37 protein-coding genes and 5 pseudogenes (2 of these 42 running past the window's edge) are annotated in these 57,671 nt (G+C 59.2%); 18 read left to right on the top strand and 24 right to left on the bottom strand.

Translation table 11 applies throughout. From position 1 onward, the window contains the following. The 10 genes and pseudogenes from ACIQU2_RS12735 to ACIQU2_RS12690 form a co-directional block, all read right to left on the bottom strand. Nucleotides 1-24, bottom strand: a pseudogene (locus ACIQU2_RS12735) (IS5 family transposase); its annotated part reaches 454 nt to the left of the window's first position; the annotation flags it as partial. Nucleotides 25-83: 59 nt separating this feature from the next. Then, nucleotides 84-1,496, bottom strand: coding sequence for an aldehyde dehydrogenase family protein (locus tag ACIQU2_RS12730; RefSeq protein WP_403141034.1), 1,413 nt, complete (start codon nt 1,494-1,496; stop codon nt 84-86). Between the two features lie 5 nt (nt 1,497-1,501). Beyond that, complete coding sequence (locus ACIQU2_RS12725) at nt 1,502-2,551, bottom strand: homoserine dehydrogenase (RefSeq protein WP_403141032.1); 1,050 nt, start codon at nt 2,549-2,551, stop codon at nt 1,502-1,504. A gap of 175 nt (nt 2,552-2,726) precedes the next feature. After that, entirely contained in the window at nt 2,727-3,164 is a 438-nt protein-coding gene (locus ACIQU2_RS12720) for an Lrp/AsnC family transcriptional regulator (RefSeq protein ID WP_129444083.1), read from the bottom strand. Nucleotides 3,165-3,186: 22 nt separating this feature from the next. Continuing rightward, nucleotides 3,187-4,566, bottom strand: a complete 1,380-nt coding sequence (gene thrC / locus ACIQU2_RS12715; protein WP_403141028.1) for a threonine synthase — start codon at nt 4,564-4,566, stop codon at nt 3,187-3,189. A gap of 16 nt (nt 4,567-4,582) precedes the next feature. Continuing rightward, nucleotides 4,583-5,473 (bottom strand): LysR substrate-binding domain-containing protein, encoded by an 891-nt coding sequence (locus ACIQU2_RS12710; RefSeq protein WP_403141026.1) that lies wholly within the window; start codon nt 5,471-5,473, stop codon nt 4,583-4,585. A gap of 60 nt (nt 5,474-5,533) precedes the next feature. After that, nucleotides 5,534-6,963: pseudogene (locus ACIQU2_RS12705) on the bottom strand (amino acid permease). Between the two features lie 150 nt (nt 6,964-7,113). Further along, nucleotides 7,114-8,391 (bottom strand): cystathionine gamma-synthase family protein, encoded by a 1,278-nt coding sequence (locus tag ACIQU2_RS12700; protein ID WP_403141024.1) that lies wholly within the window; start codon nt 8,389-8,391, stop codon nt 7,114-7,116. Between the two features lie 802 nt (nt 8,392-9,193). Continuing rightward, nucleotides 9,194-9,271: pseudogene (locus ACIQU2_RS12695) on the bottom strand (hypothetical protein); the annotation flags it as partial. A 115-nt stretch (nt 9,272-9,386) separates the two neighbouring features. Beyond that, nucleotides 9,387-9,848: pseudogene (locus ACIQU2_RS12690) on the bottom strand (IS21 family transposase); the annotation flags it as partial. 259 nt (nt 9,849-10,107) lie between these two features. On the opposite strand from ACIQU2_RS12690, the gene ACIQU2_RS12685 reads away from it, so the two are divergent. The 8 genes from ACIQU2_RS12685 (at nt 10,108) to ACIQU2_RS12650 (ending at nt 22,653) form a co-directional block, all read left to right on the top strand. Then, nucleotides 10,108-11,244, top strand: coding sequence for an ATP-binding protein (locus ACIQU2_RS12685; protein ID WP_403141023.1), 1,137 nt, complete (start codon nt 10,108-10,110; stop codon nt 11,242-11,244). A 767-nt stretch (nt 11,245-12,011) separates the two neighbouring features. Then, entirely contained in the window at nt 12,012-13,223 is a 1,212-nt protein-coding gene (wecB, locus tag ACIQU2_RS12680) for a non-hydrolyzing UDP-N-acetylglucosamine 2-epimerase (RefSeq protein ID WP_403141254.1), read from the top strand. A 41-nt stretch (nt 13,224-13,264) separates the two neighbouring features. Then, nucleotides 13,265-15,478 carry a hypothetical protein gene (locus tag ACIQU2_RS12675; RefSeq protein ID WP_403141020.1) on the top strand — a complete coding sequence of 738 codons (2,214 nt, stop codon included), beginning with the start codon at nt 13,265-13,267 and terminating at the stop codon, nt 15,476-15,478. A gap of 12 nt (nt 15,479-15,490) precedes the next feature. After that, the gene (locus ACIQU2_RS12670; protein WP_403141018.1) at nt 15,491-17,605 is read left to right on the top strand and encodes a glycosyl transferase family protein; all 2,115 of its coding nucleotides are present in this window, start codon (nt 15,491-15,493) and stop codon (nt 17,603-17,605) included. Continuing rightward, nucleotides 17,602-20,145 (top strand): bacteriophage N4 adsorption protein A, encoded by a 2,544-nt coding sequence (locus tag ACIQU2_RS12665; protein WP_403141015.1) that lies wholly within the window; start codon nt 17,602-17,604, stop codon nt 20,143-20,145. Before ACIQU2_RS12670 ends, ACIQU2_RS12665 begins: the two co-directional genes overlap by 4 nt. 8 nt (nt 20,146-20,153) lie before the next feature. After that, nucleotides 20,154-20,807, top strand: coding sequence for an alginate O-acetyltransferase AlgF (locus ACIQU2_RS12660; protein ID WP_403141013.1), 654 nt, complete (start codon nt 20,154-20,156; stop codon nt 20,805-20,807). Further along, nucleotides 20,804-21,793, top strand: a complete 990-nt coding sequence (locus ACIQU2_RS12655; RefSeq protein WP_403141010.1) for a twin-arginine translocation pathway signal — start codon at nt 20,804-20,806, stop codon at nt 21,791-21,793. The genes ACIQU2_RS12660 and ACIQU2_RS12655 overlap by 4 nt, the downstream gene beginning before the upstream one ends. After that, nucleotides 21,790-22,653, top strand: a complete 864-nt coding sequence (locus ACIQU2_RS12650; RefSeq protein ID WP_403141007.1) for a hypothetical protein — start codon at nt 21,790-21,792, stop codon at nt 22,651-22,653. Before ACIQU2_RS12655 ends, ACIQU2_RS12650 begins: the two co-directional genes overlap by 4 nt. 19 nt (nt 22,654-22,672) lie before the next feature. Here the strand turns inward: ACIQU2_RS12650 and ACIQU2_RS12645 are convergent, their stop codons facing one another. Then, on the bottom strand, nt 22,673-25,282 hold the full coding sequence (locus tag ACIQU2_RS12645) for an EAL domain-containing protein (RefSeq protein WP_403141004.1): 2,610 nt from the start codon (nt 25,280-25,282) through the stop codon (nt 22,673-22,675). Between the two features lie 358 nt (nt 25,283-25,640). On the opposite strand from ACIQU2_RS12645, the gene ACIQU2_RS12640 reads away from it, so the two are divergent. Continuing rightward, nucleotides 25,641-31,256, top strand: a complete 5,616-nt coding sequence (locus tag ACIQU2_RS12640) for a putative Ig domain-containing protein (RefSeq protein WP_403141003.1) — start codon at nt 25,641-25,643, stop codon at nt 31,254-31,256. A 567-nt stretch (nt 31,257-31,823) separates the two neighbouring features. Here ACIQU2_RS12640 and ACIQU2_RS12635 read toward each other — a convergent pair. The 8 genes and pseudogenes from ACIQU2_RS12635 to ACIQU2_RS12600 form a co-directional block, all read right to left on the bottom strand. Next, complete coding sequence (locus ACIQU2_RS12635; RefSeq protein ID WP_403141000.1) at nt 31,824-33,194, bottom strand: HlyD family type I secretion periplasmic adaptor subunit; 1,371 nt, start codon at nt 33,192-33,194, stop codon at nt 31,824-31,826. Beyond that, nucleotides 33,187-34,908, bottom strand: a complete 1,722-nt coding sequence (locus ACIQU2_RS12630; protein ID WP_129444115.1) for a type I secretion system permease/ATPase — start codon at nt 34,906-34,908, stop codon at nt 33,187-33,189. The genes ACIQU2_RS12635 and ACIQU2_RS12630 overlap by 8 nt, the downstream gene beginning before the upstream one ends. A gap of 338 nt (nt 34,909-35,246) precedes the next feature. Further along, nucleotides 35,247-36,491, bottom strand: coding sequence for a saccharopine dehydrogenase family protein (locus ACIQU2_RS12625; RefSeq protein WP_347804396.1), 1,245 nt, complete (start codon nt 36,489-36,491; stop codon nt 35,247-35,249). Between the two features lie 27 nt (nt 36,492-36,518). Continuing rightward, nucleotides 36,519-37,616, bottom strand: coding sequence for a carboxynorspermidine decarboxylase (gene nspC, locus ACIQU2_RS12620; RefSeq protein ID WP_283180321.1), 1,098 nt, complete (start codon nt 37,614-37,616; stop codon nt 36,519-36,521). 133 nt (nt 37,617-37,749) lie between these two features. Next, nucleotides 37,750-38,163: an arsenate reductase ArsC gene (locus ACIQU2_RS12615; RefSeq protein ID WP_403140995.1), complete on the bottom strand. Its 414-nt coding sequence runs from the start codon at nt 38,161-38,163 to the stop codon at nt 37,750-37,752. 98 nt (nt 38,164-38,261) lie between these two features. Beyond that, nucleotides 38,262-38,390: pseudogene (locus ACIQU2_RS12610) on the bottom strand (ParA family protein); the annotation flags it as partial. Nucleotides 38,391-38,486: 96 nt separating this feature from the next. Beyond that, the gene (locus ACIQU2_RS12605; protein WP_403140993.1) at nt 38,487-39,422 is read right to left on the bottom strand and encodes a Ppx/GppA family phosphatase; all 936 of its coding nucleotides are present in this window, start codon (nt 39,420-39,422) and stop codon (nt 38,487-38,489) included. 192 nt (nt 39,423-39,614) lie between these two features. Further along, nucleotides 39,615-40,433: a CHAD domain-containing protein gene (locus tag ACIQU2_RS12600; RefSeq protein WP_403140990.1), complete on the bottom strand. Its 819-nt coding sequence runs from the start codon at nt 40,431-40,433 to the stop codon at nt 39,615-39,617. A gap of 354 nt (nt 40,434-40,787) precedes the next feature. On the opposite strand from ACIQU2_RS12600, the gene ACIQU2_RS12595 reads away from it, so the two are divergent. Beyond that, nucleotides 40,788-41,435 carry an MliC family protein gene (locus ACIQU2_RS12595; protein WP_403140987.1) on the top strand — a complete coding sequence of 216 codons (648 nt, stop codon included), beginning with the start codon at nt 40,788-40,790 and terminating at the stop codon, nt 41,433-41,435. 53 nt (nt 41,436-41,488) lie between these two features. Here the strand turns inward: ACIQU2_RS12595 and ACIQU2_RS12590 are convergent, their stop codons facing one another. The 5 genes from ACIQU2_RS12590 to ACIQU2_RS12570 form a co-directional block, all read right to left on the bottom strand. Continuing rightward, entirely contained in the window at nt 41,489-42,673 is a 1,185-nt protein-coding gene (locus tag ACIQU2_RS12590; RefSeq protein ID WP_403140984.1) for a patatin-like phospholipase family protein, read from the bottom strand. A gap of 69 nt (nt 42,674-42,742) precedes the next feature. Next, complete coding sequence (locus tag ACIQU2_RS12585; RefSeq protein ID WP_046049847.1) at nt 42,743-43,207, bottom strand: MaoC family dehydratase; 465 nt, start codon at nt 43,205-43,207, stop codon at nt 42,743-42,745. 222 nt (nt 43,208-43,429) lie between these two features. Beyond that, entirely contained in the window at nt 43,430-44,530 is a 1,101-nt protein-coding gene (locus tag ACIQU2_RS12580; protein WP_403140981.1) for an AI-2E family transporter, read from the bottom strand. Between the two features lie 78 nt (nt 44,531-44,608). Next, nucleotides 44,609-45,244, bottom strand: coding sequence for a response regulator transcription factor (locus ACIQU2_RS12575; protein WP_046049845.1), 636 nt, complete (start codon nt 45,242-45,244; stop codon nt 44,609-44,611). A 4-nt stretch (nt 45,245-45,248) separates the two neighbouring features. After that, nucleotides 45,249-47,525, bottom strand: a complete 2,277-nt coding sequence (locus ACIQU2_RS12570) for a PAS domain S-box protein (protein ID WP_403140978.1) — start codon at nt 47,523-47,525, stop codon at nt 45,249-45,251. Between the two features lie 230 nt (nt 47,526-47,755). On the opposite strand from ACIQU2_RS12570, the gene ACIQU2_RS12565 reads away from it, so the two are divergent. From ACIQU2_RS12565 to ACIQU2_RS12530, 8 genes are all read left to right on the top strand, one after another. After that, on the top strand, nt 47,756-49,378 hold the full coding sequence (locus tag ACIQU2_RS12565; protein ID WP_283180327.1) for an acyl-CoA synthetase: 1,623 nt from the start codon (nt 47,756-47,758) through the stop codon (nt 49,376-49,378). Nucleotides 49,379-49,510: 132 nt separating this feature from the next. After that, nucleotides 49,511-49,837, top strand: a complete 327-nt coding sequence (locus ACIQU2_RS12560) for a DUF485 domain-containing protein (protein ID WP_347806256.1) — start codon at nt 49,511-49,513, stop codon at nt 49,835-49,837. After that, complete coding sequence (locus ACIQU2_RS12555) at nt 49,837-51,507, top strand: cation acetate symporter (RefSeq protein ID WP_403140973.1); 1,671 nt, start codon at nt 49,837-49,839, stop codon at nt 51,505-51,507. Before ACIQU2_RS12560 ends, ACIQU2_RS12555 begins: the two co-directional genes overlap by 1 nt. Before the next feature lie 64 nt (nt 51,508-51,571). After that, complete coding sequence (locus tag ACIQU2_RS12550) at nt 51,572-53,344, top strand: acyl-CoA dehydrogenase C-terminal domain-containing protein (RefSeq protein ID WP_403140972.1); 1,773 nt, start codon at nt 51,572-51,574, stop codon at nt 53,342-53,344. A gap of 127 nt (nt 53,345-53,471) precedes the next feature. Further along, on the top strand, nt 53,472-54,740 hold the full coding sequence (locus ACIQU2_RS12545) for an OprD family porin (RefSeq protein WP_403140970.1): 1,269 nt from the start codon (nt 53,472-53,474) through the stop codon (nt 54,738-54,740). A 159-nt stretch (nt 54,741-54,899) separates the two neighbouring features. After that, a complete protein-coding gene (gene phaR / locus ACIQU2_RS12540) occupies nt 54,900-55,442 on the top strand; it encodes a polyhydroxyalkanoate synthesis repressor PhaR (protein ID WP_403140967.1) in 543 nt (180 codons plus the stop codon). A 332-nt stretch (nt 55,443-55,774) separates the two neighbouring features. Beyond that, nucleotides 55,775-56,635, top strand: coding sequence for a c-type cytochrome (locus ACIQU2_RS12535; RefSeq protein WP_403140965.1), 861 nt, complete (start codon nt 55,775-55,777; stop codon nt 56,633-56,635). A 15-nt stretch (nt 56,636-56,650) separates the two neighbouring features. Beyond that, nucleotides 56,651-57,671, top strand: partial view of a cbb3-type cytochrome c oxidase subunit I gene (locus tag ACIQU2_RS12530; RefSeq protein ID WP_403140962.1) — the 5' portion only. The gene runs 350 nt beyond the window's last position; the window shows 1,021 of its 1,371 coding nt (coding positions 1-1,021); its start codon is at nt 56,651-56,653; the stop codon falls past the right edge of the window.

Raw genomic sequence — 57,671 nt, 5'->3', positions numbered from 1 at the left:
GCTGTAACCGAACCAATAACGCATTGGGGAGGTGACAAAACCGACCCAACGCCATACGACCCGATACAGTTGCCGCGCATCGACTAGCGCAACGTGTTCAAGCACACCACCTTGGGCTGAGTCATTTCCTCATAGGCAAATCGCACGCCTTCCCGGCCGAGGCTACCGTACTTCGAACCGCCAAACGGCATCGCATCGAAGCGGTAGTCGGAAGAGTCGTTGATCATTACCCCTCCGGCTTCGATCCTTCGTGCGGCGCTCATCGCCGTTGCCAGATCATTGGTGAAGATCCCCGCATGCAGGCTGTATTCGGGTTCATTGGCCAAATCGATGGCTTCGTCGAAAGACTCAAAGCACTGCAATACCACCACCGGAGCGAAGACTTCATTGCGCCAGAGTCGACTGGCGTGATCGACATTTTCCAATACGGTGGCGGCATAGCACGATCCTTCACGCCGATGGCCGCAGAGCAACGTGGCGCCCTCTTGCAAGGCCTCGTTCACCACTTGCTCGGCATTCTGCGCGGCTTGCGCAGTAATCATGGGGCCGATATCGGTGTCGGCCCGTAATGGATTGCCGACCACAAGCGCACGGGTTTGACTGACAAAACGCTCTCGGAACGCTTCATAAATCGACGCCTGAATCAGCAAGCGCTGGGTGCCTACGCAGTTCTGCCCCGCGGCCCAAAACGCTCCGGACACACAACTCTCGACAGCCGCCTCAAGGTCGCAATCGTCCATGACGATTACCGGTGCATTGCCGCCCAGATCCATAGCCAGCTTCTTCAACCCAGCCGTGCGGGCGATCTGCTCAGCGGTGACGAACCCGCCGGTGAAGGAAATCATCCGCACCTCACGCGCGGCGACCAATGCCTTGCCCAGTTCCGCGTCGCCGGTGGCCACTGTAACCACTGATTCAGGCAAGCCTGCTGCGACCAGATAAGACACCAGTTTAAGCGCCGACAATGGCGCGAGTTCGGATGGTTTGAGAATCACCGCGTTACCGCCCGCAATGGCCGGTCCGAGTTTATGCGCCACCAGGTTCAACGGATCGTTGTACGGCGTGATCGCAACAATAAGACCCAGAGGTTCACGGGAAAACCAGCCCTGACGCGATTCGGAACCTTCATAAGCGTCAAAAGGCACCACCTCCCCGGCATTGCGCCTGGCCTCCTCGGCCGACAGCTTGAGGGTGTTGACGCAACGCTTGACCTCCTTTTCCGCCTGTTTGAGGGTCTTCCCGGCCTCGTCGACGATCAGCCTGGCAAACACATCGGCATCACGTTCGATGTTGATTGCGGCTTGCTCCAGAATTCGAGCCCGACGATGACGCGCTAACGCGGCGCACGCTAGTGCACCGCTGCGTCCCGTCTCCAACAACTGCGGAACTTGCGACGCACAGACATTTGTTACGCTGCCGATGACGGAACCGTCATAGGCGTTAAAGACTTCAATGGGCGGCTCCATGACATTTAGAACCAGGCGCGATAATTTCACAGGCGTTACTCCTGGTTGCGTGCAATGGATTGATGAATGCTGATGATGTCGGAGAGCAGCGCAAACGCCGTTTCCGTACGCCCCGCTCCCGGCCCCGAAATTGTCACCGCACCGAGCAGTTCGCTGGTAAACGACACCGCATTGGTCGCACCGCCAACACTGGCCAGCGGATGGTCATTGTTCAACAGCCGCGGTTCGACATTGGCACTGATCGAGCCGTCGGCATGGCGCACTGCCGACCCGATCAGCTTCCAGCGAGCGCCGTCCTGCCGGGCTTTTTCGATGTCGCCAAGGCTGAGGGATGAAATGCCGCTGCACGTGACGTCGCTGACAGTGAGCTTGGCATCCAGCAGTTCGTTGGCCAGGATCACCACCTTGAGGCGCACGTCATGCCCCTCGACATCGGCTGTCGGGTCGGCTTCGGCGTAGCCCAGTTCCTGAGCCTTGACGACGGCCTCGGCAAACCTAAGGCCGCCTTCCATACTGGTGAGCACGAAGTTGGACGTGCCATTGAGAATGCCTTCAAAACCGACAATGGAACTACCGGCCAGCGCCTGCTTGGCCAGACGAATGACTGGCGTGCCACTCATCACCGAACCTTCGTACTCAAACGCGACGTTGTTGCGTCGAGCCAGTGCTTTGAGCTCGCTACCGTGCAAGGCAATGGGTCCCTTGTTGGTGGTGACGACATGCTGGCCACCCTCTAGCGCCCAACGGCAGAACGAAGTTGCCGGCTCACCGTCTACCGGGTTGGTAAAGGTGGCTTCAACAATGATGTCCGCTCCGGAATCCTTGATCACCGCTTCATTAAGGGCTATGACATCGCCACTCGACAGTTGCGCCATTGCACCTTTGACTGCCGGTAATTGGGCAAGCACATTGGCGTCCAGCCCTTCGCGGCCAATCACCGAACCAAGAAACAAGTCAGTCACACCGACAATTTTCAGTGTGAAACCCAATTCTGTCTTCCACTGTTCGTTACGTTCGGCAATCAGTTGAGCCAACGCCCGGTTAACACCGCCAAAGCCAACCAGCGCCAATTTGTATTCAGTCATTTTGTTATGCCCCTGATCCAGGTGATGGGTTGTTGAGTACTAGGTTAGGGGTGAGGCCAGGGCAGTGAAATAGGCCAATTTGCTCTATTTTGTGGGCGTTTTGACCAGAGCCAGAGCAAAGCTTCAGGCGTAAAAAAAGCCAATACAGGTTGGCTTTTGGCTGCACGAAAAACGGCTACACGACAGACGACAATACGAAGGAAGTCACCGTGTTTTCCACGCCGGGCAATGCGGCAATTTCGGTCCAAACCTTGTGCACCCGCTGTGGGCTAGCCGCGCCGACCCGCAGCATCAGGTCGAACTCGCCGCTCATCACATCGCACTGGAGGACTTCTGGAATTTCCCGCAGCGCTTGCAGTACATCTGCGCCACGCATCCGGTCGTAGCGGTAAACGAAAATCACAGCGTTGATGTTCGAAGCGGCTTGTCGTCCCTCCCCGGTTTTCACCGTATATCCCTGTATTACCCCGTCGCGTTCAAGTCGTTCGATGCGCTGACGTACCGCATTGCGTGACAGGTTGACCTTGGCTGCCAGCTCGGCATGTGCAGCCCTGGCATTGAGCTGCAGTTCCGCGATGATGTGTTCATCGAGAGGGTCCAGAATTCGCTTCACTTGGCCTCCTGTTTCCGCGCCATCACAGCGCGCCGAGCAGCTCATGGATGGTGTTTAGGTCGTCCGGCTCAATCCGGTAAACCTGCGCCTGCCCTTGCGTCGCGACCCCAGGTTGCGGCCTCGCGACACTGATGCCCAACTCGCCAAGCAGTGCCGCCGACTTGACCGGTGAGATTTCCCCCAGAGTCACCATTGGCGCCACCAGGCTTCGCCGATATAGCCGGGCGGCCAGCACACCAGTGGCCGTATGCGGGTCGATGACGTATCCGGTGTCGCGATACAGCGAAGTAATCTCCTTCAGCGTCTGCTCATCACTGACCGCATAGGAGTCGATGATCATCCGCGCCTTCAACCAGAGCTCGTTGGCAATGACGATCTCGCCGCTGGACTCGACCCCCTCCATCAGAGCACACACCGCCTGGTCGTCACGCCCGTATAACTCCCAAAGGAACCGTTCCAGATTGGAAAAAATCGACAGGTCCATGGCCGGTGACAACGTCTTGTTGGCTCGTGACCTGCTGTAGTAGTTCTTCTGAAACAACTGATGCAACGCATCATTCTGGTTGGTTGCAACAATCATCTGGGTAATCGGCAGGCCCATTTTTTGTGCGATGTAGCCTGCATACACCTCGGCAAAACTCGCTGCTGGTACGCTGAAACCGATCGGACGTTGACCACCTCCCAGTTGCAACACGGCGTGGAAGTAAAACACCAGTTGCGCCAACACACTTACCCAATTACTGGAGTTGAAACTGATCACCTCGTACTGCGCATACGGCCATTGTCGGAACAGCCGGGTGACAATGGTCTGGCATTCGTCGAAGCTGCCATTCACTGCGAACTGATGAACCCTTGGGTGCGCGGCTGCTTGCAGATGCTGGAGTTGGTCCCGAGGTACGCCCGCCTCCGGGTAAAACACCATCACGAAGGTGTCCTCGCAGTGTTTGAACGCCTCAATGGCGGCCAGCCCGGTATCGCCGTTGGTGGCACCGATCACCACCCCGTGACGCCCACGCTTGCGCAGAAAATACGGAACCAGCCGCGCCTGCAACTGAGCGGCAAAATCCTTCGAGGAGCGAGTCGGCCCGTGGAACAGCTCCAGCACCCACTCGTTACGATCGACCTGATGCAAAGGTGCAAGGGAACGATGGCTGAATTGGCTGCCAGCCTCTTTGAGCAAGCGCTTGAGGTCTGTCTCGGGGATCGACTCACCCACAAACGGACTGATCACCCTGTAAGCCAGTTCGTCATAGGGCAGGGTCGACCAGTTGGCGATGTCATGCGATTCAAACAGCGGCAGTTCGAGCGGTACGAACAGCCCACCGTCGTCGGCAACTCCAGACAATACGACCTGTTCGAAGTCGACCTGCACAGTCGAGTTTCGGGTACTCACATAACGCATGGTTGGCTCCGGCCATTCATTTGAAGCGATGTGCCTGCTCGACAAGCCAGGTGGAAAATTTCACCGCGTCGGGGTGCTGCTCGGCCCCGGAACCGCGCACAAGGTAAAAAGACTCGCTGGCTTCAATACGCTGGGTAAAGGGTTCGACCAACCGTCCGTCCTGAAGCATCTCCTCCACCATCGAGGACCGCGCCAGGGCAATCCCCTGCCCTAGCTCGGCCATGCGCAAAGTGGAGATCAATGTGTCGAACTGCATACCCGTCGAGGAGTCGACGGTATCCGCACCGACCATGTTCAACCAGTAACCCCAACCCTCTTCGTAACCCAAAACATGCAACAGCGGATGGTGCGACACATCAGCAGGTACCGTCAGCGGTGACATCGCCATCAGGTCCGGCGAGCAGACCGGGAACAGCGTGTCCCAGCTCAGGCGCTGCGACACAAGGCCGGGCCATTGACCGTGGCCCCAGCGAATTTCCATGTCATCCTCACCGTCCAGTTCCTTTACCCAGATATTGCTTATATATCGGATATCGACATGCGGATGCGCCTGGCTAAACCCCGCCAGCTTGGGCGCCAGCCAATGCACGAAAAACGCCAGGCTGCCGCGCACCTTGATCGGCCGACGTTTGTGCTGGCCGAAAATTTCGTTGGTCCCCACTGCCAGTCGCGTGATCGCATCCTGCACCACTGGCAGATATGCCTGGCCTTCCTCGGTCAGTCCCAAGCCGCGTGGCAAGCGTTTGAAGAGCGCCACCCCAAGATGGCTCTCCAGTTGGCGGATCTGCTGACTGACCGCCCCCTGGGTCAAAAACAGCTCTTCGGCGGCATGGGTGAAGTTCAAACAGCGGGCAGACACCTCGAATGCCCGCAGCCAGTTCAATGGGGGTAGCGTCTTTTGCTTCATGGCTTGAACCTCTTGAACGCCCCCTCCACCGAGCACGCTTGCCCATCCCGTCGACGCTGACTAGATCGCGTCGGACGGTTGTGGCAAGGGGACAACCGACAAGCGTCGCTCGCGGCTTTTACGGGTAATGTAATACACGAAATAGCACCAGGCGATGAATGGCAAACCGAAGTACAACGCCACTCGCTGCTCGGGATCGAACGCAATCCCCACACATGCCAGACTGCAGCAGACCAGCGCTCCCAACGGCACCCATGGATAACCCCGGACACGGAATTTCAAGTCGCGGATGTCACCGCCGTTGGCCACAAAGTGACGGCGAAAAGCAATCTGGCTCGCGGCTATGCTCATCCAGACCACAACGACCGCCAATCCGGAGATCGACACCAGCGCCAGATAGATAGTGTCGGCGGCAAACACGCTGCTGAGCAACGAGGCAGCCCCACCCGCCATGCTGACGATAATGGCGTTGAGCGGCGTACCCATGCGAGTCAGGGCCGAGAACCGCTTGGGCAGATGACCCTGATCACTCAGCGTCCAGAGCATCCGTGACGCGGCATACAAACCGGAGTTGCGGCTGACAGCAAGGCACTGATGATCACAAAGTTCATGATGTCTGCCGAATACGGAATCCCAATGTAAGTGAACACAGTGACGAATGGACTCTCGACGAGACCGGCCTGTTCTCGGGGCAATAGTGTCGCAAGGACGAAAATGGTCCCCACGAAAAAGATCGCCAGGCGCAGCACCGTCGTGCGAATGGCACGCGGTACGTTGCGCTGCGGGTCCTTGGTTTCCCCAGCGGCAATACCGATCAATTCAGTGCCGGAAAACGCAAAAGACACCGCCAGCAACGTCATTGCTATCGGCATGATTCCGGTAGGAAAAAGTCCTTCGCGAGTAAAGTTGCTCAACCCGATACTGTGGCCCTGCTCGATGTGCAGCAGACCGAGAATCGCGCCACCGCCGATCATCAGAAACACTATTACGGTCACCACCTTAACCAAAGATAACCAGAACTCGGTCTCAGCGAACAGACGCACCGAAATCACATTGGTCAGAAACACCAGGCCTGCAAACAAGGCACTCCAGATCCATACCGGTGTATCCGGGAACCAACGCGCCATTAGGATGCCGGCAGCGGTGAATTCAGAACCGATGGCCACCGTCCAGGTCAGCCAATACAACCAAGCCACGGTATAGCCGGTTCCAGGCCCGAGATAACGGGTGGCGTAAGTACTGAATGAACCGGTTTCCGGCATCTGCACCGCCAATTCGCCCAGGCACATCATCACCATGTAAACCATGAGCGCGCCGATAATGTAAGCGATCACCGCTCCCAAGGGACCGGCCTGGTTAACCGTGTACCCGGACGTGAGAAACAGCCCGGTACCAATGACGCCGCCTAATGCCAACATGACAATATGCCGTGTCTGCATTTCCTGTTTAAAACCGGAATGTGTATTAAGTTGTTCTTCTTTTATGGACATGGTTGTTCTCATGAAAGTAATTAGGGCACGAATTAACGTCTGCGATGATTGGCTCGGCAGAGTAAAAACAGATCGCCACTAAGTTTTATTATTATTCCACTTCATGAACGCCCCACTCACCTCCTTGCAGTGAGGTTTGACGCTAATGCTTCAGTTTGTAATTTCGGCGCAACCTTCATTGATTGAAAGCTGCGTATTTGATTGTGCGGGTTCGTTGCCAGACCCTCTGACAAATGCGAACGCCTGTTTCAGGTCGTCGAGCAGATCGTCGGTGTCTTCGATGCCGACAGATATCCGCACCAGCCCTTCTGAAATACCCAGGGCCAGTCGTTCCTCCAGCGTGTTCTCGACATGGCTGGTGGTTCGCGCGGGACCGTAGATGGTTTCCACCGCACCGAGATTGCCAGCGCAGTGGGCGAATCGCAGTCGTGGCAACAGCACCTTCACCGTGTCCATGCCGCCCGCCACAACAAAGCTGACGATTGCACCGAAGCCGGACATTTGCGCGCACGCCACAGCATGATTCGGATGGCCTGGCAAACCGGGATAATTGACCGACTCCACCAACGGTTCGACGCAGAGGTACTCGGCCAGTACACGGGCACTGTTTTGCTGCTGACGCATGCGCAGCACCAGGGTTTTCATACCCCGAATGATCATGTAGGCAGAGAACGGGTCAAGCGCTGCACCGTTGATTTCCCGGTAATGACGAACCTTGGCCATCAGCGATTCACTACCGCACACCAGGCCGCCCAGCACGTCGCCATGGCCGCTGAGAAATTTGGTGGCACTGTGAATGACCACATCCACCCCCAGCTGCAGCGGGTTCTGATTCAACGGCGTGGCGACGGTGTTATCCGCCACCACCGTGGCACCGACACGCTTGGCTGCAGCCACCAGACGCTCGATATCGAGTATTTTCAGTGTCGGGTTGGTCGGTGTTTCCAGATACACCAATTGGCAACCTTTGGCGATTTCACGTTCGATTTCTTCGTGATCGAACGTCTCGCACAACGTCACGTTCACACCGGTACGTGGCAGGAATTCTTCGAAAATCTTGTTGGTGCCGCCATAGCTGTCCTTGGTCGACACCACACGATCGCCATTGGCCAGGAAGGTGTAAAGCACACTGCTGATCGCCGCCATTCCGCTGCTGAAAGCCACGGCTGATTCGGCCAGCTCCAACTCGCGAATCTTTGCCTCGAGAGTCTCGACTGTCGGGTTGCTCATGCGGCTGTAAATAAATCCAGGGGCCTTGCCCAACGCCACGTCGTACCAGACATCAATGTCGTCATAACCGTAAGCGGCACTGACCACGATCGGCGTTTGAGTCGCATTGTAGGGATGCCTGACTTGCTCCCCGCCCCACACTGCGCGGGTTCCCGCACCGGCATTTACAAACCCTGCGTTGCCTGGTTTTTTATTCATTAAGACTACTCGCACTGAGGGTGGCGAATGTTGAGTCACTCACCGGATCTGACGGCCAATATAGTGAAAAGCAGCGCCTCCGAGAAACGATGTTATAGGTGCCAAAGGGCCGCTTTTTTTAATGGCTGTGATTGCGTGAGGGTTAAGCAAATTGCAGTCTTTCGACAGGTGCGCGAGATATAAACGTCACCCTGAGGCAATCAGCCAAGTTGTTTGCTGCGCAGAACCAGTGGCCCTCCAGGACGGCCAAGGAAGCTGAGAATCTGGAGGGTAGGAGAAGTTTCAGGGCATATCGCAGTGGGCGAGTCTGGCTCCTTAATCGTTGATCTCATGAACGTGGTGCCAATGAATGATAAAAACGGGCAGTGGAAACCGATATTGAGTTTGACTCGTCGAGTTCGTCGATGATGGAGTATCGCTGTCGAATGGAAGCGGATTAATCGCTGGCCATTGTTATTAACGCAACGTGCTGGGCATTGGTCATCAATCGATCTCTTCCACTTGGAGACCTGCCGGTGATCCGAGTAGCGGCTCACGCACAATCATTGCATTCCGTAGCGCCTGACACGGGATCGCCTTAGTGCGAAATGACGACTACGCGCCTCCTGACACCAGTCTAGGTAGATCAAGCTGTTGACATGGCCAAAGGCATCAATATAGCGCCAGTCACAGTCGCGCTGGATAGCGGATCGCCAGGCCCCGACCACCACCTGAGTTGTCTTGTTATTCATCTTCTCTTCTCGAACTAACTCTTGAATGGCTCACTGGTAGGGCTGGCAAGAGGCCAGACCTTCACGCCAGCCGCGGTCCGCTTTTGTGACTGCAGCGCGTATGCGTCCTGTGCCTCCCGACTGATGTCATAACGACGCGCCACCAGCTGGTGGCATAACAAGAACTTTTTCCATGCATGTTCCGCAGTCTCTGCCGGCACCGCTCTCGAGCGTCGCCGCCATGTTCCAGGATACCGAGGGCTTAACCAAGTCCATGACATGGCCCCGTCCAATATGCAGCTTCATGTGGGACACCTGGATGCGTCGGAACAGGCCGCCAATCAGAAGACCTTCTTCGCTCCAGTCGAACTGAAAGGCCTCTGCGAGTGCGAACGTCAACGGTACAAAGGAGCGCAAAGACTTGCCTTGCTCACCTCGCCACGAGCGTACAAACGCTGTGAGCTGGCTGTAGCCGCCGTCGTAACCCTAGGCCTTGATCTGCTCAAAGAGTGCTGTGGCGCTCCTGCGGTTGTGCTTTGCCCGAAACGAATCGGCCTTGAGCGCCTGCTCCAGCGTCTCGTGAAATGGACTGAGTTTGTTGAAGGCTGCGCACCGCTGGTACGCCGGCTGAGTAGCTTCGGGCGCTCTGACCCATTTCCGTATGGTGTTCCTCGACAGCCCGGTTCGCTTGGTTATCTGATGCAGCGACAGCATGTCGCGAAAATACATGCGCCGAATTTTGCCCATCATTTCCATGCTGATCACCCTGTGTTCTCCTGCTCAAAAATTGAGCAGAAGCAGTTGAACACCTGGGTCAGTTTTCGGTCAGCGGCAACACTTGATGCACTAGTAAAGCGCTGGGGGGGGCTGAGATTTTGCGTTGGTAGCGCAGGCTCTCGATGTAGACAAACCATGCCAGGCGGCCGAATCGATGCTCTAATTCAGCTTGTGCTGTTTCGTTCCCGTTTTCGACCTCGATTACGACTCCATAACCAGGATCACTGGCATGCGCCTATCTGACTTCATCATCAAGAACCTTGAGCCAATTCTCCAAGCTTGGGAAGACTTCGCAAGAACCATTGAGGTCCCCGGCGAAGCACTGGACCCCAAGGCTCTACGGGATCACGCCGAACAGATGCTGCGTGCAATAGCGATAGACCTGTGCACCTACCAGTCTGCGCAAGAGCAAATCGCCAAGGCCCAGGGTAATGCTCCTATGGAGGAGTTGGAAACTCCTGCGGAAACCCATGCAGTAACGCGTTTAATGGCGGGGTTCACGCTGGATCAGATGGTATCTGAATATCGAGCGCTGAGGACAAGCGTACTCAGTCAATGGCTGGGGCAGATGAAGGCAGGGACAGTTTTGGAAGTGGACGATATGATTCGCTTCAACGAAGCCATAGACCAGGCGCTCGCTGAGTCTATTGCTAGCTACTCGCGTGTAGTGGAGGCCTCACGCAACGTTTTTTTAGGCATCCTTGGCCATGATTTGCGCACGCCACTGGGGGCTATTTTGCTGGGTGCCGATGTTTTGCGGCGCTCGGATGAGCTGGGGGCGCGGGAGACTAAAATTGCATCGGGGATATACACCAGCGTAAGTCGAGCTAGCCGGATCGTTGGCGACTTGCTGGATCTAACCCGCTGCCAAATGGGCCCTGGGATTCCCATCAAAAAGGAAGACATCGACCTAACGCCACTATGCATACGAATAGTTGAAGAGATCCGCACTTTTCATTCAAGCGCGGATATTGTCTTCAAAGTGGGGGCGTCGGCTCGCGGTGAATTCGATGGAGCCCGCATGGAACAGGTGTTTTCCAATCTGCTCAGCAATGCCGTGCAGCATGGTGATCTGCGTTTCCCGATTAAGGTTTCACTGGAGGTATCTGACAGCAGCGTCGTGTTCGTCGTCCATAATCTCGGCGAGCCTATCCCGGAGGACATTCTGCCCTTCATCTTTAACCCCATGGGACGTTTCTCTCAGCACGCGTCTCTTGATCTTGGTCCTAGCACTGGCCTTGGCCTAGGTCTGTACATCGCTTCCGAGATCGTGGCTGCGCACTTGGGGACTATAGATGTGACTTCCGAAAGAGAGCGCGGAACCACTTTTCTCGTAAAAATGCCTATCGGGGGATTAACAACGTAAGCAGGGCAGCCACAACAACTCGGTAGCAATTGGGATACTTCGATTGCTCTGCTGTATGTGTCAGTATCGGTCTACGCTATTTGGTGAGGACGAAAATAAATACGGAGAGCACAATCTACGCACCGGCATTTGTCGGCCAAAAGCTGCGGTGCATCACGGATCCAATATGTCGGCGAAGTTTTTTCCAAATTGAATATCCCTAACGCTACTAATGCGCATCGCATGCGTAAAAAAGCTACTGCCCCACACAAGTCTTACTTCAGGGCGACAATATTCAGGCGTCATTTTAGTGACCGCCACAACTATTACCCCGAGGACGTGTCGATCTACTACGTAGACCGCGACCATTACCACCAATGAGTAATTCAATCGCACTGACGAACGGACTAAAATTATAAAATAACAAGAAAAAACAATAAGTTAGACATTAAATAATAATCTAAAGAAACCGCCCGCAAATTACAAGAAACCAGAAAAGACCGATCACAAATATGAAAGTTCCAAGCTTGATTATTTAATTAAAAAACAGATATAACACTTTAAAATATTCGCCTTCGATGCTAATAATCCGGCCAGTTCCGGGTTTCCCCAGGCGACACATACCTCACATGAAGTGAACATCAGATCTCACACTGATTACCCGGCCTTTACTAAATTCATACAACGCTAGCTTGCTCGAGTTTCAATAAAACTTGGGCCAGCTATTGTGCTGCGCACTAAAACTGCGCAAGGAAGACATCATCGTTCGCCATCATTCAAAGATTAAAATTCTTTCGATCTTCGGAACCCGTCCAGAAGCCATCAAGATGGCGCCGCTAGTCAAAGCCCTCGCTGCGGAACCCGGCATTCATTCGCAGATATGCATCACCGGCCAACATCAAAGCATGCTGAAACAGGTGCTGGATCTGTTCGACCTCAAGGCCGATTACACCCTCGACGTGATGACGCCGCACCAAACGCTCAACTCTCTGACGGCGGCGCTTTACGGGGCGATTGACCCGGTGCTGGAAATGACCTACCCGGACCGGGTGCTGGTGCATGGCGACACCACCTCGGCCATGGTGGCCGCGATGGCTGCGTTCCATCGACGCATCCCGGTCGGCCATGTGGAAGCCGGGCTGCGAACCGGTGATATCTACAGCCCGTGGCCGGAAGAAATGAATCGGCGCTGCATCGACTTGGGTGCGGACATGCTGTTTGCGCCGACCCACGAGTCGCACCAGAACCTGCTCGACGAACGCCTGCAGGGTCGCGCCTTTGTGACCGGTAATACAGTGATCGACGCTCTGCAGATGACCGCGCGGCGCATTGAGCAAGACGCTGACCTGCGTGCAAGCCTGGACCAACAGTTCTCGTTCCTGCAAGCCGGCCGCAAAGTTCTGCTGGTGACCGGGCATCGCCGGGAAAACTTTGGCGAAGGCTTCCTGGATATCTGCAAGGCCCTGAGCCATCTGGCCCGACGCACGGACATCCAGATCGTCTATCCGGTGCACTTGAACCCCAATGTCATGGGCCCGGTCACCGAGCAACTGGGCGATCTGCCCAACGTGCACCTGATCAAGCCGCTGGACTACCTGGCCTTCGTGCGCCTGATGCAACGTGCGCATGTGATCCTCACCGACTCCGGTGGCGTGCAGGAAGAAGCGCCGTCACTGGGCAAACCGGTGCTGGTGATGCGCGATGTGACTGAACGCCCCGAAGCTGTCGCCGCGGGCACCGTTCGCCTGGTCGGCACCTCGCCGGACTCGATCATCGCTGGCGTCAACGCATTGTTCGATGACGACCTTCTGTGGCGCCGATGCTCCCAGGCTGCCAACCCTTACGGCGATGGCAACGCCAGTGCGCGCATCGTCGACGCCCTGATGGGGCGCCCGGTCGATGATTTCGTCGTGGCTCGGATGCAGTTGCCCAAGTTCCTGCACTACCCGTCAGCGGGGCCTGTGCCCGAAAAAAGTCACCCGGCTTTCACCTCTCTATAAACCAAACCGCTCCTCCCCTTATCAGCTCGAGATCTACCTGAATGAAGTCTTCCGTTGCCATCCATACGGGTGCGCTCAGCGCCCTTGCCTGTGGCGTGAGCCTGCTCGCGCTCATGCCGACCTTTGCCTTGGCCGCGGACAGCCCGCTCACCCAGGCGATCAACCGGCTCAACGCCGACACCCGACAAGAGCGTGAGATCCGCTTGAGCGATCTGGGGATCGATGCACCGATCATCCTCGGCTCCACCGATGCCCGCCGCGAATTGTATTTGCCAGTGCCGGCGGGCGTGCCGTTGACAGATGCCACACTGAATTTCGACGCCAGCTACCTGAATGGTGAAGGCGGTCGCAACACATTGCTGCTGTCGCTGGACGGCTATCCCGTACGCGCCGAAGGGCTCAGCGAACCACAGGGCAATGCAAGCGCCACACTGGGCGTGGACAAGAAAGCGCGTGACAACGGCTCGCTGCGTCTGGGCATTGCCTGGTCGTCAATCGTGTCCCGTGTGTTGTGCGAAGACGAGCGCGCCATCGGCAATGTATTGCGTATCGAACCGGACACTCGCCTCAATTACAGCTACGACGCCAGCCAGTTACAGGACGTCGGGGCTGCCTGGACGGCACTGCCCGGTAAACCGGGAATCATGGTCGCGCCGGGCACCTTATCCGCCGAAAGCTACGATGCGGCCTGGCGTCTCGGTGTGGCACTGGAGCGGATTGGCAAACACAGCCGCGTTCTGCCCTTCCCCGCCGAACAAGACACTGTCGACCTGACCGGCCTGCGCATCCCGGCCGAACTGCAGACTATTCCAGCGTTCGCCAGCCTTAACGGCAAAGGCTCGCACGTTCTGGCGAACCCGGCGCAAATCGGTGCGCTGTTGATGTTGGGGCAGACGCCGAACGTCCAGGCGGATCTGGCAATCAACGACCCGCAACTGCTCAAAGCCGTCAACGAATCGCTGGACGCGCTGCAGAGCCAGATTCAAGGCCTCGACGCCACAGCCGCCAACGCCTTCGCGCAATGGCGTGAGCGGCATATCAATGCAGGTCTGGCCGCCACCGGCACTGACAACGTGCGCCTGGCATTGCTGGGCACCCGCCCGGTGCTGATGATCGCGCCGCAAGCAACCGGCAAGGCGCTGGCGCTGTTCAGCACTGCCTGGAACGCACTGGCACGCAGCCGCCAATTGACGGTCAGCGAAGCACAAATGCCATTGAACGCCGACGGTCGTGTGGCCTTGTCGCGCCTGGGCGGAAACCCCGGCGCCATTGACGTGCTGGCCAAGTCCGACTGGAGCACTTCGTTCCCTCTGGGCAGCGTGGCCTACGACGGTCGTCTGCCGGTGAAGGCGGTGATCGATATATCTGCCGCACCCGGCGCCTCTGACACCGCGCCGGTGGCCTCGCTGTTTCTCAACGATTACCTGATTGGCGCGCAACAGCTCGTCGCCAACGGTGAGCAGCAACGCATCGAAGCACGTATCCCGCGTTACGCCTTGGGTTCAAAGAACGTTTTGCGCGTGTCGTTCCAGCGTCAGCCGGTCAGCGATCGTTGCCTGGAAACGCCACAGGCCTTCCCGGTCTCGGTGCTGCCGACCAGCCACATCGTGCTGGAAAAAACCGCGCTGGCTGATGACTTCTCCGGCATGGCCGCGCGCTTTGCCATGGACACGCAAATCCTCGTACCGCAGGCCTACCTCGAGCATCCGGCGAGCAGCTTGCCGCAGGTGATTTCAGTGGCTGACGCCGCCGGTGTTTCGCCGCTGCGGGCGCAACTGAACGTCAGCGCCGACCCAAAGGTTTCGGTCGCGCCGGACAAAGCCTTCCTGGCCTTCGAGCTGCCGGTCAAGGACAGCAAGGAATCGGTGCAGGTCGATGATCAGGGTCGCTTGCGCATCAATCACAAGGATCAGATGTTGTTGGACATCCATCCCCTCAACCACCTGGCCTCGTTGCAAGTGGTGGATGCCGGCGGCCAGCATGGTCTGGTCTATCGGGCCCTGGGCAATGACGCGCCACGCTTCGCCAAACAGATTCTGCTGACCCGCGGCGATGTGGCCATCCTCGGTGACAACGGTGCACTGACCACCTTCGACACCCAGGACCCAAGTGGCAGCCAATTGATCGACAACGAAGAACCCAAGGGCCTCGACGCCTGGCGCAAGCCGTCGCTGTTGTGGCTGATTCCGGGTGGCATCCTGTTGGTCCTCATCCTGTTGCTGGCTGGCCGTAGCGCCCGTCGCAATCGCCAGTAACGGAAACTTTCGATGACGTCGCTTTATTGGCCCTATTGGCTGGCCCACTACTACAGCTTCCTGGAGTTCTCGACCATCGTGGTCGCGGTGCTGATCCTGATCTCCAGCCTGGACGATCTGTTCATTGACTTGTGGTACTGGTCTCGCCGCCTGTTTCGCAAGTTCACCGTGGATCGCAAATACCGGCCGCTGACCGCCGAGCAATTGATGGCCCGGGATGAACAGCCGTTGGCGATCATGGTCCCAGCCTGGCTGGAATATGACGTCATCGCACCGATGATCGAGAACATGGTGTCGACTCTGGATTACCAGAACTATGTGGTCTTCGTCGGCACCTACATCAATGACCAACGCACCATCGATGAAGTGGAACGCATGCGTCGGCGCTACAAGCAGCTGCATCGCGTGGAAGTCCCGCATGCCGGGCCGACCTGCAAGGCTGACTGCCTGAACTGGGTGATCCAGGCGATCTTTCTGCACGAGAAAACCCACGGCATGACCTTCGCCGGCGTGGTGCTGCACGACAGCGAAGACGTACTGCACCCGATGGAGTTACGCCTGTTCAACTACTTGCTGCCGCGCAAGGACATGATCCAGTTACCCGTGGTTTCACTGGAGCGCAACTGGTACGAATGGGTGGCCGGCACCTACATGGACGAATTCGCCGAATGGCATGGCAAGGATTTGGTGGTACGTGAAAGCATGACCGACACGGTGCCGTCTGCCGGGGTCGGCACCTGTTTCTCCCATCGTGCCTTGCGCGTACTGGCCGGGGAAACCCAGAACCAGCCGTTTAACACTGACAGCCTCACCGAGGACTACGACGTCGGCGCACGCCTGGCCAAGGTCGGCATGAACGCAATCTTCGTGCGCTTCCCGGTGCAGTTTCGCGTGTTGCGTAAATCATGGTTTCGCAAACCTTACGAATCGACCCTGAAGATGCCGTTGTGCGTGCGGGAATTCTTTCCCGATACCTTCCGTACCGCGTTCCGCCAGAAAGCCCGCTGGACGCTGGGCATTGGCCTGCAAGGTTGGGAGCAAATGGGCTGGAACGGCTCGCTGGCCAACCGTTATCTGCTGTTTCGTGATCGCAAGGGCGTGGTGACGGCGTTCGTCAGCATCATCGCCTACGTGATTCTGGTGCAGCTGCTGGGCCTGATCATCCTGCGCCAGAGTGGCCTGTGGGACGTGAGTTTCCCGACACCCTTTGAAACCAATGGCTTTATCCAATACCTGCTACTGGCCAACGGTATCGCGCTGGCCTGGCGTATCGCGCACCGCTGTTATTTCACCACCGTACTGTACGGCTGGCAGCATGGTTTGCTGTCCATCCCGCGCATGGTGGTGGGCAACTTCGTCAACTTCATGGCCGCATCACGCGCCTGGCGCATGTTCCTGGTCGGCAAGGCGCTGAACCGCAAACTGGTGTGGGACAAGACCATGCACGACTTTCCGTCCACCGACCTGGTGGCTGCCGCACCGCGCAAGCTGGGCAGCGTGTTGCTGTCCTGGCAGGCGATCAACGATGCTGACCTGCAAAGCGCCCTCGCCGAACAGAAAAACCGGCACATGCCCTTGGGGCGGATTTTGCTCAGCAACGGCTGGCTGGACGACGAGACGCTGGCTGAAGCCATCGCCTTCCAGAACGATCTGCCACGGGTATTCGATGTGGCCGCCAAGGCACGGGACTCAATCCTGACGCTGGACGATGAGTTCGCCCTGCGCTGGCGCGTGGTGCCGCTTGGCTTGAATGCCGACGGCCGCGCGCAAGTCGCCGTCGCCAGCCCTCTTCCGGCCGAAGGTCTGCAACAGGTCAGCGATGAACTGGGCAGCGAACCGGTGCAACTGATTGCCCGTGAAAGCGAAATCGTCGCGCAATTGCGTCAACTGAATGTGCGTGAAGGCCAATCCGTGCCGGATGCCCGTGCGCCGCTGCTGGGCGACCTGTTGATCGAAATGGGCCTGCTGGATCGCGACGTATTCAATCGCACCATGTTGCAGTACCGCCCGCAACGTCACGGACGCATCGGCGACTATCTGGTCGACAGCGGCGTGCTGCCCCGCTCCACCATCGAAAAGGCCGTGGCGCGTCAGCACAGCCACTACCCTGCGGAGCTTCCGGCATGAACCGCCCCTTCCTGACCCTGATGGCCACGGGGCTAAGCCTGTTACCTGGGCTTGCTCATGCCGAGACGCTGCCCCTGCCGTTGACCGGCCCGGCCTTTGAAACTGCCAACGAGGCGTACAGCGCGTACGAGCGTAAAGATTACGACCTGGCCATCGCCAAGGCCCGCGAAGCGTTGCGTCAGCGGGCTGATATCACTCGCTTGAACACCTTGATTGCACTGGCACAACGCGACAAGGAACAGCGAGACCATCCCAAGCGCTACCCGCAATCACGTCAGGCCCCAGGCTTCGGCGCCGCGGCCCAGGCGTTCAAGGCCTATGATCGCGATGACTTCGGCGTGGCTGCCCAAGCGGCACGCAAAGCCATCGCCCAAGCGCCCAAACGCATGGATTATCGACTGCTGCTGATCGAGTCGTTGCAACGCCAACAACATCTACAGGAAGCGGATCAAGCCACCACCCAGGCCCTCGCGGTGTTCCCGGACGACGATACGTTATTGATGCGTCGCGAAGCGATTCGTCGTCAACTGGCGGCGCCGCTGGCGGTTCAGGGCTATCGCGCCCTGGACCAAGGCAATGCGACCCTCGCCGTTGACCAGGCCCGAAAAGCCGTCGCCCTGTCCCCGGAAATCGGCGCCAATCAGCAATTGCTGATCAGTGCCCTGCTCGCTGCCAGGGATTACCGTGGGGCCGAACAGGCCGCGTCAGGCGCTTTGGCACAAGACGATGGGGAAATCGCTCCGTGGATTCTGCGCAGCTACGCCCTTGATCGTCAGGGCAAAACTCAGGCCGCCCAGGCTGACCTGAATCACGCCTTGGCCATCGATGGCCTTCTGGAAGCGGAAATTCGTGACATTCGTTTCTTCGCCGCGGACGCCGCACTGGCCCATGGCGAGCCTCAGCAGGCGCTCGATCATCTGCAGCCACTGGTCGACGATGAAGGCGGCGAAGTGGCCCGCCGACGTACCGCTGCCCGTATGGCGCTGCGGCAGAAAAACAATGGCGCGAACGTGATTGCCCACTTCCCTGCTCCGGCTTTGAACTGTCAGGAAACGGCTTTCGGCCTGGTCTGTGATATCTGGCCGGGCAACCAACGTGATGGCGGAACCGACATGGCCGGCCAAGCCTACGCGGCCCTGGCCCGCAAAGACCCTGCGACGGCGGTTGCCCTGACGAACGAAGCCATTGCCCGTGCGCCACAGAATCCGGCGTACCGCCGACTGCTGGTCAGCGCCCTGAGTGATCAGAAACGTGTGCCCGAAGCCATCGCGGCAGCCAGCGAAGGTCTGAAGCTCACGGGCGATGACGCTCGTCTGCTCGCCCAGCGCGGCCGTCTGCGTCAACAATCGGGTGACGATGCCGGGGCGCGCAAGGACTTTACCCAGGCACTGGCGCTGGCCAGTCTTCCCGCTTACGAAGAAGCCAGTCTGTATGCCGCCATCGGCCAGCGCCGAACTGCGCGCGAACGGCTGCAACAAGCGCGGGACACGGGCGAGCTGGAATCGATGAGCGACCTGCAGATCGCTTATTTGTCGGTCCAGGCCGGCGATGATGACGGCGCCCTCGGCTCGTTCAGCAAGGCCGATGCCGACACCCGGCTCACGCCGACGGCCACTCAGGATGCGGCCTACACCGCGATGCGCGCCAACGAAGACCAGCAAGCCGTCGGCTACTTCGAGCGCGTCATCGACGCGCAGCATGCCGGTGAACTGGACATGCCCGAGCAGCAACTGTTCGACACCCGCCGCGCAGTGGGCGATGTCTCGCGCAGAATGGGCTTGACCAGCACCACCAGTTATCGCGGCAACAGTTCCAGCAGTGGGCTGAGTTCAGCGCCGAGCAGCGGCAGTAGCAGCAATGACAGCCTGCAAAACAGCACCGAACTGTCCTGGCGTCCTCTGGGCTATCGCAACGCACGCTTCGTCGAACTCTATGGCCGTGTCACCGACACGCTCTGGAGCAAGAACGGCGATTCGGACACCGGTTTCGATGCGCTGCAAGGCGCCGTGGGTGTACGGGTCAAACCCTTCACCGCTCTGAACGTGATGGCCGCCGTCGAGCGCACATTCCCTTTGGGATCTTCGGACGTTGACGGTGACTGGCTGCTGCGATTGGGTTACGGCTCAAGCGTCGGCACCGACCTGCGCGTCGATGCCTCCAGCTGGTGGACCTCGCAGTTGTTCGCGGAAGCGGGTCATTACGTCAACGACTCGCGCAACTACTTCAACAGCGAATGGCAGGTCGGTCGCAGCTATGCGATCGGTGGCGCGGGCTCGCGCTGGGTGAGCTTCCCGCATGTCGTGGCCGCGTTCGACTATGACTCGAAGATGAACAGCGGCACCGATGCCGACGGCAGTTCGGAGTCATCATCCGGCAAGGCCGGCGGGGTGGGTATCGGTAACAACGTCCGGTACTGGTTCCGCGAAGACGCGTACAACGCGCCCCGCTCCTACGTCGATTTTTCCTTGCAGTACCGCGTCAAGGTGATGGGCGATGACCGTGCCGAAGGCGTGTTTGCTCGCCTGACCTATTCCTACTGAGGACTTGTATGAACGTTCGAATCTGTGTGTGGCTGGGTCTTGGCCTGCTCTCGACAGGCGCACAAGCGGCCCCGGAAATAGCTCAGCTGTACGCGCCAACATTGCCCGAAGGCTCCGCGTATGTGCGGGTGGTCAATCCGGCCGACACCGCGATGCAGGTTCAGGTGGGCCAAAGCGCAAGCTTTAGCCTTTCCGCCCAGAGCACGGTGGCCAGCCCCTTCCAGGTCGTGGACTCGCGGCAGCCGCTCAAGCTGACCGTCAATGGCCGCGAGATAAAGGGCCTGAGCGCACCGAAAAGTGCGTGGGTCACGCTGATTCTGGACAGCGACCCGGCACGGGCGCCACGCCTGGTCATCGACCCGCCGCAGCGCGGTAAAGACCTGCGCGCCGAACTCAATATTTATAACCTGAGCAACGGTTGCGAAAAGGCTGAAGTCAAACTGGCCAATGGCGCCCCGGTATTCAACCAGCTGCCGTTCAATGGACAAGCCCAGCGCACGATCAACCCGGAGCAGGCAACGCTGGTTGCCAGCTGCAATGACAACGCCAGCCTGCCGTTGAAGCTGGCGCCCTTCAAGGCCGGCGATCGCTATAGCCTGTTCCTGATCGGCTCTCGACAGGCGCCGCGCCTGATTGGCCTTGTCGACCAGAGCGCCCCATGAACCTTCAATTCAAACCCGAACGGTTTATCCGTCGATTGTCGATGCCCGCCATGTTCGCCGGCCTGTTGGCGAGCCTGTCAGGCACTGGCGTTCAAGCGGCCTCGGCGGTGATCACCGGCAACGGCGGCTGGTTATTCCCTGCCTGGGAAAGCCTGAGCAAAGTCGACAACACCGGCACTGCCCGCAACATTGCACTGGTCAAAGAACTCCAGCAGCAACTTGAACGCGAACACATTGGGCTGGTCGTGCTGGTGGTGCCGATGAAAGCGCCCTTTTACGCTCAGCGCCTGCCTGCCGATCAGCCCTTGAGCGCGGCCGTCATGCAGCGATACGACCATTTGCAGAGCGACCTGAGCCAAGCGGGCCTGACCACGCTGAACATCAAGCCGATCCTGCAGCTGACCGAGCAAGGCAAACAGACCGCGTTTTACCGCGCCGACTACCACTGGACAGCCTGGAGCGCCGAAAACACCGCCGACTCCACGGCGCAACTCATTACCGAGCGCTACCGCCTGCAAGGTGACCCCGGTGGTGGCTCGGTGCTGGGCCATTGGTTCGACAGGCGCGCGTTCGGCGACCTAGCCAGTAATTTCCTGCCAGCGATCAAGCGCAAGGCGATTGGTCGCGACATCTACACCGTTCGCCATCAGGCAGAGAAAGACTTGCTGATCGATGACGTACCGGCGCCGGTTCAGGTGATCGGCAACAGCTTTGTCCAGCCGTACCTGGGTTTTACGCAGAAGCTTTCAAATGCCCTGGACCGTCCCGTCGCACTGACCTGGAACCCCGGCGACGTCGGTCCGTGGGCTACGCTGCTGCAATACCTGGAGTCGGCGGATTTTGCCGAACACAAGCCGCAAGTGATCGTCTGGCAATTCAACGAGGGCCAGTTCCACCTTGGCCCTGATGCGGCAGCCAACTGGAACGCCAAAGGCGTCACCTCGCTGAGCCAATGGCATCAACGCATCAAAAAGGCACTGCCGTGAAAATCTTCGGCTACACCGCCAGTCGCACGACCGTTGCTGCTCTGTTGCTTGCCGTCACCGTCGGCGCAGGTACCGGCATGCTCTACGTGACGAAGACCAAGGCCCTGGCCCCGGGGATTGTCGGCATCGTCTGGCAGCCGGACAACAAGACCGTCGGTATCAGCGGACACTGGGAAAAACTGGGAGCGCGTGAGCTGCTGGTGCAATGGACAGTCGTTGACGATCAGGCCTTCGTTCCCGGTACCGGCCTGCCCGCCGTACCGGTGCTGCCCGATTGGGCGCGCATCGCCAAGGCACCCTGGGCGCAGGATGTGATCCTGGGACTGGCGGGTTATTTCAGCGAGAACCGCTCACGGGACAACATCGAACAGCTGGCTGCAGTCTCGGAACGGATCGCCAGATTGCCTACGCCGTTACACGTGACCGGCTGGTATTTCCCGGCTGAAGTCGACCCCAGCTGGACCCGCGCCAAAGAACTGCCCGCGCTGCTGGCCAAGCTGCCGCGACCGTTGTGGATCAGCGTTTATGACGGTGCCAATATCGGCCCCGTCGCCACCGCCGAATGGCTCAAGCAATGGCTACCAGATGACATCGGCGTGTTCTTCCAGGACGGTGTCGGCGTGTACGCCCGCACTGCACCGGTCGCGCGAACCTACGCCGACGCCCTGAGCAAGCGCCTGGGCAAAGACCGTGTGCGGATCATCGTCGAAGCCTTCCGCCCCAACTTTGGTGGCGGCTTCCGCTCCGCGACCGCTGCCGAGCTCAGGCCGCAACTGGCGGCCTATGACGGATATCCGCTCTACCTGTTCGACGGGCCGCACTACGTGACGCCAGAGTTGGTCGAGCAACTGGTGCAGTAAAGCGTGCGCAGCTGACGTGTTAACTTTCAGCGTGAGCGCTTTCGGCCAGCGCTCGCAGCCCTGAATGCTTCGCGTGGACGCCAATCAAGTGTCCAATCGCCTGCGCATCCATAGGTCGGCTCAAGAAATACCCTTGAACCTCATCGCACCGCGCATCCTGCAACGCCTGAAGTTGCTCGATCGTTTCCACCCCCTCCGCCGTGACTGTCAGCGACAGTGCCCTGCCCAGCCCGACGATGGCCTCGATGATCGACTGATCGTCACCGCTGGCGGCCAGCCCGGAAATAAAGCTGCGATCGATCTTCAACCCATCGAAAGGAAATGAACGCAGGTAGCTCAATGACGAGTACCCAGTGCCGAAATCGTCCATTGCCAGGCGAACACCCAAGGCTTTCAAATCGTGCATGATCTGCAGTGCGCCCTTGGCGTCGTCCAGCATGACATTCTCGGTCAGTTCCAATTCCAGCCGGGCCGGATTTAAACCGGTCTGCGTTAACACCGCCTGAACCCTGGACACCAGCTGCCCGCGCTGAAACTCTGTCGGCGACAGGTTCACCGAGACAAAGAGTTCTTCAGGCCAGGTCGACGCGGCCTTGCAAGCGGTGTGCAGCACCCAGTTGCTCAGCGGCAGAATCAACCCGGTTTCTTCCGCAATGGGAATGAAAACGTCGGGCGACAACAGCCCTCTCACCGGGTGCTCCCAGCGTACCAGCGCTTCGGCACCTGCCATGACCCGGCCTGCAATCTGATAGCGCGGCTGAAAGTGCAGACGCAACTCATCATGTTTGATCGCGTGACGCAGATCGCTTTCCAACTGACGACGATCGAGGATTCGAGCATTCATGTCGCCCGCGTAAAAACGCCAGGTATTGCGTCCTGCATCCTTGGCTTCATACAGCGCGATGTCGGCATAGCGCAGCAACTCGTCGGCCAGGGTGGCGTCAGCCGGTGCCATGGCAATGCCGATGCTGGCACTGATAAACACCTCATGCTCATCAATCTGGAACGGCTGTTCGATGCAGTCGATCAGGCGCTGGCACAGGTGCTCGACCTCATCCTGAGAAACCATATTCGCCACCACCAGCACAAACTCATCGCCACCGATTCGCGCGACCAGGTCATCGGAGCGCAAGCACTGCCCTAGCCTTTTGGAGACCTCGTTGAGCACTTGATCGCCTGCGGCATGCCCGAGCAAATCATTCACCGGTTTGAAGCGATCCAGGTCGACGCTGAGCATGACCAACGGATCACTCAGGGTCGGCGCAGCCTTGAGTTTGCCATCGAGGAATTCTTGCATACGGGCGCGATTCGCCAGGCCCGTCAGCGCATCGTGTTGCGACAGGTATTCGATCCGTCGGCGGGCCGCCACTTCTTCGGTGATATCGCTGGCCGTGCCGCGATAGCCCAGCCCCTCCATTTCTCGCACGGAAAGACGGAAAATCCTGGCTTGCCCGTCCCCTGACAGATAACTGCATTGCAAGATGGCGTTGGCCCGTCGCGAGTGGTTTTTCAACCACTGGGAAAGTGGGCCCTGATCAGACACCAGCAAGTCATCGATAGGACGACCAAGACACTCGACCCTGCGCAGTCCCGTCACGGTTTCGAAGCGCTCTGACAGGTAGGTGAAGTGCAACCCGGTATCGATTTCCCAAATCCAGTCGGAGGACGCTTCGGCGACATCACGAAACCGCGCCTCACTGGCCGCCAACGCCGTGCGACTGACCTGCAGGGAGGTGTAACTGGCATCCATCACTTGCGCAGCCGCCGTGGTACGCCGCTGAAAAAGCCAGGTCATTAGTCCGATAATCAGCCCCGCTATACCGACCAGCGGCAACACCACGGTCATCAACCGATGCCCCGGCTGCGCCGGTGTCCACTGCAGGGTGCCCGCCGTACCGGTTTCCCCCAGACGCAAAAACGATGTGCCGAGCGCTGCACTGTCACCTGAGGCCACGCGCAATTGAGCAATCCCGAAATCACTGGCCATGGTGCTCAATCGGGCAGCATCGAGCCTGGAGACGAACAACAGTATTGAGGCTGGCCTGTCATCCGTTTCGACCTGGGGGTTGGTGCCAGGCGTCAGGGGCGCGGCAGCGACCAACACCGGGGTGCCGTCGACATCGAGAAACGCCTTGATGGGTGTTTCGCTTTCGACATCGATGCGTGCACGTTCGATAAGCGCGGTGATGGGTTGTTTCAACCAGTCTTCAGCGGTGACCGATTCCAGCTGCCCATCGATGACCGAGTACACCGTACGATCGGTCGGATCGATCACAAACACGCCCTCAAACCCGAAATCCTCAAACAGCGACGAGCCGGCATTCTGGCGGACAAATGCCCAGTCGATATCCACCTTCCTGTGCAGGTGCTCGTAGGCATCGCCCCAGAATGCGTAGTCCTTGATCGTCAAAAGAGCCGACTTTTCCAGGGACTGCACGGCCTTTTCCGTATAGAAGCGATTGCGGCGCTCAGCGTCCTGGTTTTGCTCGTAGGCGATGTAAACAATCAACGTGCTGGCCAACAGGAAGATCGACAACAACAGACAAGAGAAGCCCATCAAAGACATGCGGGTCAGGGAAAGATTGGAGGTTTGCATCGGCGGCAGAGGGTCGAGAGGCTTGCTTTTCATAGGGCTTCCGGGCGGCGGACTGTTGGCAGGATCAGTCCGTAATGTACTTGTTGATCATATCGGCCCGAATATCGATGCCTTGACCTGCTATCGCCCTCAACCGCTCAACGGTCGAGTCTCGAGACAAGCCAATCCTGCTCAATTTTTCTGACTCTGTTTTGGATTCGGCTGAAAGGAGCGAGCGTCAACAGAACGTTTTTTTTCGAAACACCCCACAACCGCTGATCAGTTAGTGCGGTTTTTTGACACTTCCCCGATATGTGGTCACAACTTTCGCGCTCCGCTGGGCCCTAACACGTTGGTCGTCGATGGAATATTGGCAGCTTCCGACGTTTTAGCCTGATACGGAGATAAGCTCATGATTTTCAATGTACAAAATTTTGGCGCCAAAGGAGATGGCATCACAGACGACACGGCGGCGATACAAAGTGCGATTGATGCAGCGGCCGCCGCAGGCGGGGGGCAGGTGTATATGCCGACCGGAACTTATATCGTTTCGGGAGGTGAGGAACCTTCCGACGGCTGCCTGATGCTCAAGAGCAACGTCTACCTGTACGGCGACGGCATGGGCGAAACCACCGTCAAGGTGGCTGACGGCTCCGACACCAAGATCACTGGTGTCATCCGCTCCGCCTATGGCGAGGAAACCCACGACTTCGGCGTCAGCAATCTCACCATCGACGGCAACCGTGACAACACCACCGGCAAGGTCGACGGTTGGTTCAACGGCTACATTCCCGGCCAGGAAGGCTACGACTCCAACGTCACCCTCGACAGCGTCGAGATCAAGGATTGCTCCGGGTACGGTTTCGATCCCCACGAGCAGACCGTCAACATGGTCATCAAGAACAGCGTATCCCACGGCAATGGCCTGGACGGCTTCGTGGCTGACTTTCTCAGCGACAGCACCTTCGAAAACAACGTCGCCTACGACAACGACCGGCACGGTTTCAACGTCGTCACCAGTACCCACGACTTCACCCTGACCAATAACGTTGCCTACAACAACGGCGGCAATGGCATCGTGGTGCAGCGCGGCAGCGAGGACATCCCCTCCCCCAGCAACATCACCATCACCGGTGGCGAGGTGTACGGCAACGGCGCCGAAGGGGTGCTGATCAAGCTGTCCAGCGACGTGACCGTCAGCGGCGTCGATATCCACGACAACACCAGCGCCGGGATCCGCATCTACGGCAGCAACCACGTCGAGATCATCGACAACACGCTCAACAACAATTCCCTTGGCAGCCCGGTACCGGAAATCATCATCCAGTCCTACGACGACACCCTGGGCGTGTCCGGCAAGTACTTCAACGGCAGCGACAACACGATCCAGGGCAACATCATCAGCGGCAGCAACCTGTCGACCTACGGCGTTGCAGAGCGCAATGAAGACGGCACCGATCGCAACGCCATTATTGGCAACACCATCAGCCACACCAGCAAGGGTGCCACGCTGGTCTATGGCGACGGTAGCTACGTCAGCGCCACGGTGCCGATGACCACCGTGCAAGGTACGGCTGGCAACGACACCCTGCTGGGCGGCGCCGAAAGCGAGATTTTCTACGGCGGAGCCGGCAACGACACTATCAATGGCGGGGCCGGCGGCGACATTCTGGTGGGCGGTGCAGGCATCGACAAACTCACCGGCGGTACCGGCGCCGATACGTTCCGTTATGTCGCTCAGTCCGACAGTTACCGCAACGCAACCGCAAGCTTCGATGACACCATCACCGACTTCGACGTCACCCAGGACAAGATCGACCTCGCCGGCCTCGGCTTCACGGGCCTGGGCAATGGCCGTGGCGGCACCTTGCAGGTCAGCTACAGCGCCAGCAACGACCGCACCTACATCAAGGACTACGATGCCGACGCCAGCGGCAATCGCTTCGAATTGATTCTATCGGGCAACCTCGCCAGCACCCTGACCGCCAGCAATTTCATCTTCAATCACGTGGTCACCGGTACCAGCGGCAGCGACTCGTTGCTGGGCAGCGATTCCGCCGACACCCTGCTTGGCCTGGCGGGTAACGACAGCCTCGGTGGCGGAGCGGGCGACGACAAGCTCGACGGCGGTGCCGGCATGGACACCCTCACCGGCGGCACCGGAGCGGACATCTTTGTGTTCTCCAATCGCCTGGACAGCTACCGCAACTACAACACCGGCGGTGCCAACCTTAGCGACGTGATCACCGATTTCGATATCAGCGCCGACAAGATCGACCTCTCGGCCATTGGTTTTACCGGCCTGGGGGATGGCAAGAACAACACCGTGTACCTGGTGCTCAACAGTGCCGGCACCAAGACTTACATCAAGTCCCTGACCGCCGACGCCGATGGCAACCGCTTTGAAGTGACGCTGAACGGCAACTACGTCGACAAGCTGACCAGCGCCAATTTCGTCTTCGCCACTTCGCCAACGGTCAACCATGCGCCGGTGGTGGCAACGGCGTTGCTGGATCAGAACGCAACCGAAAACACCCCGTTCAGCTACGTGGTGCCGGCCACCAGCTTCACCGATCCGGATAACGACAGCCTCAGCTACATCGCCAAACTGGCGAATGGCAGCGCCCTGCCCAGCTGGCTGACATTCGACGCCGCCACCCGTACCTTCAGTGGCACGCCAAGCGACACGGCATCAGGCACTTACTCCATACAGGTCACCGCGTCCGATGGTAGCAATGCAACCGTCAGCGACAGTTTTACCCTGGCCGTACAGGACGTACCCGCCGCACCCACTGTGATCAATGGCACGCCGAACAATGACACGCTGACTGGCACCGCTGCCAACGAACAACTGTTCGGTGGCGCCGGTAACGACACCCTTAATGGCGGCGCCGGCAACGACATTCTGGTCGGCGGCACCGGCGCGGACAAACTCACCGGCGGCGCGGGTGCCGATGTATTCCGCTACACCTCAAATCTCGACAGCTACCGCACCAGTTCCACCAGTGCCAGTGACCAGATCCTCGACTTCGACGTGACCGCCGACAAGATCGACGTCTCGGCGCTCGGCTACACGGCCCTGGGCAATGGCCTGAACGGCACGCTGCAATTGACCTACAGTGCTTCGAGCAACCGTACCTACCTCAAGGATCTTACCGTCGACGCCAACGGCAACCGCTTCGAAGTGTCGATGGCGGGCAACCTGGTGAGCAGCCTGACGGCGAGTCATTTTGTTTTCGCCGGCCAGAACACCCCCAGCAATGCAGCGCCGGTGGTGGCCATTCCCCTCCTCGACCAGAACGCCACCGAAAGCACGCCGTTCAATTACACCGTGACCCATGACAGCTTCACCGACGCCGACCAGGATGCGTTGACCTACACCGCGACCCTCGCTGACGGTAGCGCCCTGCCCGCGTGGCTGAGTTTCAACGCCACCAGCCTGACGTTCAGCGGCACGCCGATCAGCACGGCTTCGGGCAACTACAACGTATTGGTCAAGGCCACCGATCCTTCTGGTGCTTCGGTCAGCGACAGCTTCGCCTTGGCGGTGGCCGATGCGCCCGCCAATACCATCGCCGGCACCAACAATGCCGAAGCCCTCAACGGCACGGCGGGCGCGGACCTGATCCTCGGCCTCGGTGGCAATGACACAATCAAGGCCGGCACCGGCGCGGACATCGTCGACGGTGGCGCCGGACGCGACTCGCTGTACGGCGGCGACGGGGCCGACACCTTCCGCTACACCAACGTGCTCGACAGCTACCGCGACTACGACACCGGCGGTGTCACGGCCACCGACACGATTTATGACTTCACCGCGGGCGTCGACAAGATTGATGTGTCGGGCCTGGGCTTTCTCGGCCTCGGCGATGGCAGCAATGGCACGCTGTACATGACCCTCAACGCGGCCGGCGACAAGACCTACATCAAATCCGCCGAGTCCGACGCCGATGGCAATCGCTTCGAAATCGCCCTCAATGGCAACTACCTCAACACGCTGACCGCCAGTGATTTCGTGTTCGGCGAGCGCGCCCAGCAGGACATCCTCTACCTGCCCACACTCGGCCAATCCAATGCGCGCCTGCTGCGCATGACGGAGGACGACAATCAGTCCGGCACCTCGATGCTGGTCGAAGACCTGGACCGCTACACCCCCTATGACGTGCGCAGCCAGTTCACCGACGCCGATGGCAACGGCATCGACATCGCGGTGGGCGGCAGCACGGTCAACGGCCTGTCGACCATGAGCGCCGAGGAACTCAAGTTGTGCTGGTGGTTGACCGACACCAATCAGCCCGGGGCTGCGCTGTTGCGTGCTGTCGCGTTGCTGGGGGACCAGCGTACCGAATTGCAATCGATCGATAACGTCACCATGGGCATCATTTGGGGCCAGGGCGAGGAAGCCGCCCAGGAGATCGGCCGTGCCACGGACAAAACAGCGGCGGCCGCTGCCTACAAGGACGCGACCCTGAAGGTGTTTGATTACCTGCATACCCAGTTCGGCAGCTTCAGCGTGTACATGATGGAAACCGGTCACTACCAGGAGGATGCGGCGCGAGCCCGGGGTTATTCCGAAGAGAAGATTGCCTCCATTGTCTCGGGCGTAGGCTATGTCCGCGCCGTCCAGGAAGCCATCGCCGCCGAGCGTACCGACGTCAAGCTGGCGGTGGACTACACCGACCTGCCCTTGCGCTACGAAGTCGATCCGCTGGTGTACCCCGACGACGTCTGGCACTTGCACGAGGAATCGGCGGAAATCGTCGGTCAGCGCCTGGCCGACTACATCGCCGATGACCTTGGCTTTCAAGGCAACCCCAGCGACAACAACAGCGCGCAGGCGATTTTCGACAACGCTCAAAACCAGGGCGGGATGATTTCCGGCACCGACCAGGCAGATACCCTGGTGGGCAGCTCGGGCAACGACACACTCGATGGTGACTTGGGTGCCGACTCCATGACCGGTGGCGACGGCAACGACATCTATGTGGTCGATAACGCGTCCGACAGCGTGACGGAAACCAACACTTCACCCTCGCAGATCGATACGGTGCAGGCCTCAGTCAGCTGGACCTTGGGCGCCAACCTCGAGAATCTGGTGCTGACCGGCGTGTCGGACATCGACGGCACCGGTAATGAGCTGCGCAACTTCATCACCGGCAATGCCGCCGCCAACGTGCTCAATGGTGCCGCAGGGGCCGACAGCATGAGTGGTGGCGATGGCAACGACACCTACTATGTCGACAACGCCGATGACACCGTGATCGAGACCAACAGCAATGCGGTGCCTAGAGGGATCGACAGCGTGCACAGCAGACTGGCGGCCTATACCCTCGGCAACAACGTCGAGCAGCTGTATATCGATAGCACTGGCGCCGCCAATGGCACGGGCAACGCGCTGGACAACACGCTGTTCGCCGGTGCCGGCAACAACGTGCTGGACGGGCGCGATGGCAATGACACGGTGTCTTTTGAACGCGCCCTGTCCGGCGTTACCGTAAACCTCTCGACGTCAGCGCAACAAAACACCGGGGGTTCCGGGCTCGACACCTTGAAACTCTTCGAAAACCTGACGGGCAGCGCCTACGCCGACAGTCTGTCGGGCAACAGCGCGGCGAACGTTCTGAGCGGTGGTGCGGGCAACGACACGCTGGTGGGCGGTTCGGGCGATGACCGGTTGATCGGCGGCGCAGGCACCGACACGCTCACCGGTGGCACTAGCGCGGATACCTACGCGTTTGGTGCGCTGTCGGACATGGGCGTCGGGGCTTTGCGTGACGTGATCAGCGGTTTCAAGACCACCGAGGGTGATCATCTGGACCTTACCGGCCTGGACGCCAACCCGCTGACCGCCAACATGGACGCCTTCACCTTCATCGGCAGCAACGCCTTTGACCCCGCCAACGCCACCGGCCAACTGCGCTTTGCCGATGGCATTCTCTACGGCAGTGTCAACGCCGACGCCACCCCCGAGTTCGAATTCGAAGTGGTGGGCGTCAAGGAGCTGAACGCCAGCGACTTTACAGCCTGACGTCTTATGGGAGCGAGCTTGCTCGCTCCCATAAGGGATTTGCAGTGCCCGAAAAACCCAAGACCACCACAGACCCTAATGTCAGTCAGTTAAGCCGCACCCCGATCCTTGTAGCAGCAGGCTTCGCCAGCTGCTACAAGGATCGCGTTGCGGCTTAACTGATTGGCATTAACCACAGACCCAATCACAAACGACCGTGCCGATTACACGGTCGGGTCATTGAGGCGCGAGGCGTCGTACGCAGCGATCCTGGTCATTCCTCTTTGAACGCCGCAAGCAAGCGTTCACGCAAAGGTTTCAAGCCGCAACGCGATCCTTGTAGCAGCTGGCGAAGCCTGCGTTCGGCTGCGCAGCAGTCGTAAAACCTGAGTTTGCGGTCTTCCTGAAACACCGCATCGTCCGATTTCACGACTGCTGCGCAGCCGAACGCAGGCTTCGTCAGCTGCTACAAGGATCGTGTTGCGGCTTGACTGACTGGCATTAACCACAGACCCAATCACAAACGACCGTGTGCGGATTACACGGTCGGGTCATTGAGGCGTGAGGCGTCGAACGCAGCGGTCATGCTCATTCCTCTTTGAACGCCGCAAGCAGGCGTTCACGCAAAGGTTTCATCAGGTAATTCATAAAGGTGCGTTCCCCCGTCACCACCGTGACATCGGCGAGCATGCCGGGGCGCACCAGCAGGCCGGCGGCCTGCAGCGAGGCGACGGTGTCGGCGGGAATTTCGACCTTGGCGGAAAAGTACGGCTGGTGCGTCTGTTCATTGATCAACTGGTCCGCCGACACCGTAGTCACCGTGCCGGTGACCGTCGGCGTATCCACCCGTTGCAGCGCGGTGAAGTGCACATGCACCGGCAGACCCGGGCGCAACTTATTGGCCATCAGCGGCTCGAAACGCGCGGTGATCGCCATCGGCGCATCCAGCGGCACCACTTGCATCAGGGTTTGGCCGGCCTGCGCAACGCCCCCGACCGTATGAATGTTCACGTCCATGACCTGCCCGGACACCGGCGCACGGATCGCACCGTTGTCGACTTCAAACTGCAAGGCATGAATCTGATCGGCATAACCTGCCGCCTCGGCAGAGACCTCGCTGAGCTGGGTTTCGGCATCGCGGCGAAATTCCTGCTGCGCCTGCAAGGCCTTGAGCCGGCTTTCATTGATCGCCTGGCGGGTCCTGCCAACATCGCCCACCCCGGAGGAAATCTGCCCGGCCAATTGGGCTGCGTTGCGTTCGGCCTCGAAGAGTTTGTTGCGCGGAATGTAGCCTTCACTGGCCAATCCACGCAGGCCTTCCAGCTCTTGCTGCTGGAAGCGCATCTGCGTGTCGTAGTTGCGCTTGAGGCCTTCGTAGCCTTGCAACTGCTGCTGCAATGCCGCGGCTTCGTGTTCGATGATCTGCAAGCGGCTGCCCAGTTCTGCGCGGCGGGTCAGAAACAACTGGCTCTGCAAGGCCATGGCGGCCTTGACCCGCGGCTCGGCGGCATGTTCCAGCAGTTCAGCGGGCCATTGAATGTCGGCTGAGCCCAGGCGCTCGGCAATCAACCGCGCCTCGACGCTGCGATCGTTGAGCAACTTGCCCAACGTCACGTCCCGTTGCGACTGCGCCTGCACCGTATTGAGCTGCACCAGCAACTGCCCCTGGGTGACGCGGTCGCCATCGCTGACCAGCAGCTTTTCCACTACCCCGCCGACCAATGACTGCACAGCCTTGCGTTCGCCCGCCACCACCACGGTGCCACTGCCCACGACACCCTGGTCGAGTGGCGCGAGGCAGGCCCAAAGCAGGAAGCCGCCCAGCGTCAGGACCAGGAAACCCACACCATAGCGTGCTGCCCCCCCGGCGTCGGTATTGGCGCAGGGCAGCGTTGTGGCGCCGCGCACGCTCGGCCGTTGCTCGCTGTACGTTTGTGTTCCGGGGGTCAGATCACGCATCTTTGCCAGCCTCCCTGACCGCGGCCGGTCTTGGCCCCGGCATCAATGCTTTGAGCACCCGGTCCCGTGGACCGAATGCTTGTTGAGTGCCGTCCTTGAGCACCAGGATGTGATCGACCACCGCCAGCACATTAGGCCGGTGGGTAATCAGCACCACGGTGCTGCCAGCAGCCTTGAGCGCACGGATGGCCTGCACCAGCGCCTGCTCCCCGGCTTCATCGAGGTTGGAGTTGGGCTCATCGAGCACAATCAGCGACGGGCGCCCATAGAGCGCGCGAGCCAGGCCGAGACGTTGCTTTTGTCCACCGGACAAGCCAAGCCCGCCGGGGCCCAGCGGCGTGTCGTAACCCTTGGGGAACCTCAGGATCATCTCGTGAATGCCGGCGTGACGCCCGGCGGCGATGATCTTGTCGGCGTCCTGCTCGCCAAAGCGGGCAATGTTGTCGGCCACACTGCCGTCGAACAGTTCGATGTCCTGCGGCAGGTATCCAAGGTGCGGGCCCAGGGCGTCGTGGGACCATTGACTGATCTCGGCGTCGTCCAGGCGCACCGACCCGCCCATGGCCGGCCATACCCCGACCAGCGCCCTGGCCAGGGTTGATTTACCACTGGCGCTGGGGCCGACGACGGCGAGTACATCACCTTTGGCCAGGCTGAAATTGATGCCCCGCAGGATCGGTTGCGTGGCGCCGGGCGGGCCGACATACAACTGCTCCAGGCGCACTGCCCCGGTGGGCGGAGGCAAAGGCATGCGCAGGCGCTCGCGCGGATGCTGGGCAAGCAGTTGACTCAGGCGCTGGTAGCTCTGGCGGCCGGAGTTGAATTGCTTCCACGAGCCGATGGCGATTTCCACGGGCGCCAGGGCACGCCCCAGCAGCAGCGACATCGCAATCATCATGCCCGCCGACAATTGGCCTTCAAGCACCAGCAACGCCCCCAAGCCCAGTGCCAGCGACTGTCCGGAGATGCGCACGAAACGGGTCATCGAAGTGATACGCGCGCCGCGGTCGCTGGCATGGGCCTGGGCGGCAATGATGCGTTGCTGCAGCAGGCTCCAACGCTGGCGCAACGGCCCGAGCATGCCCAGGGCCTGGATGACTTCGGCATTGTGAAACGTGCTGTTTACATAGATCGACGACTGCACGCCCAGGCGATTGGCTTCGCCCAAGCGTGTGCGAGTCGACAATTCGCCCCACAGCGCCAGGCCGATCAGCACCAGGGCCAGAACCAGCGTCAGTACGCCGAACCATGGATGAAAGATGAACGCCACCAGCAGGAAGATTGGCAACCACGGCGCATCGAGCAAGGCGATCAGGCCCTGGCCGGTGATCAACTGCCGCAGCGTCGCCAGATCGATGAGCACCTGCGCCGGGTTGGCGTTGTGCTCGCGCAGGCTGCGAGCGAAGGCTGCGTCGAAAATCCGCTCGCCCAAGGCATCGTCCAGCCCCGCGCTCATACGAATCATCACCTCGCCGCGTGCCCACTCGATCAGGGCGCTGAACATGAACAGTCCCAGGGCGATCAAGGTGAGCATGAACAAGGTGGTTTCGTTGCGGCTGGTGAGGACCCGGTCGTACACCTGCATCATGTAGAGCGACGGCACCAGCACCAGCAGGTTGATCACCCCACTGAACAGCGCCAGCGACCAGAACACCCGGCGATAGCTTAATAAAGCGGCATCAATGTCATGACGCGGATCGAGAAGCAAACCCATAGAGTGTCGCTCGCAAAAGGAAAAGTCGGTTCAAGACGCAATCCATCGCGAACGTTTTGCCCTAAGGCATGGAGAAAACACTAAACGTAGCTGGATGCGCCGCAATCAGAGACGGTCCTTGTCGCTACAGGCGCCAATTACTGACCACGCAACCAGGGGTTAGTGCCGGTTCGACGGGCTGGGGTTCAATGTGGGTGACGGGCGGGGATGTTGGAGGCACAGTTCTTGATCTCGTCCTCAACAAGCCCAACACATTACGCACAAACAAAAACGCCGCTCAAAGAGCGGCGTTTTTGCGTATGGAGCGGGAAACGAGGTTCACCTGTATGTTGCGAGCCTCAAGCGTTGCAGCTCCACGGACGATCTCCATTCTCGTCCTTGATGCGGGTCGGCAGGCCCATCACATCCAGCGCCTTGAGGAACGGCTCAGCCGGAAGCTCCTCGACGTTGGCCATGCGCTGCACGTCCCACTCGCCACGGGCGACCAGCAAGGCTGCTGCCACGGGCGGCACGCCGGCGGTATAGGAAATGCCCTGGCTGTCAGTTTCCGCGTAAGCGTCTTCATGATCAGCCACGTTGTAGATAAACACTTCGCGCGGCTGACCATCCTTGGTGCCCTTGACCAGGTCGCCGATGCAGGTCTTGCCGGTGTAGCCAGGCGCCAGCGAGCTCGGATCAGGGAGCACGGCCTTGACCACTTTCAGCGGCACGACTTCCAGGCCCTCGGCGGTCTTGACCGGTTGCTCGGAGAGCAGGCCGAGGTTCCTGAGCACGGTGAACACATTGATGTAGTGCTCGCCGAAGCTCATCCAGAAACGCACGTTGGGCACGCCGAGGTTCTTCGACAGCGAGTGCACTTCATCGTGGCCGGTCAGGTAAAGGTTCTGCGCGCCTACGACCGGCAGGTCATCGGTGCGTTTGACTTCGAACATGGTGTTGCTGGTCCACTGACTGTTCTGCCAGCTCCACACTTGTCCGGTGAATTCGCGGAAGTTGATTTCCGGGTCGAAATTGGTGGCGAAATACTTGCCATGGGAACCGGCGTTGACGTCGAGAATGTCGATCGAGTCAATGCGGTCGAAATACTGTTGTTGCGCCAGTGCTGCATAGGCGTTGACCACACCCGGGTCGAAGCCCACGCCGAGAATGGCGGTAATGTTCTTCTCTTTGCACTCTTCGAGGTGGTTCCACTCGTAGTTGCCATACCAGGGCGGCGTCTCGCAGATTTTGCCGGGTTCTTCGTGAATGGCGGTGTCCAAATAGGCCACGCCGGTATCGATGCAGGCGCGCAGCACCGACATGTTGAGGAAGGCGGAACCGACGTTGATGACGATCTGCGATCCGGTTTCGCGGATCAGCGCCTTGGTCGCTTCGACATCCAGGGCGTTCAGCGAGAAGGCCTGGATATCGGCGGGCACTTTGAGGCTGCCCTTGGCCTTGACGCTGTCGATGATGGCCTGGCACTTGGAGATGTTGCGCGACGCGATAGCAATACGACCGAGTTCATCGTTGTGCTGCGCGCACTTGTGGGCCACCACCTTGGCGACACCTCCTGCACCAATGATAAGCACGTTCTTCTTCAATTTTTCTCTCTCTCCTTCTCTGCCAGCTTACGAAAGGCTGGACATGTAGTCGTTGTAACCAAACTCACGAACCACCTCGACAGTACCGTCGAGTTGTTTCACCACGATGGACGGCATTTTCAGGCCGTTGAACCAATTCTTCTTGACCATGGTGTAACCCGCTGCGTCGATGAACGACAGCCGATCCCCGATAGCTAGCGGACGATCAAATTGATACTCACCGAATATGTCTCCGGCCAGGCAGGATTTGCCGCACACCATGTACGTGTGCTCACCCTCGCTAGGCGCCAGCTTGGCATTCAGGCGATAGATCAGCAGATCGAGCATGTGTGCTTCGATAGAGCTGTCCACGACTGCCAGGTGCTTGCCGTTGTAGAGGGTGTCGAGCACAGTGACTTCCAGCGACGCGCTCTGCGTGATGGCGGCTTCGCCCGGCTCCAGGTAGACCTGCACGCCGTATTTTTGCGAAAAGGTCTTGAGGCGCGCGCAGAACTCGTCCAGCGCGTAGCCTTCACCAGTGAAATGGATACCGCCACCGAGGCTGACCCACTCGACCTTGTGCAGCAAGTCGCCGAAGCGTTCTTCGATGGTGCACAGCATCTGGTCGAACAGGCCGAAATCACCGTTCTCGCAGTTGTTGTGGAACATGAAGCCAGAGATCTGCTCGATGACCTGCTCGATCTTCACCGGGTCCCACTCGCCCAGACGGCTGAACGGCCGCGCAGGGTCGGCCAGCAGATAATCCGAGCTGCTCACCTGCGGATTGACCCGCAGGCCGCGCACCTTGCCTGCTGAAGCCTCGGCGTAGCGCTGCAACTGGCTGATGGAGTTGAAGATGATCTTGTCGCAGTTGTCGAGCATCTCCTCGATCTCGTCGTCGGCCCAGGCCACGCTGTAGGCATGGGTCTCGCCAGCGAACTTCTGTCGACCGAGCTTGAGCTCGTAGAGCGACGACGACGTGGTGCCGTCCATGTATTGCTGCATCAGGTCGAACACCGACCAGGTGGCGAAGCACTTGAGTGCCAGGAGCGCCTTGGCCCCGGATTGTTCGCGCACATAGGCGATCTTCTGCATGTTCGCCAGCAGCTTTTGTTTGTCGATGAGGTAGTACGGCGTTTTGATCATTTCGAGGCGCCTCCGGCAAGGCCAGCCAAAAAAGGATGCGCATTGTGCCTTCACTGGCTACATATCGAAAGAGCAGGAAGCACTCTCCACGCGAATCGTGGCTCAATTTAAGTCCCAGGCACCTCGAACAGTTTCACTGCCTGGTCTTAACGGTGACAAACATTTTAATGCGGTCGTGAATTTCCTGGAGAGTATGACGAAAAGGCTCATGTCTCTCGCTGGTCGTCGGGTCTTCAAAACTCCACACGATCACTTCGCCCGAGGATGGCATCCGAGTGGCCTCTTCGGACGATTTATCGCACAGAGTGATTACATAATCGAACGGCTGCCCCTCAAGCTCATCGATGGCTTTACTACGCAGTCCCGTGCGGTCTACACCAATATGATCGAGAGATTCCAAGGTACGTGGGTCGATCTCACTGGCCTCGAGGCCAGCGCTGCAGGGTTCGAAGTGAACCGAGTCAGTGTGTCGCAGCAGTGCTTCGGCCATGAGTGAACGAACGTCATTTTTTGCGCAAACGAACAGCACTCGAAATTTGTCAGCCATGACTCTCTCCCCAATCTCAGTCTGTTGAACCAGTAATCTTAGTCGACGGGTAGCCGCCCCGTTCAGGCCTGGCTTTCAAGCAAGTTGAACAGCTCCACGTAAATCGCTTGGCGAGAAAAGTTATCGCAATCGGAAGGGATCAAACAGCGGTCAGCGGCGATCAAATGCAAGTTGTCGAAGCGGGTTTCATGGATATGGGCTTGGGCCTTCTTTGAGGCCGGGCCAGCATCATGTCTTTCCCTGAGTTTTATAGTTTCAAGCACTGAAAAAGCTGTAACGATTCAACGTAAAAGTCCCTGCTCTGCAAGGTTGCTATGGGTTGGTCAGTGATTACACATCAGACCATGAAGAACGCCGAACCTCAAACCCGGCTCGGAAGGCGTCATATGCGAGACACCAAACACCTTGAATGCCGCCAGCATGAGTACAAGACCTCCAGGCAAGATGCTCTGGCGATGGCTTTGCAAGCCCGCCAGCCGAAGCTGTTTGACATGTCCCACTTCAAGCAGGCGCAACGACAAGCGCAACAGGCCGCTGTAGGTGATGCCGTTTTCGCCATAGTCGTTCAACCCGTTGGCCTTGAGAACTTTGGCCAGCATCCGTGCGGTGCCCGAAGAACCTATCACCTGCTGCCAACCCAACGCGCGATAACGACGCGCCACCTTTTCAAACTGCAATGTGGCTACACGCTCAGCCTCCAGGAGTGCCTTAGCCGTAATACAGCCACCCTGAAAGTAACGCGCGCCGAAGGTGCCGCTGCCAATGGCAATACTTTCGGTCAATAAGGGCTGAGCGCCCTGCCCCAGAATCAGTTCAGTGGAGCCGCCACCGATATCCACGACCAGTCGCCTGCTCTGTGTACCCGGCACCGTATGAGCAACACCGGCGTACACCAGTCGGGCCTCTTCATGCCCAGAGATGACGTCAATCCGGAAACCCAGGTGCCGCTCCGCGCTGGCCAAGAACAGTTGAGCATTGTCGGCTTCGCGCACTGCACTGGTCGCTACCGCCCGCACACGTCCGGCCTCAAAGCCGCGTAACTTTTTGCCAAATCGTGCGAGCGCTTGCCATCCCCGATCCAACGCCAACTCGTCTAGTGCCCCGCCTTGAGACCCTTCCGCCAAACGGACAGGTTCACGCAAGGTTTTCACTTCCTGGATCACGAACCCCTGACGTCGTCTGACTGACTGGCCGATCATCATGCGAAACGCATTAGAACCAAGGTCAATGGCTGCAAACAGAGGGGCGTCTCCTTTCATGGGGGGATTCCTTGCAAGCTGAGCGCACTAGGCAGTTTGCGAGGATCTTGCCATGGAGTCGATGACGCTAAGATGACACCCTCTACCCTTTACGAATAAGCAGACACCAGGATCGCGGGTCTTGAGGATGTGATCTTCAAAGGATGCAAAAAATGTGTCATCGCGCTGTAACCTTCGACAGCAATACTCAGGCTATACAACGCGTGCTCGTTCTTCCGCTGCCACTTTAGGCGGCTTTTTTTTGCCTGATGATTTTGGCAGCAGTTTTGCCAACCCTACCAATTGGGTCTCGGCTTTTTCGAGAGCGGTCGCTGCGCAGCTCTGCCATATCTTTTCCAGCGGGCGCAGGTCGGATTCGTTCAGCGCCTTTTGGCACCACTGATAATGGTCATGCCATGAACCCAAAGCCGATTGCAGTGCCTTGAGAGAACTCGCCGCTTTACGCGAGAGAGGTGAAAGCTTGGGAAAAGCTTCCGTGAGGTAGCGCGTGCGCTTGACCAGGATTCTCAGCTCGTGCCGATCAAATTCAGTGTCATCCACGGCAGCATGCAGTCGATCAATCTGCTTTTTCAGTGCTTTTTCGATTTGAGGCTGGATGTGTTTTAAACCGCCGCTGACTTCAACTGAGCGAAAAGAGGAAGGCCACATATCCAATTGAATGAACAGGTTCTTGAGGGCCGGGCTTTTTAGAATCCTGGAGTAGTTAGACATCAAGCGCGCTTTTCTGAGCTGAACCTGGGCAGGAAAACCCCTGCCCTCCAGTTCCTGAATCATCACCTCCAGATCCCGAGCGGGTGTAGTCAGCCTTCCCACTTCAGCTGCCGCGATGTTCAGGGTTGCCACCTCGGTCATGGAACGCATCGGGCGGAGCAAACTCCTGATACGCCTCACGGCGATCCTGAGATCGTGCAAAGCTTCGCTATCAGTCCGTGCCTCCAGCCGAGCACGGGCGTGATACAGGGCAACCTGAAGGGCCAGTATCTCAGCAACGAACTTGTCGACGAATGCCATTCGGTCATCTCATTGAAACGGGATGGACACGAGCTTAGCAGAAGCATCGATCATCAATATTGACTCTCCTTGAGAGCTCACCGCGGCCACTGGAAAGGCAGTGAGTCCGACGCCGGGAACATGAGTCAGTGTTGGAGCAAATGCAGAACCGGCTGAGCAACGCGCCGGAGATGCTGCTCTCCCTGCGGGAGACATCCGCGTGCCCCCCTCCTACAACCCAGTCAACGCCGGGAGTGGCAAGTTTTGAGCACTGACTTACACTGCGATACACCCAATGCGAACGAATGAATGTTCAACAGATCGATAGGTTCCATGGCAATCCGGGGATCACGTAATGATCTGGGTGAAGCCAACATGAAAACGGTCACGACCCTTTTCACCTGTCTGCTCGCTGCCAGCGTTTGCGCGGCGACGAGCACCTGCGCAAATGCTGCGTCGTTCAAGACCAGCTTCGACTGCGCCACGGCAAGGGCATCCGTCGAAAAGCTTATCTGTCGCGATTCGCAACTGGCGCAGATGGATATCGAATTGACGCGTCTTTATCGCCTGGCGCTCACAGATGAACGCTCAGTACCGCGGCCAGACAAAGTCTTGATCGACCAGCAGTTCTGGATCGACTCCCGTAATCAGTGTGCGTCCACGCCTGAGCCCAAGGCGTGCACGATCCGAAGTTATGTCGAGCGCGCGCACCAGCTACGCCAAGGTTCGGCCATTGTGAGAACCAAGGATCCAGACAGGCTTACCGAAGGCCCCTTGGCTTTTCGTTGTACAGGGTTTAACGAACTGATTGCCGCCACCTTCTTTAACACGCAGCCAGGTGTCGTGTACCTGAAATGGGCGAACACCTCGATCACCCTGAGCCAGGTGCCGAGTGATTCGGGAACCCAATACACTGGCAAGGATTCCCAGGGGAACTACCGCTTCTGGCAAGACGGCAACGGGGTCATTTTCCAGAAGCCAGGCTCAGGGGCAATGAATTGTACGGCCGAGCCGGTCAGCTGATTTCTCTTGGGCAAATGCGGGATATTTTGGGCAGGCAGAGCGCCGGCCCTATCTCACGTACTCGGCGATTTATGCCACGGATAGCCTTTCGCACTGAGTTCAAAGGCGTATTCGAACAATCGCTTCATGTACTCGCCATCAAATCTATGATTGCGAGAAATATCAAAGTCGGAGCCGATGTACGCCAGATTGAAGTCCGCCCCATCCTGCTGTGCAATTCGGTAAATTCGATCCAGATCGCTGATCCCCTGAGTCTGGATCAATGCGCTGATGGCGCGACCGCCGATGCTCAAGGTGCGGCGTTTCGTTCCGGACCACTGCAGCTCCAGTTTGCCGTTGCGAATGACATAGAAATGCCGTTCATCACGCAAACGCGCCCCGGTCACGCGGTTCAGCGCCATCACGGTGCCGGGTGGGTAAAGGAACACCTGAGTCAGGACGCCTCCGTCCACGTGCATTTCCTGAAACTGTTGACCGTCAACCTCCACATCGATCATGACGGGTGAGACGGCGCCAGGAATACTCATCGACGCGACCATGATGTTGCGAAACAGGTCGAGCGCGCCCGGTGCCTGGCTCGAGGCAATAGCGCCCATGTTCCAGGTGACCGGGCGCCCTGAATCAAGATCGGTGGTGCCGATCATCAGAAGACGTCCTTTGGCGTATTCCGACGCGATCGCCGCAAGAATCTCGGCAGTGATGTGCTGTGCAATCAGCCGCGACAGTGGCTTGCTGTGTGCCATACCATCGCTGGCAAGACGGGTCAGCACACTGCGCGGATGGAAAATGTCTTTTGGACCGACTGCATTGCAGATACCCAGAATGACACCGTCGTACTGGGGCCCCAGGTAGGCAAACGGGGCGACCAGGGCGCCAGCGCTAATGCCGGTGACGACTTTGAACACAGGTCGAGTCCCATGCAGGGTCCATCCCGCAATGATGCCCCCGGCGAATGTGCCTGCATCGCCGCCCCCCGAAACGGCCAGCATGCTTGCCAGCGGCAGGGTGTCATTGGGCATCCCTGCGCTGGCGAGCGCTTCAGCCTCTCGAATGTTGGCCTGACTCACATCCCGAATGAACGGGGTCAGATCCTGGTCCAGCCAGTAGCGAGCATCTGGAATGTCAGGGATGAGCGCTTTTTCGGTTAACGTTGGCGGCACCGCATCTCGGCGTTGCAGGCACGCTTGACGCAACATGTTCAGCGTTGAGGCGCTAGGCCTGAGCAGGAATGTTTTCAAAACGCCTCCTCCGACCCCAGCAACCGACAGAGCCCATCACGCACGCTCCACACACCCATGACGACCTTCTCAATCAGGCGCCGGTCTTCTGAAGACCAGCAGTTTGCCGGTGGCTCGCTGCACGACCTTGTCGTTTTGATTGAGTGTTTCCATGAACAGGGTCACCACACCCCGATCTGGCTTGGAGCTGGATGGATCGATGGCCTGCACGGTACATTGCAGACGCAACAGATCGTCCGGGTAGGTCGGCGTCGGCCAGCTCAACTCGATGCCCAGGCCGATGATCCCGTCTGCCAATGGCACGCTTTCCACCAACAGCTTCATGGTCAGGGCGGCGGTGTTCCAGCCACTGGCTGCCAGGCCACGGAACAGGCTCAGCTCGGCGAGTTCAGGATCGAGGTGAAACGGTTGCGGGTCGAACTCCTGAGCAAAGGCCAGCATCGACGCTCGATGGACACGCAGGCTGTCGCTTTCGAACTGCTGACCCAGACTCAGGTCATCGAGGTAGAGTTTTTCCCAGGAATGGATGGTCATGATTCAACCCTCTTTAGGCGTAGCTGATGTCGCTGAGGTCGATAGCCACCACTCACGTCCACGTTGTAGTCGTGTCGACGAAGCAGGAAGTCCTCGCCGAAGTAGAAATCCTGCACCGCGCAGTGAGTGGCGAAGTCCAAACGGTCATCTGGCGGGGCGCACTGTCCTGCTCGTCAGGGCGAATGGCCTGAATATCTTTCATGCTAGCGCAAGCCCGGGTACTTATAACGTCGGCGGGACGTCCGGTCTGTTCTGCGGCTGATCTTCCACCCATTGCCAGAACAACTGATAGCCGACCGCAAGCACCACCGGGCCGATGAACAGCCCGATAATGCCACTGGTGACCATGCCGCCCAGTGCACCGATCAGCACCACCGGCATCGGCACATCGACACCGCGCCCCAGCAGCAATGGCTTGAGTACGTTATCCACCAGGCCAGCAACGAACACGTAGATGGAGAAAACAATGGTCGCCGTGCTGGCCCCCTCGGTGGCGAACACAAAGGCAATCACGGGCAGCGTAATCAGCGTCGCCGGCAATTGCATGATGCCGAGCAGCAGCACCGCGAAGGCAAGCAGCCCGGCACCGGGGACGCCCATGAGCACGAATCCGATGCCCACCAGCAGCATCTGGATGAAGGCGATGCCGACCACCCCCAGCGCGACCGCACGGATCGTTGCGGTACACAGTTCGGCGATTTTCGGCCCCTTGGCCGGACCACTGACGCGGGCCGCGATCTTTACCGCGCTGCGGCTGCCGCTCTCGCCATAGGCCATGAAAATGCCGGCGATGATCAATGCAAAAATAAAGGTGAGGAACCCCATGCCGACGCCGGCGAGTTTGGCCAATAAACTCACGCTGAAATGTTTTATCTGGGGCAGGTACTTCGCTGTCAGGTCGGGAAGATCGGTTGAGGCCTGCAGCCATACAGCAGAGACCGACTTGCCCACTAACGGCCAGTCAGCGACTGAGTCAGCGGGGGGCGGAATATGGAAGTTGCCGTCCCTGACGGTGGTCATGGCGTGCTCGACCGAATCGGCAATCGAGGTGACCAACAGATAGATCGGCACCATGAGCACAACGATGGCGATCAGCACAATCAGCGTCGCAATGCGGCCGTCTTTCTGACCCCGCGGCCCCTTGAGTCGCTGTTGCAATGGGTAAAAGGTGATCGCCAGGATCAGCGACCACAGCATGAGGTCGCGGAACGGGCTGAAGATCTCAAAGCAGAACAGCACCAGTACGGCAATCAGTCCGGCACGGATCAAAACATCGAGCAGACTGCGTGTGAACGCCTTCTCGGAGCTGGATGTGGGCACCATTGCTGCCTCCTTGCAGATCGCTGCAGAGGGATGAGATCGGTTAGCCCAGCATAGACGCTCAATGGAAAACGCGACCAATCACCGCAGCTTCAGCGGATCAACCAGTTCAGCGGCGATGGCCATGCCCACCAGGTCCGGCAAGGTATTGGCCTGCATGCGTTTCATCACTCGCGAGCGATACAGGTCGACGGTTTTTGCGCTCACGCCCAGTTGTTCAGCGATTTCACGGGTGGTGTAACCCTGGACCAGCGGCAGCAAGACATCGCGCTCCCGAGGGGTCAGTGTCAGCAAGCGTGCCTGCAAGGCTTCATGGCCCTGATTGCCCGAGCGGTTTGCTGCGCAGTTACTAAGCGCTTGTTGCACGCTGTCCAGCAGCAATTGCTCGTTATAGGGCTTCTCGATGAAGTCATGGGCACCTGCCTTGAAGGCGCGAACCACGATCGGCACATCCGCGTGCCCGCTGACGAAAATGATCGGCAAGTTCAGCTCACGTGTGCGCATTTCTTCCTGCACGTTCAAACCGCCCATGCCGGGCATGCGAACATCGAGCAGCACGCAGGCATCGAGCGTGGCATCACAAGCATTGAGAAACTCCACGCCACTGGTAAATGGCAAGGCCTTGAGCCCTACCGATTCCAATAACCAGACCGTTGAATCGAGCATGCCTTGATCGTCGTCGACCACATACACCACGTGCTCCGTCACACCTGCCATTACGTTATTCCTGTTGTTGTTTTGTTGGGCCGGCCAGCGGCAAACGGCAGCACATCAGCAGCCCGACAGATTGGCGTCGGGCCTGCAATTCGCCACCGAAACCTTCGATGATGCTGCGGCTCATGGACAAGCCAAGTCCCAGGCCATCGGCCTTGCTGGTATAGAACGGGGTAAATATCTGCTCCAGTTCCGGTCCGCTGACGCCTGGCCCCTGGTCTTGCACACTGATTTCCACGGTTGCACCACCGCCCTGCCCCGCAGCCATCACGATCAGCGAAGGTTGCCCCGGATGTTGTTCGCGGTTAGCGTCGATGGCATTGCGCAACAGATTGAGCAGCACCTGCTCCAGCAGCACCCGGTCGGCATAAATCGGCGGCAGATTATCCGGCAGGCGATCCTCGATTGTCACTTGGCAATTGCTCGCTTCCCAGGCACATAAACGCACGGCCTCGCGGGCGACGTCGGTGAAATTCAGGGCTTGCATCCGGCGTTGTCCCTTGCGCAGAAACGCGCGCAAACGTCTGATCACTTCTGAAGCATGCGTGGCGTGATGGGTAATGCGCTCCAGCCCTTGCGCCACTCGGGCGGCGGCTTGGGGATTGGAATCCAGCGTCTGTAAATAGCGCTGGCTGGCATTGGCGTAATTGACCACCGCCGCCAATGGCTGGTTGATTTCGTGAGCGATGCCCGAGGCCAATTCACCCAGGGTGACCAACCGCGCCGTGTGTGCCAGTTCGTCCTGATGACGGCGCTGTTGCACTTCACGCAGTTCACGCTCGGTCATGTCCCGCGCCACCAAGGAGTAATAGCGCTCGCCGCCGGCCGAACGGTGCGCCAGCAGCACCAGCGACACCGGCACTGAAGTGCCGCCACCCGGTGGCTGCAATCGCGCATCGGTGCTCCAGACACCGTCGCGTTCGGCGCTGCTCCAGCCATCGCGCTGCAGACGTGCCAGGTCGCCGCTGGCGAACAATTGCGCCAGGGCCGGCATCGGTTGTTGCTCGTCGATCCCGAGAATGCGCCGCGCCGCCGGGTTGAGGTAAGTGACTTGCCCCTCGGGGTCGATGAACAACACCGGATCGGTGTTGGCCTCGACGACCTCCGCCAGGCGCCGCTTGTTCTCCTCGGCTTGTACTCGGGCGGTGATGTCCCGGGACACGCTGACCACTTCGACTACCGTGCCGGTGTAGGTTTCACGAATCGCCCGGCTCGCGGTTTCGAACCACAGGTAATGCCCGTCTCGATGGCGAATGCGATAGGTCATCGTGTGATAACCGTCCTGCTCCAGGGCATCCCGCGCGCGCTGCACCAGGCTGGCCAGGTCCTGACCATGGAACAAGCCCTGGGCCATTTGCCCGCGCAACTCCTCCGGCCAATAGCCAAGCAATGTCCAGGACGCGGGCGAGGCATCCAGAAAGCGCCCGTCCGGTGTGTGTCGGGAAATCAGGTCGGTGGTGTTCTCGATGATCAGCCGGTACAGCCGCCGTGCCGTGGCGGCTTCACGCTCGGCCAACACTTGTGCCGTGGCATCGCGGCAACGGGCGAGCACGCGGTTGTCCTGGGGATCGGGGATAAACGTCCAGATCAGGATCTGCGCTTTGAATTGGGCTTCGACCCCGTCGATGGCGCGTTGCTGGTCGAGGCAGGCACGGACCAGCACCCGGTGATTGACCGGCAAAAAGCCCAGCACATCGGTCAGCGGCTTTTCGGCGAGCAGTGCCAACAGCGCGGCATTGAATTCCAGCGGTCGGCCCTGGGCATCGAGCAACAGACTCGGTTGCGGATCGTGGCCCAACAGCGGCGAGCCCCGCAACATGCCGTTGACGCTGCTCAGCAACGTCGTCAGCAAGTCCTGCACCCAACCCAGCCAATCAAGACTCACGCCCTCGCACACTTCCACCAACAACAAACCCGGCTGCCCAGGCGTCAAGGCCAGATCAAACACCTGGCCATGGCTGATAGCCGCCCGGCGCAGTCGGCCGGCCAGCCAGCAATCGAGTTGACGTACTTGAGCCAGGTCCAGCCGTCCCGCCTCGACCAGCCGATCAAACAGCCGCTGATCGCTGGCCAGCGAAGGGTCGCCCAGCCCCGGTGGAAAATGCTGGGCGGCGCCCTCGTGGCTGTAAATCCGCGCATTGGGTTGCCAACTCAGATAAACCGCCCGGCGCACCTCGGGGCAATCCTGCAGCGCACGGCACAACGCATCGGCCCGGGCGGCCAGAGACACACCCTCGCGCTGCAGGCGCAACCAGCTGTGCAATCGAACGGGGGTCAGGGTCATCACAGGTCCGCTTCGTTGGGGAAGCCAAGGATATACCGGCCTTGGCGGTGTGGCTGTATTGATTTAGACCTGCCAGAATAAAATATAGTACATATCCTATATGACGTAGGTTGTACTTCCATATCAGTAGCTGAATGTTATATAAAGCAAGCCGGACATAAAAGATGCCCTCAGCGGCGACGCTGCAAGGTCATCTATAGAGCTAACAATCAGCCACCGAGTACCCGTACATGTCGATTTATGAACAAGGGCTAGGCCCTGCGGCTGTCAATCATATTGCCTTGTCTCCGCTCAGCTTCATCGAGCGCACCGCCAGCGTTTACCCCAACTACCCCGCCGTCATCCATGGTTCTATTCGCCGCACCTGGGCGCAGACCTACACCCGCTGTCGCCGTCTGGCTTCGGCGCTGGCCGGTCGCGGCATCGGCAAGAACGACACGGTGGCGGTAATGCTGCCCAACATTCCCGAGATGCTTGAAGTGCACTTCGGCGTGCCGATGATTGGCGCGGTGCTTAACCCGCTCAACGTGCGTCTGGATGCCGAAGCCATTGCCTTCATGCTGCAGCATGGCGAAGCCAAAGTGCTGATTACCGACCGCGAGTTCCATGATGTGATTCACGCGGCGATCGGCATGCTCGATCACCCGCCACTGGTCATCGACGTTAATGATCCGGAATACGGCGAAGGTCAGGCGGTCAGCGATCTGGACTACGAAGCGCTATTGGCCGAAGGCGATCCGGCCTTCGCCTGGCAGTGGCCGGCGAACGAATGGCAAGCCATCTCGCTGAATTACACCTCAGGCACCACCGGCAACCCCAAAGGCGTGGTTTACCACCATCGCGGTGCTTATCTGAACTCGTTGGGCAACCAGATGACCTGGGCCATGGGCAACCACCCGGTGTACCTCTGGACCCTGCCGATGTTCCATTGCAACGGTTGGTGCTACCCGTGGATCATCACCGCCATGGCCGGTGTGCATGTGTTCCTGCGCCGTGTCGATCCGCAGAAAATCCTCACGCTGATCCGCGAGCATCAGGTCACCCATCTGTGCGCCGCGCCGATCGTGCTCAATGCCTTGGTCAACATGCCGGAATCGGCTAAAGCGGCGATCGATCATCCGGTCAACGCCATGGTGGCCGGTGCCGCACCACCGGCCAAAGTGATCGGTGCCGTGGAAGAAATGGGCATCAAGGTCACCCATGTGTATGGCCTGACCGAAACCTATGGTCCGGTGACGCTCTGCGCCTGGCATGCCGAATGGGATGAGTTGCCGCTGGACGAACGGGCGCAAATCAAATCCCGTCAGGGCGTGCGCTACCCGACGCTCGAAGGCGTGATGGTTGGCGATTCGAAGACGCTGGAACCGACCCCGCGAGACGGTCAGACCATCGGTGAGATCTTCATGCGCGGCAACACCGTGATGAAGGGCTACCTGAAGAACCCAACCGCTACGGCTGAAGCGTTCGAAGGCGGCTGGTTCCACACCGGCGACCTGGCGGTGTGTCATCCGAACGGTTACGTCGAGATCAAGGACCGACTCAAGGACATCATCATTTCCGGCGGCGAGAACATTTCCACCATCGAACTGGAAGGTGTGCTCTATCGCCATCCAGCCGTCATGGAAGCGGCCGTCGTCGCCCGCCCTGATGAGAAGTGGGGCGAAACGCCCTGCGCCTTTATCACGTTGAAGGCTGATCACCAGGACGTTCGCGAGGCCGACATCATCAGTTTCTGCCGTGAACACCTGGCCGGTTTCAAAGTCCCGCGCACGGTGGTTTTCACCCTGCTGCCGAAGACTTCAACCGGCAAGATCCAGAAGTACGTTCTGCGCGACAGGGCCAAAGCGCTCTAACCGAATCGACGTTGTACCCGACAAGCGGCCGGTGTTTTTACCGGCCGCTTCGGGCTCGTGCAGGCCGGATTCGGCTCTGCCCTGCCCTTAAATACCCAAAGCATCGATAACAAAAACAAGGTGGAGCCACCCATGATCGACATCCATTCAACCGATACCCAACGCTGTGAACGCATTCGGTCCAACCCGAAATTCATTCAATTGGTGAGCAGCCGTTCGCGCCTGGCCTGGTCACTCAGTGCTGCGGTGCTGGGTACTTACTACGCGTTCATGCTGGTGGTGGCGTTTGCCCCGCAGTGGCTGCATGCGCCACTCGCCGAGCATCGGATGTTGACCCTGGGCATGCCGGTTGGCGCGGCGATCATCGTGTTTTCCTGGTTACTCACCGGTTGGTACGTCTACAGCGCCAACACGCGTTTCGATGCACTGGGCGCCGCCATTCTCGAGGAGAGCAAGTAATGAACCTGCTGCGTAAACTTCTCCTCGCCGCTGCCGGGCTCTTGGCGGCCTCCGTTGTACTGGCTGCACCCGCGCTGGGTGCGGTGGAAAAACAACCGCTCAACCTGCATGCGATCGGCATGTTCTTCGTCTTCGTGCTGGGCACGCTGGCCATCACCTGGTGGGCCGCGCGGCAAACCAAATCCACGTCGGACTTCTACACCGCGGGCGGTGGCATCACCGGGTTCCAGAACGGTCTGGCGATTGCCGGCGACTACATGTCCGCCGCCACGCTGCTGGGGCTGTCCAGCCTGGTGTTCGCCAAGGGCTACGACGGCTTCATCTATACCATCGGCTTCTTCGTCGGCTGGCCGATCATCACCTTCCTGATGGCCGAGCGCCTGCGCAATCTGGGGCGCTACACCTTTGCCGACATCGTGTCCTATCGACTGGACCAGAACAAAGTGCGGATCTTCGCCGCCTTCGGTTCGCTGACGGTGGTGTGCTGCTACCTGATCGTGCAGATGGTCGGTGCGGGTCAATTGATAAAATTGCTATTCGGTCTCGACTACCCGGTTGCGGTGGTGATCGTCGGCGCACTGATGCTGGTGTATGTGATTTTCGGCGGCATGATCGCCACCACCTGGGTGCAGATCATCAAGGCCGTGTTGCTGCTGGCTGGCGGCACGACCCTGGCGTTCATGGCCATGTCGCAGTTCGGCTTCAGCTACGAAACCCTGGCCAGCAAAGCCGTCGAAGCCCATGCCAGCGGCTGGAACATCATGGGCCCCGGCTCAATGCTCGCCGACCCGATCAACACTGCTTCGATGTCGCTGGGCCTGGTGTTCGGGATTGCCGGTCTGCCGCACATTCTGATGCGTTTCTTCACCGTGCCTAACGCCAAAGAGGCTCGCAAATCGGTGTTCTATGCCACCGGTTTCATCGGCTTCTTCTTCCTGGTGGTTTGCACCCTGGGCTTCGCCGCGATGGTGATCATCGGCACCGACCCGCAGTACTACGTCAATGGCAAAGTCGGCGGCGCCTTGATTGGCGGCGGCAACATGGTCGCCATGCACCTGGCCAAAGCGGTCGGTGGCAACCTGTTTTTCGGTTTCCTCGCAGCCGTCGCCTTCGCCACCATCCTCGCGGTGGTCTCCGGGTTGGCCCTGGCCGGTGCCTCGGCGATTTCCCATGACCTCTACGCCACGGTGTTCAAGAAGGGCAAAGCCAGCCAGAAACAGGAAATGCGCGTGACCCGCATGGCCACTGTCGGCCTTGGCATCATCGCGATTCTGCTGGGCATTCTGTTCGAGAAGATGAACGTCGCGTTCCTGGTGGGCCTGACCTTCGGCATCGCCGCATCGACCAACTTCCCGGTGCTGATCATGGCCATGTACTGGAAAGGCCTGACCACCAAAGGCGCGATCATCGGTGGTTTCGCCGGCCTGATCTGTGCGCTGGTGCTGGTGATCCTCTCGCCAGCGGTGTGGGTCACCGTGCTCGGCCATGCTCACGCGATCTTCCCGTACGACCACCCGGCGCTGTTCTCCATGCCGCTGGCGTTCTTCGTGATCGTCGTGGTGTCGAAACTCGACCGCAGCGTGCGGGCCGACAAAGAGCGTGACGCTTACGCCGACCAGTTCGTTCGCGCCCAGACCGGCCTCGGTGCCGCCAGCGCTTCCAGCCATTGATAGAAAGGGCACGGCCTGCTCAACCGGCGCCGTGCCCATCGCACAACCTTTTGAGGTTCACGTTATGCCCGAATTCAACGCCCCGCTGCGCGACATGCGCTTTGTGCTGCATGAAGTGTTCGACGCCCCGGCCCTGTGGGCACGCCTGCCAGCCCTGGCCGACAGTGTCGACGCCGCCACCGCTGACGCCATTCTTGAAGAGGCGGCCAAAGTCACCTCGCACCTGATTGCGCCGTTGAACCGCAGCGGCGACGAGGAAGGTGCCCAGTGGGTCGATGGCCAGGTCAGCACGCCAATCGGTTTCAAACAGGCTTATGCCACCTACATCGAAGGCGGCTGGGTGGGTCTTTCCGGTAACGCCGATTTCGGCGGCATGGGCATGCCAAAGATGCTCGCCGTGCAGTTCGAAGAAATGCTCTACGGCGCCAACTCAAGCTTTGCACTCTATTCAGCGTTGAGTTCCGGTGCCTGCCTGGCACTGGATGCCCACGCCAGCGACACCCTGAAAAACCTCTACCTGCCGCCGATGTACGAAGGCCGTTGGGCCGGTTCAATGTGCTTGACCGAAGCCCACGCCGGCACTGATCTGGGGATTATCCGCACCCGCGCCGAACCTCAGGCCGACGGCAGCTTCAGCATCACCGGCAGCAAGATCTTCATCACCGGTGGCGATCAGGACCTGACCGAAAACATTGTCCATCTGGTGCTGGCCAAACTGCCGGACGCACCGGCGGGACCGAAAGGCATCTCACTGTTCGTAGTGCCTAAAGTACTGGTCAATGCCGACGGCTCCCTCGGCGATGCCAACGCCGTGAGTTGCGGATCGATCGAACACAAGATGGGCATCAAGGCCTCGGCTACCTGCGTGATGAACTTCGACGGCGCCAGCGGCTGGCTGGTCGGCGAAGCCAACAAAGGCCTGGCGGCGATGTTCACCATGATGAACTACGAGCGCTTGTCCATCGGCATTCAGGGCATTGGCTGTGCCGAAGCGTCCTATCAGAGCGCCGTAGCCTATGCACGTGAACGTGTTCAGAGCCGCGCGCCGACCGGTGCCATTGCTCCGGACAAAGTGGCCGACCCGATCATCGTCCACCCCGATGTGCGCCGCATGCTGCTGAGCATGAAAGCCATGACCGAGGGCGGCCGTGCGTTCGCCAGTTATGTCGGGCAGCAACTGGACCTGGCGAAGTTTTCCGATGACGTCCAGGAACGGGACAACGCGCAAACACTGGTTGCGCTGCTGACGCCGGTGGCCAAGGCGTTTTTCACCGATACCGGCCTGGAAAGCTGCATCAACGGCCAGCAAGTGTTCGGCGGCCATGGCTACATCCGCGAGTGGGGCCAGGAACAATTGGTCCGTGACGTGCGCATCGCGCAGATCTACGAAGGCACCAACGGCATTCAGGCCCTGGACCTGCTCGGACGTAAAGTGCTCGCCGACAAGGGCTTCGCGCTGTGCCAGTTCACCGCTGAGATCCGTCATTTCGCCCATCAGCCTGACGCGCCCTACTCCGCTCAATTGTTCGATGCCGTGCAGCGTCTGGAGGACTTGAGCGACTGGCTGCTGGATCAGGCCGCGACCAATCGCAACGAAGTCGGCGCCGCGTCGGTGGAGTATTTGCACCTGTTCGGTTACGTCGCCTACGCCTGGCTTTGGGCGCGTATGGCACAGGTTGCCCAGCAAAAGCTGCACGAAGACGAAGGGTTTTATGGCGCGAAAATCGCCACCGCCGACTTCTATATCCACCGCTTGCTGCCGCGCATTTTGAGCCTGGAGCAATCCATCCGCGCGGGCAGTGCCTCGTTGTTTGGCCTGAGCGCAGAACAGTTCTAACGATTGAACCGCACGCGGCGCCACGCTCCTATCTTTCGGCGTTCGCGTTTTTTATCGATAAGCCCTCGCCCACCTGGCGAGGGCCGCGGGACCTGTCTTTCCATAATAAAAACAAAGGGGCTTCACCATGGACCGCAACACCCGCACCCTCGCTACCCGACTGTTGCTGGCCGGCGGCGTCATCAGCCTCTCGGCCCCCGCCGCTGCCGACTTTGTCAAAGACAGCAAGGCCAGCCTTGAGCTGCGCAACTTCTATTTCAACCGTGACTATCGCCAGGACAACGCCGCCCAATCCAAACAAGAGGAATGGGCCCAGGGTTTCCTGTTGCGCTATGAATCGGGATTCACCGAAGGTTTGATCGGTGTCGGTTTCGATGCCATTGGCCTGCTCGGCGTCAAGCTCGATTCCAGCCCCGATCGCGCGGGCTCCGGTCTGCTCAAACGCCATCGCGACACGAGCAAAGGTGCTCAGGACGAGTACGGTGAACTGGGCCTGACCGCCAAAGTGCGGGCCTCAAAAAGTACGCTGAAACTCGGCACGCTGCTGCCGAAACTGCCCACGTTATTGGCCAACGATTCACGGCTGTTGCCACAAACCTTCAAGGGCGGTCAGTTGACCTCGCTGGAAATCGAAGGCTTGACCGTGGATGCCGGGCGACTGACGCAGGTCAATCAGCGCGACTCCTCCGATTACGAGGACATGGGCATCACCCGGACCGGCGCCAAGGGCATCACCACACGTCATGTTGATAGCGACAGCTTCGATTTCGCCAGCCTGAACTACAAATGGACCAGCAACCTCGCCACCGGCTACAGCTACGGTCACCTCGACAACTTCTACAGCCAGCACCTGGTCAACCTGACCTATGTGTTGCCGGTGACGACGGGCCAGTCGCTGAAGACGGATCTGCGCTTCGCCCGCTCCACGGACGATGGTGGCAGTAATGTCGATAACAACGCCATTGGCGCGATGTTCACCTACAACCTTGGCGGGCATGCGGTGGGCCTGGGTTATCAAGGCATGAGCGGCGACACCGGCTACGCCTACGTCAACGGCACCGATGCCTTCCTGGTGAACTTCGTGCAGATCGGCGACTTCGCCAGCAAGGACGAAAAGTCCTGGCAGGCGCGCTACGACTACAACTTTGCGGCCATCGGCGTTCCGGGCCTGACCTTCATGACCCGCTACCTCACCGGCGACAATATCGATCTGGGCGGCAACCGCCCGGAAGGCAAGGAATGGGAACGTGATACCGACATCAGCTATGTCGTGCAGAGCGGGCCGTTGAAGAATGTCGGGGTGAAGTGGCGCAATGCGACGGTGCGCTCGACCAACTTCGGCAGCGACCTGGATGAAAACCGCCTGATCGTCAGCTACACCTTGCCGATCTGGTAAGTAGATCAAGAGATCGCAGCCTGCGGCAGCTCCTACGGGGTACGCATTCCTTCTGTAGGAGCTGCCGAAGGTTCGGGCCGCGTTCGGACGATCTTTTGATTCTGCCCTTAGCCCCTCCCTCCCAACACCAAACCGCTTCAGTGGCCAGAGTAGGTTAAGATGCCTGCAAACCAGGCCCGCCGCGAGACGCCCCGCATGACTGATACCACCCCCCGCCTGATCAAGAAGTACCCCAATCGCCGACTGTATGACACCCACACCAGCAGTCATTTGACGCTGGCGGACATACGCCAGTTGGTGGTCGACAAAATTGCCTTTCAGGTGGTCGATGCAAAGAGCGGCGAGGATCTGACCCGCAGCATTCTGCTGCAAGTGATTCTGGAAGCTGAAAGCGGCGGTGAACCCATCTTCACCAGCGAAATGCTGATGGGGATTATCCAGTTCTACGGCCCATATCAGGGCGTACTCGGCAGTTACCTGGACAAGAGCATTCAGACCGTGATCGACGTCCAGTCCCAGACCGGCGCGCAATCGTCCGAGGCCTGGAGCGACTTCATGCATCAGCAGGCGCCGGTGATGCAGGACCTGATGCGCCAATATGTCGACCAGTCGAAGGCGCTGTACCTGAACACCCAGAACCTTTTTGGCATGTTCGGCGGCAAGCCAGACGCTGATGGCGGAAAGAAAAAAGACGGTGAATGAAGTCCACCCGAGTCATTGACAGTCGCGCGACGTCTACTAGGCTCACAGTCATCCTGCCTCCCCCACTGAACCACGGCACTTAATCGCAAGGCTTGGTGAAGTCGTCAATCTTTAGCGCCTGTTCGCAGCTGTTCGAATGCAGACCTCAAGCAATCGTCAGCGCAACGGGCTAACGCTCTTTCCACCTGCACTTTCAGATTGGGAGGCAGTCGTGCAAAAAGTCTTGAAGCTCGTCAGCTATGCAGTGCTCGTGCTGATGGCCAGCGCGGTCGTCTATGCCGGAGTGATCGGCATCACCTATTGGACCGGTATCGGCGTATAGGGAGTTCGCAATGAACAAACGCCAGACACGCTCGTTCGCGCTGATATCGACGGCGATCGCCGCTGTGGTGTTTCTGGGCATGACCGTTGATAGTCACCGGCAGTTTCCCACACTGACCAACGCTCAACAGATCACGCCCCAGGTCACTCGCGGCAAGGATGTCTGGCATCAATACAATTGCATCAATTGCCATACCTTGTTCGGCGAGGGGGCTTATTACGCCCCGGACCTGACGAAAATCACCCAGCAACGCGGCGCCCCGTATCTCACTGCGTTCCTCAAAGACCCCTCAAAGTTCTATGACGAGAAACGCCATCGTCGTCTGATGCCGAACCTGAAACTCGGCGACGAGGAAATCGCCGATTTGATCGCCTTCCTCGACTGGGTGAGCAAGGTCGACAATCAAGGCTGGCCGCCGCGCCCTATTCTGGTAACCGGTGCGTCGATCCCCGGCATGGACCTCACCGTGGCCCAGCAGAATGCTACCGGCGGCGACCAACCACCCCCCGCCGCCCGCCCGGTGTCCGGCAAGGAAGACCCGATCGCCCTGGGCGAGGCACTGTTTCGAACAACCGCCACCCCGGTGTGCAGCGCTTGCCACTCGATTGCGCCGGGCGTCAACCTCGCAGGGCCATCACTGGCCGGGTTGGCCAGTCGGGCCAAGCAGGTCATCGCCTCGCCTGACTACAAGGGCAAGGCCAAGGACGCCGAAGGTTTCATCCGCGAATCCATCGTCACGCCGAGTGCCTACCTGTATCCGGGCGACATGTTTTCCGCCAACGGCATGTCCTTCATGCCGGACACCTTCGACAAATCGCTAACGCCCGAACAGATCGATCAACTGGTCGCCTATCTGGCGTCGTTCCAGTAACCGCAGGGGATGACCATGCGCTACAGATCTCAATCCGTCGCCTACTGGTATTTCGCCGTTGCCATGGTGCTGTTCGGCCTGCAACTGGTCTTCGGCCTGCTCTCGGCGGCGAAATACCTCGGGCCGGATCCGCTGCTGAACCTCTTGCCATTCGATGTCACCAAGTCCATTCACACCAATCTGTTGATCGTCTGGGTGCTGACCGGGTTCATGGGCGCGACTTACTGGATGGTGCCAGATGAATCCCGTGGCGAGTTGCACAGCACCAAATTGGCCTACATTCAGCTCGGGTTGTGGACGGCCATGGGTGTCACCGCCGTTCTTGGCTACCTGTTCGGTTATGGCACCGGGAACAAGCTGCTCGAACAGCCGCTGCCCCACAAGATCGTGATCGTGATTTGCATGCTGATGTTCCTCTACAACATCGGCATGACGATCAAGAAGGCCGGGCGTTTCACCGCCACCGAGGGCGTCCTGCTGCTGGGCCTGGCCAGCGCCGCCGTGCTCTTTCTGCCAGCGCTGCTGCATTATGAAAATTACGTGGTGTCGATCTATTACCGCTGGTGGACCATCCACCTGTGGGTCGAGGGTGTCTGGGAGATGATCCAGGGCGGCTTTCTTGCCTATCTGCTGATCCGGCTGTCCGGTGCTGACCGCGAGGTGATGGAGAAGTGGCTGTACGTCATCGTCGGCCTGGTGTTCATTGCCGGCATTCTGGGCACCGCACACCATTATTACTGGATCGGCGTTCCTCATTACTGGCTGCCACTGGGCGGTTTTTTCAGCGCACTTGAGCCGATGGCGCTGATCGGCATGGCGATCTATGCCTACAACGCGATGCGCCGCTCCGGCCTCTCTCACCCCAACAAACTGGCCTTGCACTGGACCTTGGGCAGTGCGGTGTTCACCATGTTCGGCGCCGGTCTGCTGGGGTTGGCTCACACTTTCCCCGACGTCAACAAGTGGACCCACGGCACCCTGATTACCGCCATGCATGGCCACGCGGCCTTCTATGGTGCCTACGCCATGATTGTCC

The organism is Pseudomonas sp. NPDC098740 (genome assembly GCF_044760065.1).
GTDB lineage: Bacteria > Pseudomonadota > Gammaproteobacteria > Pseudomonadales > Pseudomonadaceae > Aquipseudomonas > Aquipseudomonas rossensis.
This window is presented reverse-complemented; position numbering and strand designations above follow the sequence as displayed.

What these genes read in the sequence shown, in the direction of transcription:
- ACIQU2_RS12600 (WP_403140990.1), bottom strand. Translation starts at nt 40,433, where the DNA reads ATGGCATTCGTCGACAAGTTCGTTGCTGAGATACTGGCCCTTCAGGTT.
- thrC (WP_403141028.1), bottom strand. Translation starts at nt 4,566, where the DNA reads ATGCGTTATGTGAGTACCCGAAACTCGACTGTGCAGGTCGACTTCGAA.
- ACIQU2_RS12565 (WP_283180327.1), top strand. Translation starts at nt 47,756, where the DNA reads ATGTCGATTTATGAACAAGGGCTAGGCCCTGCGGCTGTCAATCATATT.
- ACIQU2_RS12585 (WP_046049847.1), bottom strand. Translation starts at nt 43,207, where the DNA reads ATGACCATCCATTCCTGGGAAAAACTCTACCTCGATGACCTGAGTCTG.
- ACIQU2_RS12615 (WP_403140995.1), bottom strand. Translation starts at nt 38,163, where the DNA reads ATGGCTGACAAATTTCGAGTGCTGTTCGTTTGCGCAAAAAATGACGTT.
- ACIQU2_RS12665 (WP_403141015.1), top strand. Translation starts at nt 17,602, where the DNA reads ATGAACCGCCCCTTCCTGACCCTGATGGCCACGGGGCTAAGCCTGTTA.
- ACIQU2_RS12555 (WP_403140973.1), top strand. Translation starts at nt 49,837, where the DNA reads ATGAACCTGCTGCGTAAACTTCTCCTCGCCGCTGCCGGGCTCTTGGCG.
- ACIQU2_RS12560 (WP_347806256.1), top strand. Translation starts at nt 49,511, where the DNA reads ATGATCGACATCCATTCAACCGATACCCAACGCTGTGAACGCATTCGG.
- ACIQU2_RS12605 (WP_403140993.1), bottom strand. Translation starts at nt 39,422, where the DNA reads ATGAAAGGAGACGCCCCTCTGTTTGCAGCCATTGACCTTGGTTCTAAT.
- ACIQU2_RS12675 (WP_403141020.1), top strand. Translation starts at nt 13,265, where the DNA reads ATGAAGTCTTCCGTTGCCATCCATACGGGTGCGCTCAGCGCCCTTGCC.
- ACIQU2_RS12660 (WP_403141013.1), top strand. Translation starts at nt 20,154, where the DNA reads ATGAACGTTCGAATCTGTGTGTGGCTGGGTCTTGGCCTGCTCTCGACA.
- ACIQU2_RS12640 (WP_403141003.1), top strand. Translation starts at nt 25,641, where the DNA reads ATGATTTTCAATGTACAAAATTTTGGCGCCAAAGGAGATGGCATCACA.
- ACIQU2_RS12725 (WP_403141032.1), bottom strand. Translation starts at nt 2,551, where the DNA reads ATGACTGAATACAAATTGGCGCTGGTTGGCTTTGGCGGTGTTAACCGG.
- ACIQU2_RS12580 (WP_403140981.1), bottom strand. Translation starts at nt 44,530, where the DNA reads ATGGTGCCCACATCCAGCTCCGAGAAGGCGTTCACACGCAGTCTGCTC.
- ACIQU2_RS12570 (WP_403140978.1), bottom strand. Translation starts at nt 47,525, where the DNA reads ATGACCCTGACCCCCGTTCGATTGCACAGCTGGTTGCGCCTGCAGCGC.
- ACIQU2_RS12595 (WP_403140987.1), top strand. Translation starts at nt 40,788, where the DNA reads ATGAAAACGGTCACGACCCTTTTCACCTGTCTGCTCGCTGCCAGCGTT.
- ACIQU2_RS12550 (WP_403140972.1), top strand. Translation starts at nt 51,572, where the DNA reads ATGCCCGAATTCAACGCCCCGCTGCGCGACATGCGCTTTGTGCTGCAT.
- ACIQU2_RS12710 (WP_403141026.1), bottom strand. Translation starts at nt 5,473, where the DNA reads ATGAAGCAAAAGACGCTACCCCCATTGAACTGGCTGCGGGCATTCGAG.
- phaR (WP_403140967.1), top strand. Translation starts at nt 54,900, where the DNA reads ATGCCTGCAAACCAGGCCCGCCGCGAGACGCCCCGCATGACTGATACC.
- ACIQU2_RS12685 (WP_403141023.1), top strand. Translation starts at nt 10,108, where the DNA reads ATGCGCCTATCTGACTTCATCATCAAGAACCTTGAGCCAATTCTCCAA.
- ACIQU2_RS12635 (WP_403141000.1), bottom strand. Translation starts at nt 33,194, where the DNA reads ATGCGTGATCTGACCCCCGGAACACAAACGTACAGCGAGCAACGGCCG.
- ACIQU2_RS12700 (WP_403141024.1), bottom strand. Translation starts at nt 8,391, where the DNA reads ATGAATAAAAAACCAGGCAACGCAGGGTTTGTAAATGCCGGTGCGGGA.
- nspC (WP_283180321.1), bottom strand. Translation starts at nt 37,616, where the DNA reads ATGATCAAAACGCCGTACTACCTCATCGACAAACAAAAGCTGCTGGCG.
- ACIQU2_RS12545 (WP_403140970.1), top strand. Translation starts at nt 53,472, where the DNA reads ATGGACCGCAACACCCGCACCCTCGCTACCCGACTGTTGCTGGCCGGC.
- ACIQU2_RS12655 (WP_403141010.1), top strand. Translation starts at nt 20,804, where the DNA reads ATGAACCTTCAATTCAAACCCGAACGGTTTATCCGTCGATTGTCGATG.
- ACIQU2_RS12575 (WP_046049845.1), bottom strand. Translation starts at nt 45,244, where the DNA reads ATGGCAGGTGTGACGGAGCACGTGGTGTATGTGGTCGACGACGATCAA.
- ACIQU2_RS12630 (WP_129444115.1), bottom strand. Translation starts at nt 34,908, where the DNA reads ATGGGTTTGCTTCTCGATCCGCGTCATGACATTGATGCCGCTTTATTA.
- ACIQU2_RS12645 (WP_403141004.1), bottom strand. Translation starts at nt 25,282, where the DNA reads ATGAAAAGCAAGCCTCTCGACCCTCTGCCGCCGATGCAAACCTCCAAT.
- ACIQU2_RS12670 (WP_403141018.1), top strand. Translation starts at nt 15,491, where the DNA reads ATGACGTCGCTTTATTGGCCCTATTGGCTGGCCCACTACTACAGCTTC.
- ACIQU2_RS12535 (WP_403140965.1), top strand. Translation starts at nt 55,775, where the DNA reads ATGAACAAACGCCAGACACGCTCGTTCGCGCTGATATCGACGGCGATC.